This is a genomic window from Lysinibacillus sp. NPDC097214, from assembly GCF_050277945.1.
Lineage (GTDB): Bacteria > Bacillota > Bacilli > Bacillales_A > Planococcaceae > Lysinibacillus > Lysinibacillus xylanilyticus_B.
The window spans coordinates 261740-319410 of record NZ_JBNNSS010000003.1 but is presented as its reverse complement, the minus strand read 5'-3'; the positions used below and the strand labels follow the sequence as shown (position 1 = coordinate 319410).

General features: G+C 38.4%; 62 protein-coding genes and 1 pseudogene (2 of these 63 running past the window's edge). All 63 read right to left on the bottom strand.

Going from position 1 to position 57671, the window contains the following annotated elements; genetic code table 11:
• Positions 1–73 carry the beginning of an RIP metalloprotease RseP gene (gene rseP / locus ACQKMI_RS08790; protein WP_427488179.1) on the bottom strand. The gene continues 1190 nt to the left of window position 1, outside the view, so only the first 73 of its 1263 coding nucleotides appear in the window; it begins with the start codon at positions 71–73; the stop codon falls past the left edge of the window.
• 45 nt (positions 74–118) lie between these two features.
• Positions 119–1264 carry a 1-deoxy-D-xylulose-5-phosphate reductoisomerase gene (gene dxr / locus ACQKMI_RS08785; RefSeq protein WP_323645119.1) on the bottom strand — a complete coding sequence of 382 codons (1146 nt, stop codon included), beginning with the start codon at positions 1262–1264 and terminating at the stop codon, positions 119–121.
• 164 nt (positions 1265–1428) lie between these two features.
• Positions 1429–2229, bottom strand: a complete 801-nt coding sequence (locus tag ACQKMI_RS08780) for a phosphatidate cytidylyltransferase (protein WP_427488178.1) — start codon at positions 2227–2229, stop codon at positions 1429–1431.
• Positions 2226–3020, bottom strand: coding sequence for an isoprenyl transferase (locus ACQKMI_RS08775; protein ID WP_323645122.1), 795 nt, complete (start codon positions 3018–3020; stop codon positions 2226–2228). The genes ACQKMI_RS08780 and ACQKMI_RS08775 overlap by 4 nt, the downstream gene beginning before the upstream one ends.
• A gap of 568 nt (positions 3021–3588) precedes the next feature.
• Positions 3589–4146 (bottom strand): ribosome recycling factor, encoded by a 558-nt coding sequence (gene frr, locus ACQKMI_RS08770; protein WP_323645123.1) that lies wholly within the window; start codon positions 4144–4146, stop codon positions 3589–3591.
• Entirely contained in the window at positions 4146–4871 is a 726-nt protein-coding gene (pyrH, locus tag ACQKMI_RS08765; RefSeq protein WP_053594235.1) for a UMP kinase, read from the bottom strand. The genes frr and pyrH overlap by 1 nt, the downstream gene beginning before the upstream one ends.
• A 427-nt stretch (positions 4872–5298) precedes the next feature.
• Positions 5299–6186, bottom strand: a complete 888-nt coding sequence (gene tsf / locus ACQKMI_RS08760) for a translation elongation factor Ts (RefSeq protein ID WP_427488177.1) — start codon at positions 6184–6186, stop codon at positions 5299–5301.
• Between the two features lie 101 nt (positions 6187–6287).
• A complete protein-coding gene (rpsB, locus tag ACQKMI_RS08755) occupies positions 6288–7007 on the bottom strand; it encodes a 30S ribosomal protein S2 (RefSeq protein WP_049668466.1) in 720 nt (239 codons plus the stop codon).
• 157 nt (positions 7008–7164) lie between these two features.
• Positions 7165–7752: a hypothetical protein gene (locus ACQKMI_RS08750; RefSeq protein WP_427488176.1), complete on the bottom strand. Its 588-nt coding sequence runs from the start codon at positions 7750–7752 to the stop codon at positions 7165–7167.
• A gap of 9 nt (positions 7753–7761) precedes the next feature.
• Positions 7762–8070, bottom strand: a complete 309-nt coding sequence (locus ACQKMI_RS08745; RefSeq protein WP_323645133.1) for an RNA polymerase subunit sigma — start codon at positions 8068–8070, stop codon at positions 7762–7764.
• Positions 8071–8106: 36 nt separating this feature from the next.
• Positions 8107–8877 (bottom strand): FliA/WhiG family RNA polymerase sigma factor, encoded by a 771-nt coding sequence (locus ACQKMI_RS08740; RefSeq protein WP_323645134.1) that lies wholly within the window; start codon positions 8875–8877, stop codon positions 8107–8109.
• 391 nt (positions 8878–9268) lie between these two features.
• Positions 9269–9643: a hypothetical protein gene (locus ACQKMI_RS08735; RefSeq protein ID WP_427488175.1), complete on the bottom strand. Its 375-nt coding sequence runs from the start codon at positions 9641–9643 to the stop codon at positions 9269–9271.
• Positions 9643–10149, bottom strand: a complete 507-nt coding sequence (locus tag ACQKMI_RS08730; RefSeq protein ID WP_427488174.1) for a chemotaxis protein CheD — start codon at positions 10147–10149, stop codon at positions 9643–9645. The genes ACQKMI_RS08735 and ACQKMI_RS08730 overlap by 1 nt, the downstream gene beginning before the upstream one ends.
• Entirely contained in the window at positions 10150–10782 is a 633-nt protein-coding gene (locus tag ACQKMI_RS08725; protein WP_427488173.1) for a chemotaxis protein CheC, read from the bottom strand. It lies immediately after the preceding gene.
• 9 nt (positions 10783–10791) lie between these two features.
• The gene (locus ACQKMI_RS08720; protein WP_323645137.1) at positions 10792–11238 is read right to left on the bottom strand and encodes a chemotaxis protein CheW; all 447 of its coding nucleotides are present in this window, start codon (positions 11236–11238) and stop codon (positions 10792–10794) included.
• Between the two features lie 27 nt (positions 11239–11265).
• A complete protein-coding gene (locus ACQKMI_RS08715; RefSeq protein WP_427488172.1) occupies positions 11266–13317 on the bottom strand; it encodes a chemotaxis protein CheW in 2052 nt (683 codons plus the stop codon).
• A 14-nt stretch (positions 13318–13331) separates the two neighbouring features.
• Entirely contained in the window at positions 13332–14486 is a 1155-nt protein-coding gene (locus tag ACQKMI_RS08710) for a protein-glutamate methylesterase/protein-glutamine glutaminase (RefSeq protein WP_427488171.1), read from the bottom strand.
• On the bottom strand, positions 14487–15362 hold the full coding sequence (locus ACQKMI_RS08705) for a MinD/ParA family protein (protein WP_427488170.1): 876 nt from the start codon (positions 15360–15362) through the stop codon (positions 14487–14489).
• On the bottom strand, positions 15359–16555 hold the full coding sequence (gene flhF, locus ACQKMI_RS08700; protein WP_427488169.1) for a flagellar biosynthesis protein FlhF: 1197 nt from the start codon (positions 16553–16555) through the stop codon (positions 15359–15361). The genes ACQKMI_RS08705 and flhF overlap by 4 nt, the downstream gene beginning before the upstream one ends.
• A complete protein-coding gene (gene flhA, locus ACQKMI_RS08695) occupies positions 16552–18585 on the bottom strand; it encodes a flagellar biosynthesis protein FlhA (protein WP_323645143.1) in 2034 nt (677 codons plus the stop codon). Before flhA ends, flhF begins: the two co-directional genes overlap by 4 nt.
• Before the next feature lie 23 nt (positions 18586–18608).
• Positions 18609–19697 (bottom strand): flagellar biosynthesis protein FlhB, encoded by a 1089-nt coding sequence (flhB, locus tag ACQKMI_RS08690; protein WP_427488168.1) that lies wholly within the window; start codon positions 19695–19697, stop codon positions 18609–18611.
• Between the two features lies 1 nt (position 19698).
• The gene (gene fliR / locus ACQKMI_RS08685) at positions 19699–20475 is read right to left on the bottom strand and encodes a flagellar biosynthetic protein FliR (protein ID WP_323645145.1); all 777 of its coding nucleotides are present in this window, start codon (positions 20473–20475) and stop codon (positions 19699–19701) included.
• Positions 20476–20479: 4 nt separating this feature from the next.
• Positions 20480–20749, bottom strand: a complete 270-nt coding sequence (gene fliQ, locus ACQKMI_RS08680; RefSeq protein ID WP_197141919.1) for a flagellar biosynthesis protein FliQ — start codon at positions 20747–20749, stop codon at positions 20480–20482.
• Between the two features lie 13 nt (positions 20750–20762).
• Positions 20763–21428, bottom strand: coding sequence for a flagellar type III secretion system pore protein FliP (gene fliP, locus ACQKMI_RS08675; RefSeq protein WP_427414941.1), 666 nt, complete (start codon positions 21426–21428; stop codon positions 20763–20765).
• On the bottom strand, positions 21425–22090 hold the full coding sequence (locus tag ACQKMI_RS08670; protein WP_427488167.1) for a flagellar biosynthetic protein FliO: 666 nt from the start codon (positions 22088–22090) through the stop codon (positions 21425–21427). The genes fliP and ACQKMI_RS08670 overlap by 4 nt, the downstream gene beginning before the upstream one ends.
• 10 nt (positions 22091–22100) lie before the next feature.
• Positions 22101–22463 carry a response regulator gene (locus ACQKMI_RS08665; RefSeq protein ID WP_049668450.1) on the bottom strand — a complete coding sequence of 121 codons (363 nt, stop codon included), beginning with the start codon at positions 22461–22463 and terminating at the stop codon, positions 22101–22103.
• 21 nt (positions 22464–22484) lie between these two features.
• Complete coding sequence (gene fliY / locus ACQKMI_RS08660; protein ID WP_427488166.1) at positions 22485–23789, bottom strand: flagellar motor switch phosphatase FliY; 1305 nt, start codon at positions 23787–23789, stop codon at positions 22485–22487.
• Entirely contained in the window at positions 23782–24777 is a 996-nt protein-coding gene (gene fliM, locus ACQKMI_RS08655) for a flagellar motor switch protein FliM (RefSeq protein WP_323645154.1), read from the bottom strand. Before fliM ends, fliY begins: the two co-directional genes overlap by 8 nt.
• A gap of 31 nt (positions 24778–24808) precedes the next feature.
• Complete coding sequence (fliL, locus tag ACQKMI_RS08650) at positions 24809–25237, bottom strand: flagellar basal body-associated protein FliL (protein WP_427488165.1); 429 nt, start codon at positions 25235–25237, stop codon at positions 24809–24811.
• Positions 25227–25448, bottom strand: a complete 222-nt coding sequence (locus tag ACQKMI_RS08645; protein ID WP_049668748.1) for a flagellar FlbD family protein — start codon at positions 25446–25448, stop codon at positions 25227–25229. Before ACQKMI_RS08645 ends, fliL begins: the two co-directional genes overlap by 11 nt.
• A 148-nt stretch (positions 25449–25596) precedes the next feature.
• Positions 25597–26562, bottom strand: coding sequence for a flagellar hook-basal body complex protein (locus tag ACQKMI_RS08640; protein ID WP_427488164.1), 966 nt, complete (start codon positions 26560–26562; stop codon positions 25597–25599).
• A 79-nt stretch (positions 26563–26641) separates the two neighbouring features.
• Positions 26642–27013 (bottom strand): TIGR02530 family flagellar biosynthesis protein, encoded by a 372-nt coding sequence (locus ACQKMI_RS08635; RefSeq protein ID WP_323645585.1) that lies wholly within the window; start codon positions 27011–27013, stop codon positions 26642–26644.
• Positions 27014–27028: 15 nt separating this feature from the next.
• Positions 27029–27709, bottom strand: a complete 681-nt coding sequence (gene flgD / locus ACQKMI_RS08630; RefSeq protein WP_427488163.1) for a flagellar hook assembly protein FlgD — start codon at positions 27707–27709, stop codon at positions 27029–27031.
• Positions 27710–27711: 2 nt separating this feature from the next.
• The gene (locus ACQKMI_RS08625) at positions 27712–28977 is read right to left on the bottom strand and encodes a flagellar hook-length control protein FliK (protein WP_427488162.1); all 1266 of its coding nucleotides are present in this window, start codon (positions 28975–28977) and stop codon (positions 27712–27714) included.
• Positions 28978–29001: 24 nt separating this feature from the next.
• Positions 29002–29610, bottom strand: a complete 609-nt coding sequence (locus ACQKMI_RS08620) for a MotE family protein (protein ID WP_427488161.1) — start codon at positions 29608–29610, stop codon at positions 29002–29004.
• Positions 29611–29614: 4 nt separating this feature from the next.
• A complete protein-coding gene (fliJ, locus tag ACQKMI_RS08615; RefSeq protein WP_427414950.1) occupies positions 29615–30064 on the bottom strand; it encodes a flagellar export protein FliJ in 450 nt (149 codons plus the stop codon).
• A gap of 1 nt (position 30065) precedes the next feature.
• On the bottom strand, positions 30066–31391 hold the full coding sequence (fliI, locus tag ACQKMI_RS08610; protein ID WP_427488160.1) for a flagellar protein export ATPase FliI: 1326 nt from the start codon (positions 31389–31391) through the stop codon (positions 30066–30068).
• A 5-nt stretch (positions 31392–31396) separates the two neighbouring features.
• Positions 31397–32188: a flagellar assembly protein FliH gene (gene fliH / locus ACQKMI_RS08605; RefSeq protein ID WP_427488159.1), complete on the bottom strand. Its 792-nt coding sequence runs from the start codon at positions 32186–32188 to the stop codon at positions 31397–31399.
• Entirely contained in the window at positions 32181–33194 is a 1014-nt protein-coding gene (fliG, locus tag ACQKMI_RS08600; protein WP_323645165.1) for a flagellar motor switch protein FliG, read from the bottom strand. Before fliG ends, fliH begins: the two co-directional genes overlap by 8 nt.
• A gap of 15 nt (positions 33195–33209) precedes the next feature.
• Complete coding sequence (gene fliF, locus ACQKMI_RS08595; RefSeq protein ID WP_323645166.1) at positions 33210–34802, bottom strand: flagellar basal-body MS-ring/collar protein FliF; 1593 nt, start codon at positions 34800–34802, stop codon at positions 33210–33212.
• 332 nt (positions 34803–35134) lie between these two features.
• The gene (gene fliE, locus ACQKMI_RS08590) at positions 35135–35440 is read right to left on the bottom strand and encodes a flagellar hook-basal body complex protein FliE (RefSeq protein ID WP_049668437.1); all 306 of its coding nucleotides are present in this window, start codon (positions 35438–35440) and stop codon (positions 35135–35137) included.
• Between the two features lie 23 nt (positions 35441–35463).
• Complete coding sequence (gene flgC / locus ACQKMI_RS08585) at positions 35464–35925, bottom strand: flagellar basal body rod protein FlgC (protein ID WP_323645169.1); 462 nt, start codon at positions 35923–35925, stop codon at positions 35464–35466.
• 3 nt (positions 35926–35928) lie between these two features.
• Positions 35929–36321: a flagellar basal body rod protein FlgB gene (flgB, locus tag ACQKMI_RS08580; protein WP_323645170.1), complete on the bottom strand. Its 393-nt coding sequence runs from the start codon at positions 36319–36321 to the stop codon at positions 35929–35931.
• Between the two features lie 1210 nt (positions 36322–37531).
• The gene (gene codY / locus ACQKMI_RS08575; RefSeq protein ID WP_049668434.1) at positions 37532–38311 is read right to left on the bottom strand and encodes a GTP-sensing pleiotropic transcriptional regulator CodY; all 780 of its coding nucleotides are present in this window, start codon (positions 38309–38311) and stop codon (positions 37532–37534) included.
• Between the two features lie 87 nt (positions 38312–38398).
• Positions 38399–39799: an ATP-dependent protease ATPase subunit HslU gene (gene hslU / locus ACQKMI_RS08570; RefSeq protein WP_427488158.1), complete on the bottom strand. Its 1401-nt coding sequence runs from the start codon at positions 39797–39799 to the stop codon at positions 38399–38401.
• A complete protein-coding gene (gene hslV, locus ACQKMI_RS08565) occupies positions 39799–40344 on the bottom strand; it encodes an ATP-dependent protease subunit HslV (protein WP_323645175.1) in 546 nt (181 codons plus the stop codon). The genes hslU and hslV overlap by 1 nt, the downstream gene beginning before the upstream one ends.
• A 20-nt stretch (positions 40345–40364) precedes the next feature.
• Positions 40365–41264, bottom strand: coding sequence for a tyrosine recombinase XerC (gene xerC / locus ACQKMI_RS08560; RefSeq protein ID WP_427414954.1), 900 nt, complete (start codon positions 41262–41264; stop codon positions 40365–40367).
• Positions 41265–41583: 319 nt separating this feature from the next.
• A complete protein-coding gene (trmFO, locus tag ACQKMI_RS08555) occupies positions 41584–42897 on the bottom strand; it encodes an FADH(2)-oxidizing methylenetetrahydrofolate--tRNA-(uracil(54)-C(5))-methyltransferase TrmFO (RefSeq protein ID WP_427414955.1) in 1314 nt (437 codons plus the stop codon).
• Positions 42898–42915: 18 nt separating this feature from the next.
• The gene (gene topA, locus ACQKMI_RS08550; protein WP_427488157.1) at positions 42916–44994 is read right to left on the bottom strand and encodes a type I DNA topoisomerase; all 2079 of its coding nucleotides are present in this window, start codon (positions 44992–44994) and stop codon (positions 42916–42918) included.
• Between the two features lie 91 nt (positions 44995–45085).
• Complete coding sequence (gene dprA, locus ACQKMI_RS08545) at positions 45086–45982, bottom strand: DNA-processing protein DprA (protein ID WP_427488156.1); 897 nt, start codon at positions 45980–45982, stop codon at positions 45086–45088.
• 553 nt (positions 45983–46535) lie between these two features.
• Complete coding sequence (sucD, locus tag ACQKMI_RS08540) at positions 46536–47438, bottom strand: succinate--CoA ligase subunit alpha (protein ID WP_323645183.1); 903 nt, start codon at positions 47436–47438, stop codon at positions 46536–46538.
• A gap of 17 nt (positions 47439–47455) precedes the next feature.
• Positions 47456–48616 (bottom strand): ADP-forming succinate--CoA ligase subunit beta, encoded by a 1161-nt coding sequence (gene sucC / locus ACQKMI_RS08535; protein WP_323645185.1) that lies wholly within the window; start codon positions 48614–48616, stop codon positions 47456–47458.
• A gap of 162 nt (positions 48617–48778) precedes the next feature.
• Positions 48779–49081, bottom strand: a complete 303-nt coding sequence (locus tag ACQKMI_RS08530) for an EscU/YscU/HrcU family type III secretion system export apparatus switch protein (RefSeq protein ID WP_427488155.1) — start codon at positions 49079–49081, stop codon at positions 48779–48781.
• Positions 49078–50973 (bottom strand): hypothetical protein, encoded by a 1896-nt coding sequence (locus ACQKMI_RS08525; protein ID WP_427488154.1) that lies wholly within the window; start codon positions 50971–50973, stop codon positions 49078–49080. Before ACQKMI_RS08525 ends, ACQKMI_RS08530 begins: the two co-directional genes overlap by 4 nt.
• A gap of 45 nt (positions 50974–51018) precedes the next feature.
• On the bottom strand, positions 51019–51777 hold the full coding sequence (locus tag ACQKMI_RS08520) for a ribonuclease HII (protein ID WP_427488153.1): 759 nt from the start codon (positions 51775–51777) through the stop codon (positions 51019–51021).
• A gap of 210 nt (positions 51778–51987) precedes the next feature.
• Positions 51988–53184 (bottom strand): RNA-guided endonuclease InsQ/TnpB family protein, encoded by a 1197-nt coding sequence (locus tag ACQKMI_RS08515; RefSeq protein WP_386826815.1) that lies wholly within the window; start codon positions 53182–53184, stop codon positions 51988–51990.
• Positions 53126–53562: pseudogene (locus ACQKMI_RS08510) on the bottom strand (IS607 family transposase). Before ACQKMI_RS08510 ends, ACQKMI_RS08515 begins: the two are co-directional and overlap by 59 nt.
• A gap of 253 nt (positions 53563–53815) precedes the next feature.
• Positions 53816–54691, bottom strand: a complete 876-nt coding sequence (gene ylqF, locus ACQKMI_RS08505) for a ribosome biogenesis GTPase YlqF (protein WP_427416501.1) — start codon at positions 54689–54691, stop codon at positions 53816–53818.
• Between the two features lie 188 nt (positions 54692–54879).
• The gene (gene lepB, locus ACQKMI_RS08500; protein WP_427488152.1) at positions 54880–55449 is read right to left on the bottom strand and encodes a signal peptidase I; all 570 of its coding nucleotides are present in this window, start codon (positions 55447–55449) and stop codon (positions 54880–54882) included.
• A gap of 106 nt (positions 55450–55555) precedes the next feature.
• A complete protein-coding gene (rplS, locus tag ACQKMI_RS08495; protein WP_049668419.1) occupies positions 55556–55900 on the bottom strand; it encodes a 50S ribosomal protein L19 in 345 nt (114 codons plus the stop codon).
• Between the two features lie 116 nt (positions 55901–56016).
• Positions 56017–56754 carry a tRNA (guanosine(37)-N1)-methyltransferase TrmD gene (trmD, locus tag ACQKMI_RS08490; RefSeq protein ID WP_323645587.1) on the bottom strand — a complete coding sequence of 246 codons (738 nt, stop codon included), beginning with the start codon at positions 56752–56754 and terminating at the stop codon, positions 56017–56019.
• Positions 56754–57269 (bottom strand): ribosome maturation factor RimM, encoded by a 516-nt coding sequence (gene rimM / locus ACQKMI_RS08485; RefSeq protein WP_427488151.1) that lies wholly within the window; start codon positions 57267–57269, stop codon positions 56754–56756. Before rimM ends, trmD begins: the two co-directional genes overlap by 1 nt.
• 399 nt (positions 57270–57668) lie before the next feature.
• Positions 57669–57671: the end of a KH domain-containing protein gene (locus ACQKMI_RS08480; protein WP_004269410.1), read on the bottom strand. Its footprint extends 231 nt past the window's final position; the window shows 3 of its 234 coding nt (coding positions 232–234); its start codon lies off the right edge, out of view; its stop codon occupies positions 57669–57671.

The following is a 57671-nucleotide window of genomic DNA, read 5'->3' as shown; positions in this document are numbered from 1 at the left end:
ACAAGAAGTGACCAAATTCATGAAAGAATACAAGTAGGCCAAATATCAAAATAAATGCAATAGCTGTTTGCATAATACCCCACCTTTAAAAGCGAATAGTTAACGATATCTTCTCTTTTTATTTTACCATGTCTAACACTGTTTTTCTCGTTTCACTGTCTACATGCAAAATTGTTTGCAAATCTGGCACTACTATATTGTTATGTGCTTGCATTACACGCTCAATCGTTTCGTCAATTTCAAGGAATGTTATTTTCCCTTGTAAAAATGCCGCAACTGCCGCTTCATTTGCTGCATTCATCGCTGTTAAAATGGTACCGCCTGTGCGCCCAGCCTCATACGCTAGACGTAATGCTGGATAACGTTCAAAATCCATTTCTTTAAAATGTAGCTGACCAATTTGTGCTAAATTAAGTCGTTGTCCGTTATGAAGTGGCATACGATCTGGATAGCTTAAAGCATATTGGATGGGTACACGCATGTCCGGCGTACCTAGCTGCGCAATGACACTAGTATCATGATACTCAACTAGGGAGTGAATAATACTTTCTCTATGCAAAAGTACATCTATTTTATCATAGGGCATATCAAACAAGACATGTGCTTCAATAACTTCTAGTCCTTTATTCATCATTGTAGCTGAATCTATCGTAATTTTCGCACCCATTGACCAGTTCGGATGGTTTAGTGCATCTGCAACCGTAACATGCTTCAATTCCTCGCGTGTTTTGTCACGGAAGCTACCACCAGAAGCTGTAATAATTAATCGTTCAATATTTTTCGGATTCTCACCATTCATCGATTGGAAAATTGCAGAATGCTCACTATCTACCGGTAAAATTGTTGCATTGTATTTCTTAGCCTCTGCCATTACTAAATGTCCAGCAGTTACAAGCGTTTCTTTATTGGCAATGGCAATTGTTTTGCCCATGCGAATTGCTGCTAATGTCGATTCTAGTCCAACACTTCCAAGAACCGCGTTTACAAGCACTGTCGAATCAGGATGTGTAGCAACCTCTACAAGCCCTTTTGCACCAAACGAAAAGTGTACTTGTGGATATTCTTTAGCGAGCATAATTGCATCTTCTTCTAATTGAACAGATACAAGCTCCGGCTTTAAAGTTTCAATCATTTCACGAGTTTTTTCGATATTTTTTCCTGAAGAAAACGCCACTAAATGAAAAGCATCGCGTTGTTCTTTTAAAATATCATAGGTTTGCCAACCGATTGAACCAGTTGCACCAAGTAAACTAATTTTTTTCACGACAAATTGTCCCCTTTTTCTTTCTCTGCAAATGATATAGCACGTTTATTACCCACTCTGTTTAGAGGAAAATGCTATTATTATGGCCCATCATCATAACGTAGAGTTGATTTCGGTTCTGACTGAGCGCTTTTTTAGAGGCGCCCGATGAGCCACTATTGTTTTTAGTTACCAAAAAAATGCAAAAAATGTAGTAAAGGCACGACGAATAGTAGACTATCAAAGCGGTCTAAAATACCGCCATGCCCAGGTAAAATTTTGCCTGAATCTTTTACGTCAAAATGACGCTTTATAGCCGATTCGACTAAATCGCCCATTTGACCAATAATTGACGCAAAGATCGTGATGAAAATAAGTGAGACATAACCATTCGCAAATGGATAAATTGCCTGCATACCAACAGCAAAGATTACTGCAATAACTATGCCACCTACAAAACCTTCTATGGTTTTCTTCGGTGAAATTTCAGGCCACAGCTTATTTTTACCTAATTTTCTTCCAACAAAATATGCACCTGAGTCAGTTGTCCAAACTATAAGTAAACAATATACGACAAACTCTAGACCATAGCTTCGTGTTTCAATTAAGTAATGGAAGCCTAATCCGACATAAAACGCACCTAATAAAATAAAAGCAACTTCATCGAATGTAATTTTATTTTTTACAAGGACTACGTAAATGAGCAAAAGCATCATTAGACCATACACAACCATTAAATCGGAGGAATAGCCAATTGTTTCTACTACCTTACTTGACCAGTCCTTTGGTATAACAAGTAATATTAATGTTAGTAGCCCTAAAAAACCTGGCACTGAAAAAAGTGAAATACCTTTCATTTTTAGTATTTCATAAAAGCCGACAACAGCCATTGCAAGCACAAAAATTGTAAATGGCACTTTTCCATAAATAACAAATGGAATAAATAGCGCTGCTGCAATTATTGCTGTGATAATTCGTTGTTTCAAGTTGTTCCTTCTCCCTTCAACCCACCGTAACGGCGATTACGTTTCTGGTAGTTTTCCACCGCTTCCAGTAAGTTTTCCTCGCTAAAATCTGGCCACAATGTATTTGTAAACCAAAATTCTGTATAAGCGAGCTGCCATAACATAAAGTTGCTTAATCGTACTTCACCGCTTGTACGAATTAATAAATCTGGCTCAGGTAGATGAGCCGTCATTAAATGAGATGTCAAGCATTCTTCTGTTATGTCTTGCATCGTTAATTGACCATCCTGCACCTTTTGAAGCATTGTTTTCATGGCATTAACCATTTCCGAACGACTTCCATAATTCAGAGCAAAATTTAAAATTAATCCTGTATTATGTTTCGTTTCCTCCATCGCCTCAAACAACGCTTTTTGCGTATGTGCAGGTAACAAAGATGGATCTCCTATCATTTCAACACGTACATTACGTTCCATCATTTCAGGTAAAAAGGAACCTAAAAATTCCACAGGTAAACGCATTAGAAAATCGACCTCAGGTTTTGGTCGCTTCCAATTTTCTGTAGAGAACGCATACACCGTTAAAACTTTAATACCTAGATCTGATGCAAATCTAGTTACCTTTCGTACAGTTTTCATACCTTCGTGGTGCCCAGCAACACGTGGCATGGCACGTTTCTTTGCCCAACGTCCATTTCCGTCCATAATAATCGCTACATGGACAGGAATCGGCTCGTTTTTAGCAAAGGCAACACGTTCCTCCAATGATTGTGAATCAATATTTATTTGTTTACCTAAAAGCTTTTTAAACATGCTAACTCCCCCACTACAACTAATCGGACGTATACTAACCTATCATAACAAATAAAAGCGCTTTTTGTCTTTTTTTCCCTCTAAATTGACTATGTATGAACTATCTTATTCTAGAACTACACATTTTTGGATGATCTCAGTAACGTTGAATCAATTTTCGTTCCGACTAAGCACAGACGAAATGGAAAGCAATTTATCTCATGACATAATTAAACTATCATCCCAACAAGGGCTACTCAACTTAAGGATCAATTATACCTCGGCAAAATCGTTGCTGTCGCTTCGCTTTCGCTACAGATAAACAATGCGTCCGGAATCAGCTTTGACCCTTATTTCGTTCAATCTTCAATCATGTACTCCGCTTAAGTAAAAAACAGTTCTTCTTAATCTTAAAAGAAAGCAAAATTAGATGAAAGGTATTTCCCTAAAACAATTAAAATTGAATGTATAAGACTTTACAAAACCTCTTACATCATCATTTAAAAGTAAAGAGAAAAGACGTCCTGATATTTATAGGACGCCTTCATCTCATCAAAAAGTTCCATCATAGATATGCAAAGCGAATTGCTTACACATCTAAAATTTCCTTTTCTTTCTCTTTCGTTACTTGATCTACTTTAACAATGAATTCATCTGTTAATTTTTGAATATCTTCACCGTATCCACGTAGACCGTCTTCTGTGATTTCGCCAGCTTTTTCAAGTTTTTTCAGATCATCATTAGCATCGCGACGAACATTACGTACAGCGATTTTTGCATCCTCTGCTTCTTTTTTCACTTGCTTCACAAGATCTTTACGACGCTCTTCTGTTAAAGCCGGGATCATTAAACGAATGACAGATCCATCATTTGTTGGTGTAATACCAATATCTGATTTCATAATCGCTTTTTCGATTTCACCTAAGATTGTTTTATCGTAAGGTGTAATAACTAATAGACGCGCTTCTGGTACCGAAACACCTCCAAGCTGATTAATCGGTGTTGGTGCACCATAATAATCAACCGTAATGCGATCTAATAGAGAAGCATTTGCACGACCTGCACGGATTGAAGCTAGTTCACGTGAAAAAGCGGCAATTGTTTTGTTCATTTTGTCTTTAGCTTGTTCTAAAACTTGTTTAGCCATTATACATTCCTCCTAACAACTGTTCCAATTTTCTCGCCTTGTACGGCACGTTTAATATTACCTGGTTCCGTAATTGAGAAGACAATTAACGGAATATCGTTATCCATACATAAAGTAGAAGCTGTTGAATCCATTACTTGTAAGCCCTGTTGAATAACGTCTAAGTATGTGAGTGTATCATATTTAACGGCAGTTGCATCTACTTTCGGATCTGCAGAATAAACACCATCTACATTATTTTTCGCCATTAAAATCGCATCTGCGTCGATTTCTGCCGCTCGTAACGCAGCTGTAGTATCCGTAGAGAAGAATGGGTTACCTGTACCTGCTGCAAAAATTACTACACGTTTTTTCTCTAGATGACGAACTGCTTTACGGCGAATATACGGCTCTGCTACTTGTGTCATTACAATTGAAGATTGTACACGTGTTTCAATTCCTAATTTCTCCAGTGCATCTTGTAACGCTAAAGAGTTCATAACCGTTGCTAGCATACCCATATAGTCAGCTGCTGCTCGATCCATTCCCATTTCGCTACCGATTTTTCCACGCCATATATTACCGCCACCTACAACAACAGCAACTTCTACATCAAGATCTACTACTTCTTTAACTTCTTCTGCAACAGACTTGATTATTTTTGGTGATAAACCGAAGCCCGCTTCTCCAGCTAACGCTTCACCACTTAATTTTATAACTACTCGTTTATATTGCGGTACACTCATTGTAAACCTCCGTCAGACTTTATTTAAAACATCTCTATTCCCTTTTCCATTATAGTATAAATAACAATAATTTCTAGTTATGAATAAGGCAAAATAGAAAATTATGCGGCTCAACACGTTAAAGTTGGTTGATTTCCGTTCCGACTGGGCGCTTTCCTGGGGGCGTCCGATGAGCCGCTTCACTCGCGGTGCTCGCTCCAGGGTCTCATCTGTGACGCTGATCCCCAAGGAGTCGCCCAGTCTCCACTCCAATCAACTTATATACATAGCATACGGTTTAACAAATGTTATCCGCAACTTTTGGTGATGAGACAATTATATCTTTTTTTCGCTAATTTCGGAAAAATAGGGAACACGTTATGTTGTGTTCCCCATTTTTTTCTAGAAAATCTAGATATTATTTGATTAGGATCAAATGCAAGCTAAATTAGTTACCTTTAACTTGGCTCATTACTTCTTCAGCGAAGTTGTCTTCACGTTTTTCGATACCTTCACCAACAGCATAACGTACGAAGCCGTTTACTGAACCGCCAGTTGAAGCAACGAAAGCACGTACTTTTTGATCTGAGTTTTTAACGAATGTTTGGTCAAGTAAGCAAACATCTTCGAAGTATTTGCCAAGACGACCTTCAACCATTTTCGCTACAATGTTTTCTGGTTTACCTTCGTTAAGAGCTTGTTCAGTTAATACTTTACGCTCACGTTCAACTTCTTCAGCAGAAACTTCATCGCGAGAAACATAAGTAGGGTTAATAGCTGCGATATGCATAGCAACATCTTTAGCAGCAGAAGCATCTGTAGAACCTTCTAAAGTAACTAATACACCGATGCGGCCGCCCATGTGTAAGTAAGAACCGAATGCATCTGCATCAGTTTTTGTTTTCACTTCGAAACGACGAAGAGTAATTTTTTCACCGATTGTTGCAATTGCTGATGAAATTTGGTCAACAATTTTTACACCTTCAGCATTTGCAAGCTCTAGTGCAGCTTCAATTGATGCAGGTTTAGCAGCAAGTAATTGTTCAGCTAGAGAAGCAACTAATACTTGGAATTTATCGTTTTTAGAAACGAAGTCAGTTTCAGCATTTACTTCAAGAATAATTGCTTCGTTACCTTGTTCTAAGATGTAAGTTGTACCCTCTGCAGCGATGCGGTCAGCTTTTTTAGCAGCTGAAGAAAGACCTTTTTCACGTAGGAAATCGATTGCAGCATCTAAATCGCCATCAGTTTGTACTAACGCTTTTTTACAATCCATCATTCCAGCGCCAGTTTTTTCACGTAATTCTTTTACTAATTGTGCAGTAATGTTTGCCATTTAGTGTTTCCTCCTCAAATTGGTTGTACAAATTTTAGTGATAGGTTCTAAAAAAGGTGATAAGGGTCCTGAGCCACTTATCACCTTTTTGTAAACGTGAATTACTCAGCAGCAGCTTCTACAGCTGGAGCTTCTTCTTCACCTTGTTTTGACTCGATTAAAGCGTCAGCCATTTTAGCAGTTAAAAGTTTAACAGCGCGAATAGCATCATCATTAGCAGGGATTACGTAGTCGATTTCATCTGGATCACAGTTTGTATCAACAATACCTACTAGAGGGATGTTTAATTTAATAGCTTCTGCAACAGCAATGCGTTCTTTACGTGGGTCAACCACGAACATTACGTCTGGAAGAGCGTGCATATCACGGATACCGCCTAAGAATTTGATTAGACGTTCGTGTTCTTTTTTAAGTTGGATTACTTCTTTTTTAGGTAGAACTTCAAAAGTTCCGTCTTCTTCCATTTTTTCGATTGCTTTCATACGTGCAACACGTTTTTGAATAGTACCGAAGTTTGTAAGAGTACCACCTAACCAACGTTGGTTGATGTAGTAGTTGCCTGAACGTTCAGCTTCATCTTTGATCGCTTCTTGTGCTTGTTTTTTCGTACCAACGAAAAGAACTTTACCACCGTCTTGACCAACTTGACGCATGAAGTCATAAGCTTCCTCTAATTTTTTAACAGTTTTTTGTAAGTCGATGATGTAGATCCCGTTACGCTCAACGAAGATATATTTCTTCATTTTTGGGTTCCAACGACGAGTTTGGTGACCGAAATGTACACCAGCTTCAAGTAATTGTTTCATAGAAATTACTGACATGTGTATTTCCTCCTAGTATGTTTGGTTTTTATCCTCCGCATTTATCATTTGCAACAAGCTACCCTAAGCTTAGAGCACCACTTACTACATCAAAACGCGTGTGTATTAATAACACCATTTGCAACTATATCATAGCTTTAGCCCATTCGCAACTCTTTTAGTTATGAAATTTCAATAAAAGCTCGATTTCTGTTTTTCCCTTTTGAAGTTGTTTAGCAATTTCTTCTGATGTTTTACCTTGTTTCGCTAATTCAATAGCTTGCTGTTCCAATGTTAATGGTTTAGCTTCTTCTTTTTCGGTTGTCTCCGTTGGTTGTTGGGCCGAATGTACCACCTTAGCTTCAGCTTTAACTCCAGTTTGCTGCTGACGTGAATAAGCATTGGCTACGATATTTTTGGGCACATAAATACGCGGTTCATGATCTAGACTAATAGAACCTTCTATTGTGCTTTCTTCTTTTGCCAGAGAAGGTGGTTGCTCCTGCTCCACCATCTGTTCTTCCTTTTTCACAGCATTCGTTTGAGTTTCAGACTTTGAAACTCTTTGCAGCTCTTGAATGAGGCGATCATTTTCATCTTTCATCTCAGCTAAATAGACACTGATGGTGTCATCCATTTCACGCATTAAGCGTTCCTGTTTTTTTTCTAAGTCCTTAAATTTTGCTAGCTTCGTATTTAATATGATAAGGAAATAAAATGAAATTAGCTGTAAAATAAATAGAACCGCAATTAGTATGATTGTCATAGTAAACTCCTATCCACTAAAATCCACGAAATTCCCTTTAAACGGATGCTGCGCCTGCGTTTCCCGCTTCTCGTTATCCTTATTTTTCTTTTTTCGAGTACCTTTTATATACTCGCCCTCTGCTTCTTCATCTTCACTAATCCCATCCATACCCTCTGAAGTATTCACAACTTTTTGCTTGCGTTCTACTTCTTTTTTTAACGCTTCATTTGCATGTGCTTGCTGAGCCAAAGTTTGTTGTTGTGCCTGATCAGCCATTTTTCCTGCTTCAAATGTTTTGGGAATAGCTATTTGTAGTTCGACACCCTTTAAACTCATAAGACCCCTCCTTCAACGATATGTATATAAGGATTATTATGCATTAATCATTTCATTTGATAATAATTTCCGTAGCTTTAATAACGCCTTAGAGTGGATTTGTGAAATGCGTGATGTAGATAATTCAAGCATCTCTCCAATTTCTGTTAGTGTTAATTCCTCAGTATAAAACAAACTAAGCACTAGCTGCTCCTTGTCATTAAGCTTTTGGATATTTTCCGCTAAATCCCCAAGCAGTTCTGACTTAATGACAGCTTGCTCAGGTGTCTTAGTCGTATCATCACGAATAACAAATGACTTTCCATCAGTCTCCTCTTGATCTTGCTGCTCATTAATGGAAAGAACATTTGAAAAGAAATGTTCCTGTACAGTTTGGTAAACTTCCTCAACAGGTAAAGCCATATGTTCCGCAAGATCCTCAGGTGTTACATGACGCATATATTTTTGTTCTAACTGCTCAATCTGTGCATCTAACTTTTTCGCCTTTTCACGTGCTGAACGCGGCAACCAATCTTCCTTACGTAAACCATCAATAATGGCTCCTCTTACTCTAAAAGAAGCATATGTATCAAATTTCAAGTCTCTATTAATATCAAATTTATTCAACGCGTCAAACAGACCTAGCATACCTAAGCTCATTAAATCGTCTCGCGATACACTCTTGGGTAAGCTCGCACCAATGCGTTGCACATGATAAGATACTAGCGAAATATATTTTTTTATAAGCAAATCACCAGCATCTGGATCACGTTCATTTATCCAGCGGTTCCACAGCTTTTGTTCATCGTTCAGAATTGGTTGTGTCATGTAATCCACCTCTCTAAGAAAAACGCATTTACGCGCCTGTTTGCCACTGTATTACCTTGATGTTTTATCAATACAAAAAACATTTGTAGCTGTCGTTTCACTTTCGCTACGAAAACACTTGCTTAAATGTTAATTCGTTGAGAGCAACAAAGCGTTACTAGCCATGAGCTCCTAACATAAAAACCCATCTAATTCTTTCCTATATTATAACAAGAATCGACTATAATTTCATTTGTTTCTCCTACTCTATCACAGATTCTTTACATTTATGTGTCGGCATTTTTTAGTTTGGATATAGTCAAGACTCGTTAAGACACTCTAAAATTAAGAATTTGCAAAAGAATCAAGTTAACTATAAAAAAGAGCCGCTACCTACGCGCGACTCCCTTTTTTAAGCATTATTTAATTGTTGATCAGCCTCACGATTCATCATCGTTCGTACAGCCTGAGCAATTTCTTCCGAGCTTTCATCTTGAAACTCAACGGTTGAGTTAGCCGTCGGTGTTTCTTGATTTTCTTCCCCTGGATTGTCAGATTCGTTTTCTTCATGCTCACCTTCAACGACTTCTTCATCACCCTCTGGTGTGAATAAAACGTAGGCAATTAAAAATCTTACAATATACATGACGAAGAACATAATTATTCCCGCCACAAATGACCCTATGATAATACGTAGTGGTGTATAGGGTTTTTGAAATGTACTAAAAAAATATATAGAAAAGGCGAATAACGCTCCCCATAGGTTATAAAAAATAGAACCAAACATTATATTTCGCTCACTCCTTGGTTAACCGTTCGAATATGTAATGTCGACGTCGCAGGATTAAATTCAATTGTTCTACCACTATTGCCGCCTGTGTCTTCGGCAACTAAACGAATTCCATGACGCTTTAGCTCATGCTTTACAGCTTCTACATTACGTGGGCCGATGCGCATAGAGTCTTTATCTGAAGTGAATTGAAACATTTGCGCACCACCCGCAATTTTTGCCTTTAGCTTGAATTTTTGGACGCCTTCTAACTTCAATAAGTCAATCATTGCCGCAATGCCAGTGTCAGCAAATTTAGCCACATTTATTGACTCTTGTCTACCTAAACTCGAATCTGGCAACATCACATGTATTAAACCAGCCATTTTTTTTGATTCATCATATAAAATAACACCTACACAAGACCCAAGACCTGATGTTCTTATCGTATTTGGTAACTTTACTACATCCATTTGTGCAATTCCGACTTTTATAACTTGCCCATCACTACCGTTTAGTATCATCTACGAAACTCCTAATGCTTTAAAAATAGCATCAAATGAGTCTGGATCTGGTAATAAGAAGAAATGACCTCTTACTGTTTCTTGATCCTCTACACCGTCTTCAAAAATGGATGTATTTATGACGATAACATTATCGCTAACGTGTGATAATTCAATCAAGCCAATACTAATGATGGCGCCAAACATGTCAACACTTAGTCCTGGCACTGTTGGATAAATTTTTAAACTCGTAAAGTCAGATAATGCCGATAAATAAGAGCCGGATAAAATATTACCCATTTCCTGCATAGCTGATAACCCTAACTCTGAAACAGGTTGTTTTTTAAAGTCGAATGTTTCATCAAATATGAGACGACGGATAAAACGATTTGCTTGTTCAATTGGGAGGATAAAGAACATACTACCTTCAGCATCACCTTCAATGCGTAGATAGATGCCCACTACGACATTTTCAGATCCTCCTGCAAGCTCCATCATGTCATTAAATGACACCATTTCAACCTTTGGTACTCGCATATCAATTTTTTTACTAAGTAAATTGGAAAGTGCTGTCGCAGCATGCGCAGCACCTATATTACCAATTTCCTTTAATACGTCTAAATGTAGTGATGTAATCTTTTGATTATATGTCATTATCGATCCCTACTTTAGTGGATTTAATACTTTCTCTAAATGCAATAAAATTAATAATCGTTTATCTATTTTTGCTACTCCTGAAATAAACTCTTCTTCCAGTGAGCCTACTACTTCGGGCTGTGGTTCAATTGAGTCAGCTGGGATATCTAACACATCATTTGCAGAGTCAACTACGAAACCTACTTCCATATCTTCTAATGAAATAATGATTATGCGTGTTGTTTCTTCATGCTCAGAGATCGGTAAGTCAAATCGTTCACGTAAATCAACAATTGGCGTTACGACACCGCGTAGGTTAATAACACCTTTTACGTATTTTTCCGTTTTCGGTACACGTGTAATATGCATTAGTTTTTCAATTCCTTGTACATGTGACACCGGAATCGCATATTCTTTATCTGCTAGTTGAAAAACAATTACTTTAATACTTTCTTGTTCCACTGCGTTTGTCATTGTTTACACCTCTCTTATTCATTCACCTTATTTAATAAGTGCGTTACAATCCACAATTAAGGCTACTTTCCCGTTACCCAAAATTGTTGCACCTGAAATTGCAAAGATATTCGTTAAGTAATTTCCTAATGATTTCAGCACAATTTCTTGTTGGCCAATGAATGAATCCACAACTAAACCAGCAAGTTTCTCACCTTTTCGAACGATGACCACTGAATGGAATTCGTCACCCTGAGGTTCTTTGCGAGGTACCTCAAAGATTTCTTCTAAGAATACTAGTGGTACTACTTTGCCACGGAAGTCGATTACTTTTTGATTATGCGCATTCATAATTTCTGATGAACGGATAATTGAAGTTTCAATAATTGATGAAAGTGGAATTGCATAAATTTCTTTTTCGATTTCTACTAGCATGACAGAAATAATCGATAATGTCAGTGGTAATTGAATCGAGAATACTGAGCCTACATCTTGTGTAGATTCAATTGAAATATTTCCACCCAATGATTCGATTGTTGTTTTCACAACATCTAATCCAACACCTCGGCCTGATACGTCAGAAATAACATCTGCCGTTGAGAACCCTGAGGCCAAAATAAGCTCATTAATTTGCTTATCTGACATCGAATATGATTGTTCTTGTGTAACGATACCTTTAGAAATGGCTTTCGCTAGTACTTTTTCACGGTTAATGCCTGCTCCATCATCTTCAATTTCAATGAAGACATAGTTACCACTATGGTAAGCACGCAATACAACTGTTCCTTCTTCTGGTTTACCTTTTGCAAGGCGAGCTGTAGGATTTTCTATACCGTGGTCAACAGAGTTACGAATTAAATGAACAAGTGGATCCCCAATTTCATCGATTACTGTACGATCTAGTTCTGTTTCAGCACCAATAATTTCAAGGTTAATTTTCTTGTTTAGATCACGAGATAACTGACGAATCATTTTCGGGAAGCGATTGAATACTGTTTCAACCGGAACCATACGCATCGTTAAAATAATCGTTTGTAAGTCACCCATGACGCGGCTCATGCGCTCTACTGTTTCATTTAACTCTCCATGGTTAACCTCTGTTGCAATAGATTGTAGTCGCCCTCGATCGATAACAAGCTCTTCAAATAGATTCATTAATATATCAAGTCGCTCGATATTCACACGAATTGTTTTATTACCAACCGGCGCATGGCTTTTATCAGCCTTAGCTGGAGCCGCAGCTGTTGCAGGCTTAGGTGCTGCAGGATTTTTTTCAGGGACAGCCACTTCTACAGTTGCCGTTGCTGCTACTTCTTGAATTGCTTGTGCTGTTTCACTATGTTGATTTGGCTCAATAGCGGCGACAATCACTTCTTCGACTTCTGAAACTTTCATAATCTTTTTCTGCATATCTTCAGCAGATTCTTTTGTGACAAAAGCTACGTAAAATTGTTGATCGAACTGTTCGTCTTCAAGCTTTTCTACAGATGGACTAGATTTAATAACTTCCCCATCTTTTTCTAAAATCTCAAACACCATAAATACTCGTGCTGCTTTTAAAAGACAGTCCTCACGTAATTTCACTGAAATTTCGAATGCATTGAAACCTTGCTCAGCAGATTGTGAAATAACTGTTTGCTCAAAGCCGTCATACTCTAATGCACTTGCCACGGCAGTAGTTGGTGTCTCAGTAGTTCCTACCACTTCAGAAATCGCTTCCTCACCTAATTCAATACGCTTTAATTGAGCAACAGTTGAAGATACATCACGTTTTCCATCTCCGCCATTCGCAATGTCCATCACCATTTCTTCTAGATGATCTACAGACTCAAAAACAACATCTAGAATTTCAGGAGTTACATGGATTTTCTCGTTTCGGATCGCATCCAACACATTTTCCATTTTATGAGTTAAATCTGCTAAATCTTCAAAGCCCATTGTCGCAGACATACCTTTTAATGTATGCGCAGAGCGGAAAATTTCTCCGACAATCGCCAAATCATCTGGATTTTTTTCTAGTTCTAATAAATGTTCACTACACGCTTGTAAATGGTCTTTACTTTCTTCAATAAACATCTCTAAATATTGATTGACTTCCATAAGAGGACACCCCTTTAAGGCAAATATTTCATTATTGTTTGTGCAATATCATCTACATCTGCTACTTCATCGACAAGCTGTGTTTCCACTGCCGCTTTCGGCATACCATACACTATGCAAGTTTCAGCTGACTCAGCAATTGCCATCACATTCCCAGTACTTTTTAGTGCTTTTAGTCCGTTAGAGCCGTCATGGCCCATACCCGTCATAATAACTGCCACTTTATCAAAATCTTTAAATCGGCTCACATCTTCAAACATCACATCTACAGAAGGACGATGTCCAGATCTAGGTGGCTCATTATTATCTAGGACTATACCAAAGGAGGTACCTACTTTTCTAAGTTTTAAATGATACCCACCAGGTGCAATATACGCCACTCCATTTTGGAGAATATCTCCTTGCTCAGCTTCTCTTACGGTAATCTCACTCAATTGATCGAGACGATTCGCAAGAGATTTCGTAAATCCAGCCGGCATATGCTGGACAATTAAAATGGGTGCTTGAATTGATTTTGGGATTTTTGTAATTACTTCTTGTAAAGCTCTAGGCCCGCCTGTGGAGGTACCTATCAGTACAATTTTCCTACCTACTTTACTCCATTCAACATGTGGCTTTGATAGCTCTGCCCTTGTCGGAAAAACATTGACGGAAGGAGTCACTCTGCCTTCACTAAGTGAATTTCTTCTAGTGATACTCGTTTGTAATGTCTGTACTTGTTGTCTTTTACTACCAGAAGGTTTCTTTAATTTTGAAATAGGTACCAATGATGCTTGTTCAACCTTGTGGACAAGTTCAGTTTGGATTTTATGTAAATCTAGAGAAATTGTTCCGCTCGGCTTTGCGACAAAATCTACTGCCCCAAATTCAATTGCTGTTAAGGCATTTTCTGCTCCTCGTTGAGTTGTACTTGAGAGCATAATAACAGGTACTGGACATTCAGTCATTATTTCTTTTAAAGCATCTAGCCCATTCATTTCAGGCATCTCAATATCCATCGTCACAACTGTTGGCTGCAATGTTTGTATCTTTTTTATCGCATCTTTCCCATTTCGTGCTGTTCCAACTACTTCAACCTTCGAGTTGCCAACAAAAAAGTCACTAATTAGCTTTCTCATAAAAGCGGAATCATCAACAACTAGTAGCTTGCTTTTATGTAAAAAGTCCAATTAATCACGTCCTTTCGAAAAAATATTTCTTAATTTAGTTAAGAATTTACCCGTTGACTGATCATGTGCATGAACTTCTTCCACACGATGTTCCATAAAACGCGCCACTATAAGTTGAAGTGTCTTTGTAATAAGTGCGTCTGGATAGGCAATTGAAAAAGGCACCTGCTCACGCACAGCCTTACGCACAGCAGAATCTTCAGGTAATGAGCCTAATATCGTAACCTCTTTGTCCAAAAAACGTTCCATGGTATGCTTTAGTCGCTCATTAGTTTCCATTCCTTCTTCTTTACTATAGGCGCGGTTACAGAGTACATAAAATTGCTTGTCCGCATCTCGCATATGAATATATTTCATCATTGAATAAGCGTCTGTTATAGATGTTGGCTCTGCCGTTGATAAAACAATGATTTCATCTATAGAGGTTAATAAATCTAATGACCAATTAGTAGCTCCTGCTCCCATATCGAACAAAATGTAATCAAAGCTCTGTTGAAGTTGCTCAAATGCATGAACGAGTCGTTCAAACATTTCCTCTGACCATTCTAAGACGCCCGACATACCAGACCCACCTGAAATATACCTTAAATTGTAAGGGCCTTCAAATATTACCTCGTCCAGTAACTTATTCCCTCCCAAGTAATCTTTTAAACTATTAGAAACATTTTTTCCGATTAAAATATTGATATTACCCATACCAATATCCATATCAACGATGACAACTTTTTTCCCTTTATTGGCCAATGTAATGGCAAAATTCGTCGTGAAGTTACTTTTACCAACCCCACCTTTGCCGCTCACAACCGCAATTGCCCTACCTAATTCACCCTGCTGTTTCAACATTTTCAAGCGTAATGTTTCAGCTTGGTCTCTCATTTTTCCTCACCTTGAAAAAATAAATTTAGTACTGCTTCTAGATCAGCTTCTTCAATATCTTCTGGTACTTCTTGACCATTCGTATAGTAAGCAAGTCCTTTATTATATTTAATCATTAAATTAATCATTGTGCCAATAGAATTTGTTTCATCAATCTTTGTAAAAATGAATTTTTCAATTGGTAATTGCTTAAATTGCTCGATAATGTTTGCCATGTCCTTTTCTTTTGTTGTCATCGCAAGTACTAAGAAGGACTCTGCTTGATCATCGAATTTAATAAGACGCTGTAAATCGTCTACATATTTTACCTCTTTATAATTGCGGCCTGCTGTATCTATAAACACTATATCTAAATGGGCCAATCGGTGGATTGCTTGTTCAAAATCTGTTGCATTATAGGCAATTTCGACAGGAGCCTGTAACAGTCCAGCATATGTTTTTAATTGCTCGATTGCGGCGATACGGTAAGTATCTGTCGTAATAAATCCTACTTTTTTCTTTTTTTCTAAAACTGCTCTCGCAGCCATTTTAGCAATTGTCGTAGTCTTTCCGACACCTGTTGGTCCTAAAACATTAATATATTTTTTTTCATAGGATATACCTCCGACTGGGAGATCCTCTAGCGCTTTGCGCAATAAGCTTTTCGTAATCATCTTACATTGAGAAAAATTGATGTCTGACGCTTCTTTGACATGCGTAAAAAGCTCATCACCAATCGTTGTGATGAGCTCCTCACTTAGCTCCTGCTGTCTTAAGTATTCAATGAAGGATAAGAGTTCATCTGGATATTGATCTTGGATAGTCTTCTTATGCATGGAATGCATTAAAGATTTTAAATCTGCAATTTCCTTCCTCAAATCTTCAGAAATGCTAGCTTCTTCATGTAAGGGCGCATCATTCTGCGGCTGTACTTGGTGTATTTTAGCTTGGACAGCGTTCGTAATCTCTTGTAATCTAGCATTTTCATATTTAGGTGTTGTTATAGGCAAAGCAACAGGTGCTGGAGCCACATTACTTGGCTCCATTGAATCAATACCTGCAACAACCTCAAAACTCTTCTTTTTAATGATTCCAAAAAACTTTTTTGTAACGACTACTTTTGAGTTCAAAATGACAGCGTCCTCACCTAATTCAGCACGCACAAGCTTCATCGCTTCTGGTATGGAGGATGCATAATATTTTTTCATTTTCATTCAACATTCACCACCCCAACACTTTGAATTTCAACCGAAGCATCAAGTTCGTTGTATGATAGAACTGGAATTTGCGGGAAATAGCGCTCCGTAAGTTGACGTAAATACATACGAACTGCTGGAGAGCATAAGATAATAGCAGATTGTTCCATAAAGGAAACGCGTTCTACTTCTGCCGCAATGGTCTCTAAGATCGTTTGAGAATCTTGTGGATCCATCGCTAAATAATTTCCGTGATCAGTTTGTTGAATACTATCAGCAATCAATTTCTCTACTTTACCCGAGACAGTAATAACTTTTAATGATGTGCTGTCCCCTACGTATTGAGAAGTAATCTGGCGTGCCAATGCTTGACGTACATACTCAGTTAATATATCGGTATCACTCGTTAACTTTGCATAGTCTGCTAGAGTCTCAAAAATAATTGGTAAGTTTCGCACTGAAACATTTTCTCGTAGAAGTTTACCTAGTACTTTTTGAATTTCCCCAGTCGATAATGGAGCAGGTGTCAACTCTTCAACTAAAATTGGATGCGTTTCACGTAAATGATCGATTAACTGCTTCGTCTCTTGACGGCCGAGTAATTCATAAGCATTTGCTCGAATCATTTCCGTTAAATGAGTTGACACAACGCTTGGTGGATCAACAACTGTGTAGCCAAACATTTCGGCATCTTCTTTAACTTGCTCAGTAATCCATTTTGCAGGTAGGCCAAATGACGGTTCAACTGTGTCAATTCCTTCGATCGAATCATCATCTCCTGGACTCATTGCTAAATAATGATCAAGCAGGAGTTCACCACGCGCCATTTCATTACCCTTTATTTTAATTCGATATTCATTTGGTTGTAATTGAATATTATCGCGAATACGGACAACCGGAATGACAATCCCTAATTCTAATGCTAACTGTCGACGTATCATAATGACTCGGTCTAATAAATCGCCGCCTTGAGCAGCATCTACTAACGGTATTAAACCATAGCCAAATTCAAACTCGATTGGGTCCACATTTAATAAATTCACAACATTTTCAGGGCTCTTCATGCCGTCTGTTGCCACTTCTTCCTCAATTTCAAGTAATTCTTCTTCATCTTCTGGCTTCTTATGATCCATCATATAAGCACCAGCAATTAGTGAACCACCAATTGGAAGTGTTATCCAGAGAGGGATAGGTGTGAAAAATCCAAGTAAAAGTATTGTTCCACCCGCTACATAAAGCAGTTTTGCTTGAGCAAATAACTGTCCCGTAATATCTTCACCAAGACTACCTTTAGAGGATGCACGTGTTACAACAATCCCTGTCGCTGTAGAGATCAGTAGCGCGGGAATTTGTGAGACAATACCATCCCCAACCGTTAACTTAGAAAAATGATTTGCTGCATCTGCAAATGGAAGCCCCATCTGCACAACACCGATGATGATACCAAATAATAAGTTGATAATAACCATGACCATTGAGGCAATGGCATCCCCTTTTACGAATTTTGTGGCACCATCCATCGCTCCGTAGAAGTCAGCTTCACCCGCTACTTTCTCGCGTCGTTCACGTGCTTCCCGCTCAGAAATAACTCCTGCATTTAAGTCAGCATCAATACTCATTTGTTTACCCGGCATCGCATCAAGTGTGAAACGTGCTGCAACTTCTGCTACACGCTCCGCGCCTTTTGTAATAACGATAAACTGAATTAACACAAGAATTAAGAATACAACTAAACCAACTAGTACATTCCCGCCGACTACAAAGTCCCCAAACGTTTCAACAACAGAACCAGCATCACCCTTTGCTAAAATGGCACGTGTTGTTGAAACACTCAGTCCGAGTCGGAACAAAGTTAACAATAAAATAACTGAAGGAAAGATAGAAAAGTCTAAGGCTTCCTTCATACTCATTGCTGTTAACAGTACTATTAATCCTAATGTAATATTAATGACGATTAAGAAACTTAACATCCATGGAGGAAGAGGGATGATGAGCATTGCAACGATTAAAATAACCGCACCTAATACCCCTATATCGCGAACTTTCATTTGTGTCCCTCCTACTAAAAGCTTTAAATTTTCCGCTTAATTCGATAAACATAAGCAAGCACTTCTGCTATCGCTTTGAAAAACTCTTCTGGTACTTGATCGCCAATTTCTACTTGATCGTACATTGCTCGTGCTAATGGTCTATTTTCAACCATAACCACATCATGTTCTTTCGCAATCAGTTTAATTTTTTGAGCGATAAAGTCCGTACCCTTTGCAACAATGCGTGGGGCATCCATACTTTCCTCATCATATTTGATGGCAATCGCATAGTGAGTTGGATTTGTTATGACAACATCGGCGTTTGGAATCTCTGACATCATTCGACGCATCGCCATTTCGCGTTGGCGTTGTTTAATTTTCGATTTTATCAGCGGATCGCCCTCACTATTTTTATATTCATCTTTAATATCTTGTTTAGACATTTTAAGATTTTTTTCGTAATCATGTTTTTGATACATCCAGTCTAAAAGGGATACACATAGTAAGACGAGCGAAGCAGCAATCCCCATGATACCAACAAGCTTACCCACTGTAATAAGAGTTATCCATGGGCTTTTAAAGGATAACGCCAAAACTTCCGGCAAATTCGTCCAAACGATAATTGTCGTCACGCCACCTATAAAGCCAATCTTTAATACTGACTTTAGAAGCTCTATAATGGCTTTAACAGAAAATATTTTTTTCAACCCTTTGATTGGGTCCATTTTTTTTAAATCAAACTTCATCGGCTCTAATGTAAATAGAAAACCGAACTGCAGGAAGTTACCTGCTAATGCTCCAACAAATGCAATTCCCATTATTGGGACAATAATAAAAGCCATTTGCACTAATGTTTCTGTAAATAAGCGCATCACACTATCAATGGTTAGTGTTTCTACGCGTATGTTATGAATAAAAGTTTGCCTGAAAAAAGCTAAAAGATCATCTCGCAGTGAACCCGCAAAGAAGAATAAAAAGATAAATACCATGAGCATGACAATTGCACTGGAAATATCCTGACTTTTGACAACCTGACCTTTTTTTCGAGCATCTTGTCGTTTTTTTGGCGTCGCCTTTTCCGTTTTTTCTCCCGCAAAAAACTGTAAATCTAAGTCCAGCAGTAGCAACATTTTACCCACCACCTAAAATAGCCATTACATCACGCATAGCATAAATCATAATGGTAATAAGCTTTTGAATAACTTGAATCATTACAGCCATCATTGTGAATAACACTAAAAAACTAACACCTATTTTAATAGGAAAACCGACAACAAAAATATTTAATTGTGGTACAGTTTTCGCTGTGATTCCTAACGCCAAGTCGACTAAAAATAAAGTTGCTACAACAGGAGCAGCCATTTGAAAGGCAATCGCAAAAACTGCCGTAAATGTTGTGATGATAAACTCTATATAACTGACATTTGCGAAATTAGGAAATCCTTGATCCATCGGTAAGAATTGATAACTATAATAAATTCCATCGAGAATCATATGATGTCCATTTATAGCTAGTAGGAAAAGTAATGCTAGCGTATTAAAAAATTGTCCGATCAATGGACTTTGTGCACCTGTTTGCGGGTCAATAATATTCGCAATAGCAAAACCCATTTGAAAATCTATAAAGCTTCCGGCAATTTGAATTGCCGACATGATGATATAGCCTACTAAACCGAGTAACAGTCCAATGAGTGCTTCTTTCATCACTAAAAGTATGTAATCACCATTAAATACAAATGGTTCGACGTCAATTGTGTAATACATCATCCAAGCTAAAACTAACGCGAGAGTTATTTTAACTTGTGGCGGAATCGTTCTGTACGAGAAAAAAGGCACCGTGACAAAAAATGCCGATACGCGCACAAGTACTAATAAGAAAACCGTAAAATGCGGGATTAATTCATTCATCTACTCACCCTATATAACGCGTTAAATTCTCAAAAATGTCTCTCGCATAGCTAGTCACTTGTGATAACATCCAAGGACCGAAAAATACGATGGCCGCTAATACAGCGACGATTTTTGGAACGAATGCTAACGTTTGCTCTTGAATCGATGTTGTTGCCTGAAAAATACTTACCGCTAAACCAGTGATTAAAGCAACTAATAGTAGCGGACCGCTTGTTAGAAGGATAATCATAATGGCACGCTCTGCAATTGAAATAACCAATTCACCTGTCATACTGTATCATCCCCTAAAAACTTTGTAGTAAGGATTTCATCACAAGGTACCAACCATCAACGAGTACAAATAATAAAATCTTAAACGGCAATGAAATCATAACCGGTGGTAACATCATCATCCCCATCGACATTAGCGTACTTGCGACAATCATGTCGATTACTAGGAATGGAATAAAAATCATAAAGCCAATTTGAAATGCTGTTTTAATTTCACTTAATGCGAAAGCAGGTACTAGCATCGTCAGAGGAATTTCTTCTACAGATGCTGGCTTATCTGCCTTATTATACGTTAAAAATAAATCAAGATCTTTTTGCCTTGTATGCTTACTCATAAACTCTTTAAACGGCTCACTGGCCCGATCATACGCCTCTTCAATGCCAATTTTCTCTGAAAATAATGGCTGTAATGCCTCTTTATTGACCTCTTGAAATGTTGGGGCCATGATAAAGAAAGTTAAAAACAAGGAAAGACCTACAATGACCTGGTTCGGTGGCATTTGCTGTGTCGCCAATGCAGTACGAACAAACGATAACACAATAACAATTCGCGTAAACGATGTCATCAAAATTAAAATACTAGGTGCTAGTGAAAGAACTGTTAACATTAAGAGAAGCTTTACAGAACTGGAGACATTGGTCGGATCGCTGTTGGAAAAAACACTGATTACATCATTCATTTATCATCATTCTCCTTTTGCTTCCATTTCTCCAGTTCTTCATTGCGCTCTTGTTTAATTTCAGAAATCTTTTTTTCGAACAGCTCACCAAAAGAGTTTTGTGTTTGCTGTACGGATGAACTCTCATTATTTTTTCTCTTAAACTTAGATAATACTTCTGTAATATACGGTGATGTTGATGCAAGTTCTTGTCGTTCATTATATAGCGCTAAAAGTGTTGCAACTTCATCAGGATCAGTAATTTCACGTAATAGCTGGACATCCTCACCGACCCCAACTAAATAGAGTGTTTTACCTACTTGTAATAGTTGTACCGACTTTTGGGCACCTAACGATAAACCGCCTAAATTTTGTACTAATTGATTACGTTGAAAGTTTAAATTTCTTTTATTTAAAAACTTCATTAATCCATAAAATAAAGCTACAACAAAAATAAGCGCCAAAACCATTTTTATGTATTCCCACGCAGATATGTCTCCAGCCGCTTGTGAATCAGAATCTTTCTTAGCAGCTGGAGTACTATCTTCTTTACAATCCCCTTTAATGCAGTCACTTACAAAATTCGTGTTAGATTCTGCATATACAGAAGTCGTTGTAGGGTACAAAAACAGGAAGGCTACAAGAAATGCGAAAATCATCGTTAGACGAAATGATTTTAACATTTGCATTCAATCATCCTAGAGCTTTTTGAATCGCTTCAATTACACGATCAGCTTGGAAAGGTTTCACAATAAAGTCTTTCGCACCAGCTTGAATTGCATCGATTACCATTGCTTGTTGTCCCATTGCTGAACACATAATGACAGTTGCGTTTGGATCTGAACCTTTAATTGCTTTAAGAGCTGCAATACCGTCCATTTCTGGCATTGTAATATCCATTGTTACTAAATCTGGCTTTAATTCGTTGTACTTTTCAACAGCTTGTAAACCATCAGCTGCTTCCCCAACAACTTCAAACCCATTTTTCGACAAAATATCCTTGATCATCATGCGCATGAATGCTGCATCGTCTACAATCAAAATTCTTTTAGACATGGTTAACTCCTCCAATTGAAACTATCTTAAATTATTTAAACGCTCTGCTTGACTTAAAACATCTGTAATACGGACACCGAAGTTTTCATCAATAACAACGACTTCACCTTTAGCGATTAAACGGCTATTTACTAAAATATCAACTGGTTCACCAGCTAATTTATCTAGTTCAATAATCGAACCACTAGATAGTTCTAATATCTCTTTTACAGAACGCTTTGTACGTCCTAACTCTACAGTAACTTGCAATGGAATATCAAGTAGCATATTTAAATTTCTAGCTTCAGATTGCGAGATAACATTTGGATCAAAACTAGCAAACTGTGCTTGTTGAACATTGACCGGTTGAACAGGTCTTGTTGCTTGTGGAATCTGTTGTTGCTCTTGATACATTGGTTGTTGCTCTTGATACATTGGTTGTTGCTCTTGATACATTGGCTGTTGCTCTTGATACATTGGTTGTTGTTGCACAGGCGCTGGCTGCTGTTGATATACTGGCTGCGCAGGCGGTGGTGTTACAGGTGCTTGTGGTTGCATAGACGCTTGTGGTTGGACAGGCGTCGGTGCCACTGGCGCTTCAGGTGCTAATGTTGCAGCCACAGGTTCCTCGATTGCTTCTGTTTCTCCTAATAGAGACTTTACAATGTTTTGACTAAATTTCAGCGGTAGTAATTGCATTATATTTGAATCAATTAAATTACCAATTCTCAATCTGAACGATACTTTTACGAGTAAATCATCTTCAGGAATATTTTCTCGTCCTTCATTTTGAGAAATATTCATTAAATCAATAGTAGGTGGTGAAATATCCACTTTTTTATTAAATACTGTCGACATTGAAGTAGCCGCAGAACCCATCATTTGATTCATAGCTTCTTGCACGGCACTCAGCTGAATTTCACCTAAGTCTGGTTTCGGATTTAAGCCATCTCCACCTAACATTAAATCAGCAATAATCGCTGCATCGGATTGCTTAATAACGAGTAAATTCATACCTGTTAATCCGATTGTATATTCAACCTGTACGGCTACATAAGGATGTGGAAATTCCTCTTCTAATTTATTACGGTTAATCATTGAAATACTTGGGGTAGTAATATCTACTTTTTGCCCTAATAACGCTGAAAGCGCTGTGGCAGAGCTACCAAACGATATATTTCCTACCTCACCTAACGCATCTTGGGCAAACGAATCGAGGTAATCCTCTACTCTTAATTCATTATTGTCCTCATTTGTAGAAGCTTCAGTGCCGCTGTTTTTATCTTCCAACGTTTCGCCCCTTAATAACGCTTCAATTTCTTCTTGGGAGAGCATTTCATCACTCATCTTCGTCTCCTCCTTTCAAAGGGTCGATAATCTGGATTGCTAATTTTTTACCTTGTTTACCTGGTTGAACTGTGAATTTCGGTAATGTTCCTACTTTTAATAGTAGTGGATCTTCAATTTTTTGTTCTAATTGAATGACATCCCCAACCTGCATTGTGAGGAAATCCTCAATGTTAATGTCGGTAATACCTAGTTCAACAGAAACCGGTAGTTGTGCTTGTTTCACACTTGTTTCAAGCATTTTTGTTTGCTCTGGAGACATCTCTTTTGTATTTGCCTGCATCCAGTAGCGAACAGAAAGATTCGGAACAATAGGCTCCAATACAACATGCGGAATACAAATATTGATCATACCGCTTGTCTCACCGATTATCGTATTTAAGGAAATAACGACAACCGTTTCATTTGGCGAAATCATTTGTAAAAATTGAGGGTTGACCTCAAGCTCTACTAAAATCGGATCAATTTCCGCAACATTTTCCCAAGCCTCGCGTAAATTGTCGAATGAACGTTCAAAAAGGTTTGTCATAATTTTAGTTTCAATTTCCGTTAAGTTATCCACATTACTATGACTCGCCCCACTACCGCCCATTAAACGATCTAACATAGAGTAGGCAATGTTTGGGTTTATTTCCATCAGTATATTACCATCTAATGGCGGCACTTCAAACACATTAATGAGTGTCATATTCGGAATCGAACGTACAAACTCTTCAAATGGTATTTGGTCCACTGATGCAACAGTAATCTGCACATAGCTTCTCAGCTGTGCAGAAAAGAAGGTTGTCAGTAATCGTGCAAAATTTTCATGTATTCGGGTCAAACTTCGGATTTGATCTTTTGAGAAACGTAGTGCACGTTTAAAGTCATACACTTTAACCTTACGCACCTCGTCATCTTTTTTCATATCATCAGCTGACATTTCCCCCGTTGATATTGCGGAAAGCAGCGCATCTATCTCTGATTGAGATAATACCTCTCCTGCCATTTGCCCACCTCCATTTCAAGCAGTTTCTTTATTATTGTGTGATGAAGGAGGTAAAATAAACTTCCTGAACTTCTCCATCTTGCATCAATTCATTTAATCGTGTTTTTAATGATTTTTGGAAAATTTGTTTACCTTGCTTACCTTCTAAATCCTTTTGCTCCATTTCAGAAAGCTCTTGAATAACAATGTTTTTCACTTGGAAATCACGCTTCGTTAACTCAGTAGCAGCATCTTTATTCGTTGTTTGAATTTTTAACGACATGCGTACAACTTTGTTATCAGCTAGATTTGTCGTAATTTCAGGAACTTCTACGGAAGCTTCTACGATTTCATCAATGGTTGGCTCAAGAGTTCCTGCTGGCTTATTAAATTGGGTATATAACACAAACCCAATACCCCCGATAAGTATGATTGCTACTAGCACGATGATAATCATCGTTAACATTTTGTTATTCTTCATCTTCTTCACCTCGTAGATGCGGGTTTGATAGTATTTGTATATTTTTATAAAAGGCTGTTACCTTTTGTCGCACCTCATCTTCACTCTGTAAAACAATGATTTTGGTTCCAGTCGTTAATGTAATGGTCGTATCAGGAAAAGATTCGACCGTTTCTATGTATAAAGCATTCAATGTAAATGCTTTGCCATTTAAACGTGTTAGTTCAATCATTGAAATAGGGCCGGGTCTAGCACGAGAGCCGGCCCGACCCTCCCTCATATGAAATTATGTTTTTTAGTTTTGAGCACTTTGTAATCTTAATCGGTATTTTCTTTACCTACATATTGAGTATAAATCTCATACTAAAATCTAAATCTACTTAGCGTTTTAAATTTACAAGCTCTTGAAGAATTTCATCAGAAGTTGTGATAATACGTGTATTTGCTTGGAAACCACGTTGCGCCACAATCATTTCTGTAAACTCCTCTGAAAGGTCAACATTGGACATTTCTAGGGAGCCAGCTTGAACGGCACCAACCCCTCCTACTGTTCCAACTTGAGCGTATGGTTGTCCAGAGTTTACTGTAGGTTGGTAGTAGTTGCCACCCACTTTTTCAAGACCACCAGCATTTGGGAACTTCGCGAGTATGAGTTGACCTGCATATTGTAAGTCACCTTTATAGTCTGTATAGGTAACTGTACCATCTTGAGAAATAGACATTGATTGCGCTGTTGTAGGGATACGAATCGGTGAAATATCAGCTGCGAAATCCATATCCTCTGCGATATTACCTTCTATATCAGCAAGTCCATTCCCTGCTTTTTGTTCTTCAGCTGCAGAACCATCGATTGAATCACCATCAGCAGAAACCGATAACTCATCACTTGCCGTACCGACTAAATATTTACCATCAGCATTTACTAAATATCCATTTCTATCCATATAGAAATTTCCGGCACGTGTATAGAGAATATTTCTATAACCTTCTTCATCTAATGTCCCATCTTCATTAGGTGCACCATTTGCATCACCTACCATGAAGAATCCATCACCAGCTATAGCTAAGTCTAACTCGCGAAAAGTTGTTTGCATTGAACCTGGACCGTGAATTGTATCGATTGCAGCAAGTTGTGAACCTAAACCGATTTGTTTTGCGTTAACACCACCACGAGTTTGGCTAGGTGAAGAAGCACCTGCTGTCGTTTGAGAAATTAAATCTTTAAATACTACGCGTCCTTTTTTAAAGCCATAAGTATTTACATTAGCAATATTATTCCCAATTACATCTAGCTTCGTTTGGAAGTTTTTTAAACCTGAAATACCAGAATACATAGAACGTAACATAATGTCGTTCTCCCTTCGTCTATAAATTGTGTGCCTCTATCAATCAGCACACCTAGGCCTCCTATCACAGGTCCAGCCCTTACAGCACGATTGTGCCATCAATATTTGTAAATATTTGCTGCTTTGCTTCCGTGCGGTCCATCGCGGTAATGACAGTTGCGTTTTTAGCACTGACAATTAAAGCTGCTTGATCCATCAAGACTAATGGTTGTTTGACACCTTTTGAGTGCGCTTCAAATACCTTGTCCGATACAGCCTGCCATTCTTGATCAGAAATCGCTATATTACGCTGGATAATACGTTCATGCGCATGCTTGCTCACTTTTAATTCTTGTTGATTGGTAGCTTCCTGTAAATGAGCTTTAAACGATTGCTGTGATTTTATTGGCGTAGGTTGTGTTTGGCGAATGGATGGATGCAATGGTACACGATGTATTGAAAACTGATCCATCATTCTTCTCCACCTTTATTCGCTTATTTCGGTAAATTCTTTTTGTGTTAATTTTTTGTCATTGTCTAATACGTAATAAATAACGCCATCTTTACTCGAAACAGAAACGATACGTCCTTGTAGTTCTTGCTCGCCGTCTTTATAGGTAACTTTTTTACCAATTAGCTTGCTTGCTTGTACAAGAGGAGATTCTGAGTTACCATTCGAATTCGTTCCTGAACCGCCTAAAATAGCTGAAATATTGCCAGGTGTAATTTCCTTACCATCAGCTAATACGAATACTACATCACCGTCTACAAATTTCAACGATTCAATAATGCCTGTTCCTTCATTGATAATAGGCTTCTTGTTTTCATCCAACTCATCTGTTATCTCATGCCATTTAACTTCCTTACCAACAAATGTTGAATAATTCATAAGCTGTGTTTGTTGCTGTGAGGCAAGTAACGATCCCATCGCTTTTGTCATATTTTGCATTTGTTCTAATGAAGAAAATTGAGCCATTTGAGCAATAAAATCTCGGTCGTCCATAGGGTTTGTTGGATCTTGATGTTGCAATTGCGTAATTAGTAATTGTAGAAAAGCATCCTTACCTAGTTCACTATTACCCGTTTCCCTAACTGGCTTCTTATAATTCTTATAGTGAAAGTCATCCGTTATTTTCCCAGTCATTTTATCAGTCTTTGTATCTGCCATATTTACACCTCCTCACTTACTAGATAGTCATTAAAGGACTTGCCTTCATCGTCATCGTCGCTTTTTTGCTCCTCCTCATCTTGCTGTTGTTGCTTGAAGAAATTATTGAAGAAGCTTTGGTCGCGTTGTTGGCGATCTGCGTCTTGTAATGATTGGGCAATATCAAGACGATCCACTTGAATATTTTGCTGTACGAAGGCTTGCTTTAATTGATGTGCCTGACTATCAAGTAATTCACGACCTTGAGCTGTTGAAGCGAGTAAACGTGCTGTAAGGACACCGTCATTTTGCACAAGCTCGATACGAATTGTTCCTAGATTTTCTGGATACAATTTCAATGTTAAGCGTGTAATACCTTGTGCATTCGAGATTTGGGCTCTATTGATAATTGCTTGCATCTCTTTTAATAATGCCTCTGACTGCGCTGGTTTTGCAGCAGGTAGTGTCACTTGGAACGTATCTGCTTTTGTTTGGACTGTATTGGAAGTCACCATTTCATTAGCACTTGTGTCTGTCTGTTTTGTAACTTGAACTACATTCTGAAAGCCTTGTAACGGGAGTGTTACTGTTGTTTTAGTTGTTACTTGCTGTTCCGATTGAAGTGTTTGCATCGTCGTCAAAAGACTCTTGATGTTAGTTAGCAAGTTTTCTTGTGAAGCTGTTAAGTCTGTTTTTTGTCCAACTAACTGTGCTAACTTTAACACTTGAAGCAATGGTGCTACTTCTTTCGCTGTCACTTGTCCTTCACCTTGCATAGCTGCTACGATTTGTGTTTGAAGCATCGGTGCCTGAGCGTCTACTAGTGCTAAAAGCTCCCATATATCTCTTGCTTCTTGATCCTCTCCTAGCAACTGTTGTACTAATTGTTGAAGTTGCTCAGCATCAATTCCCAATGCATCCATTAAGTGATCAAGATTTAACATTTCATCTATTGCAACAGCTTTGCCTTCTTCACCAATTTGAAGCATTAACAAGCCATCGTCATGTGGGATTCCCAGTACATCTAGTACATCTTCTATAGATTCAGCATTTAAAACTTCTTCTAAATCAGAGGTATCTTTATTAGCCGCTGACTGTGTTTGCTGCTGCATTTTATTTGAAGAAGAAATAGCCTTTCCAAAAACTGATCCAAACGTTGATAACTTTTCTTTGTTCGACGGTCCATTTGCTTTCACATTGGAATCGCCTGATGTCGAAGGTTTTGTAGCCGCGTTTTTAGTTTGCATAGCCTTAGCCTTAGACATCATTTGCATCATTGCTACATCCATCCTTTCACCTCCTTTCAGATGTTCTTATTGTTTAGCCATCATTTCTGTATACTTCGCTGCGTCTTGTGGATCCATTTTTTCTAGAATCGCTGCTAATTTATCTGGCTTTAAATTTGTTAAAATACGAAGTGCTTCCGTATCACTCATTTTAATTAGAACTGGCGCTGCTGCTTTAGGGGACATCTTATCGAATGTTTTTAAAATATCAGTAAAGTCACGCTTTACGTCACTTTGCTCCCTATTTAATTTTTCAACTTCAAATTTTAGCTGTTCATTTTCTGTCGTTAACTTTTCTTTTTCAGTTGTTGCTGTATCCATCTTTTTTTGTAGCTGTACGATTTCTGCTTCTTTTTCTTGTATTTGAGCCTGTAAATTTACAACCTTCGAATCATTATTTACTACGGCATCTTTTGCTTGTTGTTCTTCTGAAGGCACGAATGGCAAGCTTTCAAACGCCTTCTTCCCTAAATCAAAGACATTCGTATTCATAAGGGTTGCAACAACAAGTAAAATTGCCGCTACAAACATGATCGGTATTACAAACCATGTAAAAAACTTTCGAAAGCCTCCTGATTTACGTTTAGGCGGTTGTTCTACTATTTCCGTTTTCAGTCGGTTGTCTTTTTTTTCCATGAAATCACCTGATTTCTCTCTTGTTATACGTAAGCGATGAAATCTCATCTAAAAAAATGCCTTCGATACGATCCTGCTCTTGCTGGAATACTTTTAAATCTTTTTCTCGCATTTTTTCAAATTTACGTACTTCCAAGTTTTTTTCTAATAATTTTTCTTCGTGCCAATTCATTTTTGCACGAGCTTGAACAACTTTCTGCTGTACATCAACAATTGTTTTTTCGAGGCTATCAATAAATCGTGCATAATGATGAACCTCCTCTATTGATGAACCTACAGCTAAACGCTCTTGCTGAAACTCTATTAAATCTTCTTTCTTTTTTAACAACTCATATAACTTTGTTGCTACTTCTTCAAAAGAACGTACAGATTCTTTATAGGCAATTTCAGTTTCGTTTTTTTCCTGCTCTCGAATGGCTAACACTTTTTCAAAACGATAAATATAACTTACCACCCTAATGTCCACCACCGTTCGATAATGAAATTAACTCATTCATACTTTCCTTAAGGGTCACTTTATCTAAATAGCCCTGCTTTAAATAAGCGGTAATGAGAGGTTCATAGTAAATAGCTTCATCAATTTCTTTTGACGTCCCTCTCTTATAAGCACCGATATTAATTAGATCCTCCGACTTGTCATATGTATAATAGAGCTCCCTTAATCGTTCCGCAGCCTTTTTGTGCTCTGGCTCTGCCACATGATTCATCAAACGGCTGACGCTTTTTAATACATTAATAGCTGGATATTGACCTTTATTGGCAAGGTTTCGATCAAGGACTATATGACCATCTAAAATCCCTCGCACAGTATCTGCAATCGGCTCATTCATGTCATCACCATCTACTAATACTGTATAAAAGGCAGTAATAGAGCCTTTCTCATTAGTACCTGTGCGCTCTAACAATTTAGGTAAAATGGCAAAAACAGATGGTGTGTATCCTTTTTGAGCTGGTGGTTCACCTGTCGCTAGACCGATCTCACGCTGCGCCATAGCAACACGAGTCACAGAGTCCATCATCAACATGACATTTAAGCCACGATTTCTAAAATATTCGGCAATCGCTGTTGCGGTAAAGGCCCCTTTAATTCGCATCAGTGCGGGCTGATCAGAAGTGGCGGCAACAACTATTGAACGACTTAAACCCTCTGGTCCTAAATCTCGCTCTATAAACTCACGTACCTCACGCCCACGCTCTCCAATTAGTGCGATTACGTTTAAATCCGCTTGTGTATTTCGCGCAATCATACCGAGTAATGTACTTTTACCGACCCCAGAACCTGCGAAAATACCAACACGTTGTCCATTACCCACTGTAAGCATGCCATCAATTGCTTTCACACCTACTTCAAGTCTTTCATTAATAGGTGGGCGTGTTAGTGGATTTGGTGGGTCCTGCTCTGTCGGAACTGACATTAATCCTTTCGGTAATACAGTTCCATCTATTGGATTCCCCATAGAATCGAGTACCTTACCGATTAGCTCAGGGCCAACTTTAACCTCAAGTGGTGCCCCTGTACCTTCGACTAGACAGCCTATTGATATTTCTCGAAGAGAGGTAAAAGGCATTAAGACGACAATTTCATCTTTGAAGCCTACAACCTCTGCCAAGATAATTTGATGACCGTTTTTAGAAGTTTCTACATAAATTTTACAAACGTCACCAATGGAACTATCTGGACCTTGCGACTCAATCATCAAGCCGACAACTCTAGTTACTCTACCAAACTTTTTAAAGGTTGGTATTTGAGGAATTTGTTCGATTAATTGAGCCGTTTTCATCTAGATCATTCCTTACTTTCTAATATTTCATGTAGCTTCAATCTTAGTTCGTTTAATTGCTCATCAATACTTACAACAATACGGCCATGATTTGTTTCAATATAGCAATCTGTGTCATTTTCCAAATCCTCATTTACAAAAATCATGAATGGTACGTCAGTAGGGAACATTTCAGCTAGTTCATCACGATTAGCAGTAATTAATGCATAGTAAGTAGGTGAAACGTAGATTTTTATTTCTTTCATTTCTCTTGCTTCTTTAAGTCCTCTACGAACGATTGACACAAATAATTCGTCGTCTCGCTCTAAAGATGCATCAATAATTCGCTCTGCTGCGGTTAAGCCTAGCTCTAAAATAACCGATTCCTGATCTTCAATATATTTTCGAGCATTTTCCCCAGCATGAATGATTATTTCATTGGCCGTTTGGAGAGATTGTGCCATCGCTTCATTCGCTTTGTTTGTTCCATCTTCATAGCCTTGACCAAATCCTTCATCATAAGCTTCTTGCACTCGATTAGGTCGTTCTTCTTCCCAACCTTGCTTTAAATGTTCAAATTGCTGGGTGAACATTTGCTTTTCTTGTTCAAAAACTTCACGTTCAGCCTGCAAAGTAGCTCTAGCTTCCGCAAGTAAGCGCTCGCGCTCTTCTAACACTTCTTCTATAGTAATCTGTTTTTGAGGTTGAAGAATTTCTCCATTTTCTATCTCATGCAACTCAAACATTTCACGGATTTGAATCTTTTTGACATGATCACCATTGGACTGTGTGTGTACAGAACGGATGATTCTAGACAATGACGTCATCTCCTCCACCACGTGCAATAATAATCTCACCTGCATCCTCTAAGCGACGAATAACCGCAACAATTCGAGATTGCGCTTCCTCTACGTCACGCAGACGAACAGGACCCATAATTTCCATTTCTTCCTTAAATGTATCAGCCATACGTTGTGACATATTGCGGAAAATAATATCTTTTACTTCTTCACTTGAAACTTTCATTGAAAGCAATAAGTCTTCATTTTCACAATCACGAATAACACGTTGTATCGAGCGATTGTCGAGCGTAACAATATCCTCGAATACAAACATACGTTTTTTGATTTCTTCTGCAAGCTCTGGATCTTGAATTTCGAGTGCATCGAGAATCGTTTTTTCCGTTTGTCGGTCTACACCATTTAACACTTCAACAACTGCATCAATGCCACCCGTTTCAGTGTAATCCTGTGTTACAGTCGATGATAATTTACGCTCCAAAACAGATTCAATTTCACTAATAACTTCTGGTGAAGTTGAATCCATTACAGCAATACGTTTAGCAATATCAGCCTGCACTTCCTGTGGCAATGAAGATAAAATCACACCCGCTTGCCCTGCCTCTAAATAAGAGAGAATAAGGGCAATTGTTTGTGGATGCTCATTTTGAATAAAGTTAAAAATTTGTGCTGGATCAGCTTTACGCGCAAAGTCAAAGGGACGTACTTGTAAAGAAGATGTAAGACGATTAATAATTGTTTGCGCCTGTTCTACTCCAAGAGCTTTCTCCAATACTGTCTTCGCGTAACCAATACCACCCTGTGTAATATAATCTTGCGCAAGTGCAATATTGTGGAATTCTTCAATAATTTCCTCTTTCACATTTGCTTCTACTTTTTTAACGCTTGAAATCTCTAATGTTAAACGTTCAATTTCTTCTTCTGTTAAATGTTTATACACAGAAGCTGAAACCTCAGGCCCTAATGAAATTAACAAGAGAGCGGCCTTTTGTTTGCCTGTTAATTCCTTATCTTTCTTGGACACAGCCGAACCTCCTAGTTAGTCTTCCGCAATCCAACTACGCAGTAACTTCGCAAAATCGTCTGGCTTTTCTTTTGCCATTTTTTCAAGCTGCTTACGACGCATTGTAGCTTCCGTTTCAATTTCTTCATTTATATCTTCAATCATTAGTTCTTCTTGTTCATCTAGGATACTTAGTTCTTCTTCTTCCTGTGCACGTTTACGTGAACGGACGATGAAGAATGCAAGCAATACTATAACAGCAAGTAATATGCCGCCGATTACCCAAACCCACCATGGAATAACAGATTTTTCGCTAGCTGTCTCTGTTGCTTTACCATTTAAAGGATGCACTGAAACAGCTACTTTTTCATCAATTTGATCTTGAGTAAGTTCAGCTGCTACATCTTTAGAAATCGTCGTACGAACAATAGTACTTAAAATTTGCTGGATATCCTCACGAATCCCATCCGGTAATGTTGCTGCGTCAGTTGCTGTCGGCGGTTCAACAATTACTTGGATCCCCATATCTTGAATTTTATATGGTGCCTCTTGGATATCTTTACGTATACGGTTTACGTCATTATTAATTGTCTCTTCAGTACGTTCGTAATCCCCGTTACCATTTACACCTTCGTTATATGTTGTGAAATTATCTGTCGTCGTTTCAGCTTCAGGTGTACCAGTGGCTGCAGCCCCTGTTCCAGAATATTGCTCTGTAATACGTTGAGCGCTAATCGCGATTCCTTCCATGTTCTCTTCATCAACCGGCGTAACTAGGTTTTCTTCACGATTTTCTTTTTTGAAATCGATGTCTGTTGTCACAGAAACGATTACTTTGTCTTGTCCCATTAGCGTACCTAGCATATTTTGAACTTGACGTTGTAGGTCACGCTCAACCAATTTCTTCGCTTGTAACTGACCCTCAGCTGTCGTTGTTGAAGCTCCATCAGTAGTCGCAGCATTCAGATCAAAGTACTCAGAAAATTGGTTAGAAATAACAATGTTGTCCGTATTTAGATTTGGAACACTTTTTGCAACTAGATTGTACATAGTGGCAATTTGTTGTTCTGTAAATTTATAGCCAGGGTCAGTATTCAAAACAATAGATGCTGTCGCTTCTTCTTTAACATCCTTTATAAATACGCCCTCTTCTGGAAGGTTAATCATTACCTTTGCATCTTTTACACCTTCTAGATTTTTAATGAGCTTAGCAATTTCTGTTTCAGTCGCAGCTTTTTTTAAGAGGTTAAACTCATTATCTGTCATACCAAATCCAGAGCTATTTGCAAAAGAGTAATCAATCGACCCTGTTTGCGGATATCCTTCCGAAGCCAACTGTACTAATAATGAATCAACTTGTTCTTCAGGTACTAAAATCGATGTCCCCCCCGGTGCAAGTTCATATTTTACACCTTGGGTATCTAACGCTTCCTTCACTTGTCCGATTTCTCTTGTCGATAAATCCTTATAAAGTGGTACATATGTAATTTTTGTAGCAAAAAGTGTAATAACGGCAGCAAGTGCTAAAACCCCTACCACTGAACCAATCATTACAATTTTTTGTTTTTTACTACGACTTGTCCAAAATTGGCTGGTGTCGTTTTTTATTTTCGTCAATCGTTCATTCATTATGAATCCTCCGGTTATAGTGAACAACCTATCCATCTAATAATTCGCGAAAACAGTGATATCCCATACCATTCATCATTATCATCACCATAACGGGTTGATTTCCGTTTCGACTAGGAGCGTCCGATAAACCATTTGGGGCAATCAGGATGTTGGCCACGAAGGCATCACCACAGGACGTGATGCTTTTAGCCTTCATTTTTCTATTGTCTCACTTCAGGTCTATCACCTTCTGTTACGTGATCCCTAAGGAGTCACCCAACCTCCACATCAATCATTCATTTAAAATATGGGATATATTCTTTACTTCAATAGTGCTTATTCAAATAAAGTTAGACACTCATTCGCATTATTTCTTGGTAAGCTTCAATCACCTTATTGCGAACTTCAATTGTTGCATTTAATGTAATGCTCGCCTTTTGTGATGCAATCATCACTTCGTGCAACTCTACATCTCCACCATTAATTAACTTTTGAGTAAGGTTATCAGAAGTAATTTGTTGATCATTAACTTTCGATATTGCTTCTTTTAACGAGTTCGCAAAGCTCTGTTGTGCTTCATAAGGTGTCGTATTGAGTTTATTTGTTTCATTTACAACCTGCGTAGGTGTCATTTGTGAAACGGACGAAATTGTCATTATGTATCTTCCTTTCCTCTTATTTATCTTCCAATCTCTAAAGCCTTTGTCAGCATGGATTTATTTGCATTCAATACAGTTATGTTTGCCTCGTAGGAACGAGTAGCTGACATTAAATCTACCATTTCTTTTAATGGATCTACATTCGGCATATTTACATAGCCATCTGCATTTGCATCTGGATGAGTTGGATCATACACAAGTTTGAAAGGTGTTTCTCTATCTTCTTTTATTTGTGTAACTTTTACGCCGTTGCCAACACCACTTTTTGCATTTTTGCCAAGTGCGGCATTAAAGAACTTTGAAAACTGTCCCTCTTGGGCTGTAAACGTCACAGACTTCCGGCGGTATGGTTCCCACTGCCCATTCACTTGTCTAGCGCGCGTTGAATCCATGTTTGCCATATTTGAAGAAACTACATCCATTCGCAAACGCTGTGCTGTTAAAGCTGAGGCAGTAGTATTCATCCCATGAAAAATAGACATCTATTACTTACCTCCTTTAATAACCGTATTTAGAGTATTTAACTTACCGTTCATACGTTCAATTAATGCGTTGTAATAAATTTGATTTTCCGCAAGTTTTGTCTGTTCAGCATCCATATCTACGGCATTCCCGTTATTTCGATAACGTAAACCATTAACATTATTCACACCAGGCGTTGATTGTCGAATCGCGAAATCATAATGTCTATTATCAGTACGATATGCCGAAATTGACATTTGTTTTTCTTTCTCCAACATATCCTTAAAACTTACATTTTTCGCCTTATAGTTCGGCGTATCGACATTCGCAATGTTATTAGCGATCGTTTTATGATTCAAAGTTGCATAGGAAAGTCCATTTTCCAGGCTACTAATAGTTCCTCCAAACAAATCCAAAAAGCTCACCTCATTCATGTACTTCTTATTTTATCCAATATTACAATTGTAATTAAGATGATACGGAGTGTCTATTGTCTTTTGTCACTTTTTGGTGGTATAAATGACCCATTTTTGTTCACAAATAACCAGGACAATACTTCTGCATCCCTTGAGCCCACTGACTTCACAGCCCACATCTCATTACTAGTAAATTTACACTACTACGACAGTGTTTACGGTTTTAGGATCTATTTTATTCCTTTTTTTAACAAATCAACAGTAGACACGATGTCTAAATTAGAGTTCCTTTTTACTATTTTAACCCAAGGTTGGGATATTACATAAAATTCTGAATAGTAATTCCATACTGTCTTACAAGTAACAATTGGAGCATATGTTTTTTTTACTTATGCATAAAGTACACATATGTTAAAAGTAAAATTTAGGAATAAAGCAATGATATTTAGCGTCTAAGAGGTTAGAAAACATACCTATAGAAAACAAGAAAAAGGATTAAAATATAGATAATTCCCCCTATTCAGTACTAAAACATAGTTCGACATAATCGAAGCGATGAAAACCTACCGCAAATTTCGTCGAATTACAAAAGGCATCTGAACAAGATTATCCCAGATGCCTTCGTGTTTCCAATGAACTTTTTGTGTCATAATCCGACAAGACTTTAAGCCAACAAATGTTTTTTGGTGCGAAAGCGTAGTGCTAACTTAGCGACTGCAATAAATGTTTTTTGTGCGAAAGCGTAGTGGTAACGTAGCAACAGCACGACGTTGGACTACCCAGGCGTTTTTGCAGGTTGTAAAGTTCTTAGCCCAGAGCTCCTCTTACAGGGAGTCAACCGTTGAAAAGTAGCTTCAATCCGCATTCATCCACCACTTAAAGAGGCGGGAGACTTCTCTACCTGTCGCTTCGCTATCGGTACAAAACGCTTGTAAACTTACGAAAGCTTTCCAGGGCGTTTTACGCACGAAAGGTATAGCGACAGCCACGAGGGTTATATGTGCGAATACGCAATACTAATATAGGGCCTTAAGCGGAGGAAGTGATCGATGCTCGGCATAGGAAAGAAAGCTGCCTGGAACCGAAATATTAGGGCCACAACATTCACAAAAATTTCCTTCGCCATTTTGTTTCTCTACATGATAAAAGGCATCTGGAATAAAACTATTCCAGATGCCTTAACCGTCCCCAAAAGGACTCTTTATTATTATTATTTCATTTTAATTTCAGCTAATGCGTTTAAGAATTTATCGTTTAGTACTTTAATATAAGTACCTTTCATACCTAGAGAGCGAGATTCGATTACACCTGCAGATTCTAGTTTACGTAATGCGTTTACGATTACTGAACGTGTAATGCCAACTCGGTCTGCAATTTTCGAAGCAACAAGTAAACCTTCATGGCCGTCGAGTTCTTCAAAGATATGTTCAATAGCTTCTAACTCACTGTATGAAAGAGAATTGATTGCCATTTGTACAACAGCTTTGCTACGAGCTTCCTCTTCAATCTCCTCAGATTTCTCACGTAAAATTTCCATGCCAACTACTGTTGCACCATACTCAGCTAAAATTAAATCATCATCCTCGAATTGTGAAGATAAACGAGCAAGAATTAATGTACCTAGACGCTCACCACCACCAACAATCGGTACGATCGTTGTTAATGCATTTTGGAATAGCTCTTTGTTTTCAACTGGGAAAGCAGTATGTTCGTCATTAATATCTAGGTTTGAAGATGTTTCAGAAATTGTAAACAAGCTATGTGTATATTCTTCTGGGAATTGACGCTCTTCGAACATCTTTTTCATACGTTCGTTTTCAATTTGTTGGTGAATTGAAATACCTAAAAGCTTCCCTTTACGGCTTACAATATAAACATTACTGTCGATAATATCTCCTAATGTATCTGCCATTTCTTTAAAGTTCACCGGTTTACCAGCAGATGCTTGGAGCATCGAGTTAATTTTACGCGTTTTTTCTAATAAATTCATTATATGTTCCTCCTATAAATAATCCGAAGAGTATTTTCCTAATATTCTAAATGTTTTTTCAACTGAATGAAACTATTCAGCCTTATCTTACAATATAAACTGCGACAAATCTTTGTTTTTTACTATACCCGCAAGTTTTTGATCTACATATGCAGCAGTAATCGGAATATTTGCAGGTGCAATTTCAGCAGCTTCAAACGATAATTCTTCTAATAAGCGTTCTAAAATTGTGTGCAAACGTCGAGCTCCAATATTATCAGTCTCCTGATTGACCTCAGTTGCAATTTCTGCAATTCGTTCAATCGCGTCTTCCGTAAAGTTTATTTCCACGCCCTCAGTTTCTAATAATGCCTTGTATTGCAAAATAAGTGATTGGTCTGGCTCTTTCAAAATACGTACAAAATCTTGTTTCGTTAATTTTTCAAGCTCCACTCGAATCGGGAATCGACCTTGCAATTCAGGAATTAAATCTGACGGCTTCGACATATGAAATGCTCCAGCAGCAATGAAAAGCATAAAGTCAGTTTTTACAGCACCGTACTTTGTCGTTACAGTAGAACCTTCAACAATCGGCAGAATATCACGTTGCACACCCTCACGCGATACATTCGCAGAGGAGTTACCATCCTTACTAGCGATTTTATCAATTTCATCAATAAAAATAATACCTGATTGTTCAGCTCTCAAAATGGCTTCTTGTGCAACTTCGTCTGCATCTATGAGCTTATTTGCTTCCTCGATTGTTAAAATACGGCGTGCATCTTTCACTTGTAGACGTCGTTTCTTCTGCTTTTTAGGCATTAAATTAGACAGCATATCCTGCATGCCACTGTTTGCAGTCATATCCATACCCGATCCTTGTAACGCATCAAAAATAGAAGGATTTTGTTCAGTTACTTCAACTGTAACCCATTCATTTTCTAATTTACCATTACGTAAATCGATAGCGATTTGCGCACGTTTGGAGCGCACTTCAGTTTCTTCAGAAGAAGAATCATCATTGGCTTGCTGTTCTTTCCCACCAAATAACATTTCAAACGGATTTTGCATGGACTGTTTTTTTCGTAATGAAGGAACCAACAACTTAACTATAGCTTCATTTGCTAATTCTTCTGCTTGGTCCTTCACAGACTCCATCATTTCTTCTTTTACAAGACGATGAGAAGCTTCTACTACATCACGTACCATTGACTCTACGTCGCGTCCAACGTACCCTACTTCTGTAAACTTTGTTGCTTCTACTTTCACAAATGGTGCACTTGTTAGCTTTGCAATTCTTCGTGCAATTTCTGTTTTTCCGACACCTGTAGGTCCAATCATCAAAATATTTTTCGGAATTACCTCGGCCTTCATCTCATCACTTAACAGTGAGCGACGATATCGATTACGTAGTGCAATAGCTACCGCTCGCTTCGCCTCATTTTGTCCAACGATATAACGATCCAAATGCTCAGTAATTTGTCTTGGCGTTAAATTATTTTTTGTCATTAGTTAAGCGCCTCCACGATAATATTATGATTCGTAAACACACAGATTCCAGCAGCGGTTTCTAATGCCGCTTCTGCAATTTCGCGAGCAGACATTGTATCACCTGCATATTTTTTCAGGGCACGACCTGCTGATAATGCAAAGTTACCCCCAGAACCAATTGCCAAAACTCCATCATCCGGTTCAATTACTTCTCCCGTACCCGAAACAAGAAGGAGTGTACTTTTATCCATTACAAGTAGCATAGCCTCTAATTGACGTAGCATTTTATCTCCGCGCCATTGCTTAGCGACTTCTACTGCTGCACGTTGTAAGTTACCATTGTATTCATTTAACTTTCCTTCAAACATTTCGAAAAGTGTAAAAGCATCGGCAACCGATCCTGCAAACCCGGCAAGCACCTGCCCATTAAACAGACGTCTGACCTTCCTTGCTGTACCCTTCATAACAACCGCATTACCTAGGGTCACTTGACCATCACCTGCCATTGCGCAACCACCGTTATGATGAACTGCAAATATCGTTGTCGCATGAATTTGTCCCATTTGCCTTCCTCCTTAGCTTATTATGCCCTTGGATGAGCATTCATATATGTTTGACGTAGATGCTCTTTTGTTACATGAGTGTAAACTTGTGTAGAAGTTAAATGAGCATGGCCTAATAACTCCTGCACCGTACGTAAATCTGCGCCATTATTCAATAAATGTGTAGCAAAAGTATGGCGAAGCATATGTGGATATATTTTCGTGTGGAGCGAGGCTTTGTCAATCATTTCTGTTAAAATATGACGTACACCTCGTGGAGTAAGTTCCCCACCGCGCATGTTGACAAACAATTGCTGATGACTTGTGTTTTTCATCAATCGTGGACGAGCTTGTTCTATGTAATCCTGCATAGCTAAACTCGCAAATTGCCCGAATGGAATAATACGTTCTTTTCGCCCTTTTCCCATTACCCTAATAATCGAATAATGGAAATCAACATCTTCTACTTGAATTGAGGTGAGCTCACTTACACGAATACCTGTCGCATATAACAGCTCCAATATAGCCATATTTCTTAATGATTTCAAATCATCGCCGACATTCGCATCAAATAGCTGCTTCAATTCTTCTTCGTAGAAAAAACTAGGTAAACGTGATTCTTTTTTTGGATGATAAAGTGATCGAAATGCCCCATCATCTAATCCGTACTGTTTATTTAGAAAGCGAAAGAAGGAGCGTATAGAGGAAATTTTCCTTGATACAGATGATCTTGCTCTCTTTTCATCGTACAACTTTGTTACATAAAGACGTGCATGTATATACTCAACACTAGCTAAATCATTTACGCCCTCCGCTTGCAAAAACGCTAAAAAATCTAGTAGGTCCGATTCATATTCTCGTACTGTATGAACAGAGAAGTTCTTTTCAATTTGGATATAAAGCATAAACTGTTCAAGTGCATCTTGGGACGAAACTAACATTAAAAGATTCACCACCAATGAATTATTGATAATCTTCTCAAATTACGGGTCATCACCATAAACGAGGGGTTGATTTCCGTTCCGACTGTGCTAAAAGAATGTCAATTTTCGTTTATCCTCTTTAGTTAGTCACTTTGGGTATCGTTAATGTAGAAAACATACATATTGACACTATACCTATCTTCATCATATAGCAAGTAGAAATGTTTATATTTTGAGAAAATCTCCATACAAAATAATAAAACACGTGTAAATCAGCATTTTACTACAAAAAGAAAAAGCCTCTAAGAGTATACCAACTTTTAGAGGCTTTTTGCAATCAAATTGTTTGTGAATTCACAAAATTACGAATTGTGTCTATTGCACGTGTAGCATGCATCTCTGCACGCTCTGGCTTTGAACGACGTCCTGGAGGTAATTCTGGGAAAATTCCGAAGTTAACGTTCATCGGCTGGAAGTTTTTCGATTGTGCTTCTGTTATATAACGCGCCATACTGCCTAAAGCCGTTTCAAACGGGAAGACAATTTGCTCTTGTCCTAACGCTAATCGAGCTGCATTAATACCGGCAATTAATCCACTACCAGCAGATTCAACATATCCTTCAACACCCGTCATTTGACCCGCAAAGAAAATATTTTTTTGCTCACGAAGTTGATAAGTTTTCTCTAGAACCTTTGGCGAATTAATGAAAGTATTTCTATGCATTACGCCATAACGAACGATTTCAACATTCTCTAATCCCGGAATTAATTGTAGTACTTCCTTCTGTGGTCCCCATTTTAAATGCGTTTGGAAGCCAACGATATTGTAAAGAGTTCCTGCTGCATCATCTTGACGCAATTGGACAACGGCATAAGGTCGTTTCCCTGTTTTTGGATCTTCAAGGCCTACTGGCTTCATCGGTCCAAACAACATTGTTTTCTCACCGCGAGCAGCCATTACTTCGATAGGCATACAGCCTTCAAAGTAAATTTCTTTTTCAAATTCTTTTAATGGCACAACCTCTGCCTCGATTAACGCTTGACGGAAACGATCAAATTCTTCCTTTGTCATAGGACAGTTTAAATAAGCCGCTTCCCCTTTATCGTAACGAGATTTTAAATAAACCTTTTCCATATCGATGCTATCTTTTTCAATAATTGGTGCTGCAGCATCATAGAAATATAGATAATCTAAACCTGTTAAGCCCTGAATTTTTTCAGCTAAAGCTTTCGATGTTAGTGGTCCTGTGGCAATAACAGTAATACCTTCTGGAATTTCAGTGACTTCTTCATGAACAACCTCCACAAGAGGATGATTTTTCACTGCTTCCGTCACATAGCCTGCAAATTCATGTCGATCTACTGCTAAAGCACCGCCTGCTGGTACTGAACATGCATCGGCTGCCTTCATAATAACAGAATCTAACATACGCATTTCTTCTTTAATAACACCTACGGCATTCGTTAATCCATTTGCACGTAGTGAGTTCGAACAAACAAGCTCTGCAAATTTATCAGTATGGTGAGCTGGTGTTTGCTTTACTGGACGCATTTCATAAAGTTTAACTTTCACACCACGTTGTGCAATTTGCCAAGCAGCCTCACTGCCTGCAAGACCTGCGCCTATTACATTTACTACTTGTTCAGTCATGTTCTTACCATCTTTCTATCATTGAGTAGGTGTTTCTTCGTAGTCACATTTCGTACACTGAATTTGAACACCTTTTTTAATTTTTTTCTCTACTAATAATGCACTACATTTCGGACATGGTCTACTAATTGGCTTGTCCCATGAAACAAATTCACACTCAGGGTACTGATTGCAGCCATAGAATAAACGCTTTGTTTTACTCTTTCGTTCTACAATTTCGCCTGTTTCACATGAAGGACATTTTACACCAATAGGTTTCATAATAGCTTTTGTATTGCGGCAATCCGGGAAGTTTGAACAAGCCATAAATTTTCCGTATCGTCCAAGCTTATAGACCATTGGAGATCCACATAGCTCACAATCCTCGCCAGCAGGTTCATCTTTTATAACAACCTTTTCCATAGCCTCATCTGCATATTTTACATGGACCTCGAAATCCTTATAAAACTCACGGACAATTTCTTTCCACTGACGACTACCTTCTTCAATATCATCCAAATCTTGCTCCATTTGTGCTGTGAATTCGATATTTATTTCATCAGGGAAAAACTCTAGTACGAGTTGGTGCACGATTTCTCCCAGCTCAGTCGGCATAAATCGTTTTGCATCTAATACGACATAGCCACGGCGCTGTATTGTATCGAGGGTCGGTGCATATGTGGACGGGCGCCCTATACCTAACTCTTCCATTGTCTTTACAAGACGCGCCTCTGAATAGCGTGGTGGTGGCTGTGTGAAATGTTGCTTTGGCTCAATTTCAAGAGATTTTACTTGATTGCCAACTTCCATTTCAGGTAGAAGCTTGTTTGTCTCTTCTGTTTGATCGTCTGTACCCTCAATATAGAGTTTCATAAAGCCTGCAAATTTAACTTGCGAGCCGTTTGCACGGAATAAAACATCTCCATTTTGTAGATCAACAGCAACTGTATCAAGTACGGCCGGCGCCATCTGGCTTGCGATAAAACGCTCCCAAATTAAACGATATAAGCGCAATTGGTCGCGACTAAGCACTGCCTTTAATTCATCCGGAGTTCGAATCGTACTAGTTGGACGAATAGCCTCATGGGCATCTTGTGAATTTGATGCTTTTTTTGTCTGCTTCGACTCAGTAGAGATGAAATCTTTGCCGTATTTGGATTCAATATATGCAACTGCCTCTGTTTTTGCAGTATCTGAAATACGTGTAGAATCGGTACGCATATAAGTAATTAAACCGACTGTCCCCTCTTTTTTACCAACATCAATACCTTCATATAATTGTTGCGCAAGCATCATCGTTTTCTTTGCACGGAAATTCAACTTACGTGCGGCTTCTTGCTGTAACGAAGATGTTGTAAAAGCAGGTGCTGCATTTCGTTTACGTTCTTTCTTAGATACATTGACAACTTCAAAACTTGTACCTTTAACATTTTTTAAAATAGATTTTACTTGTTCTTCATTTGTTAATTTAATTTTTTCTTTGCCATTACCGTAATAAAGCGCATCGAACGATTTCTTCCCTTTTTCAAAGGAACCTTCAATTGTCCAATATTCTTCCGGTTGGAAGTTTTTAATTTCATTTTCGCGATCAATAATCATGCGTAGTGCTACAGATTGTACTCGTCCTGCAGATAATCCCTTTTTAACCTTTTTCCACAGAATTGGACTAATGTTATAACCAACAAGTCTGTCCAATATACGACGTGTTTGCTGTGCATCTACTAAATCCATATTAATAGGACGTGGATTTTTAAAGGATTCTACAATCGCATCTTTTGTAATTTCATTAAAAACGACACGACAATCTGATTCAATATCAATATTTAACGCAGTCGCAAGGTGCCAAGCAATCGCTTCTCCCTCGCGGTCTGGATCGGCCGCTAGGAAGACTTTCTTCACTTTTTTAGCTGCAGACTTTAAGTCCTGTAAAACAGGCCCTTTACCACGAATAGTAATATATTTAGGTTCAAAATCATTTTCAGGACCAACACCCATTTGGCTACGCGGTAGATCACGAACATGTCCGATTGACGCTTTCACTTTATATTTTTTTCCTAAATATCGTTCAATTGTTTTTGCTTTTGCTGGTGATTCTACAATCACTAAATAATCCGCCATCTATGTCTCCCCCTTAGAGAGGTCTATTGCTTATTTTTTAAGTTACCTGTTGCAAAATGTATAACAGATTTTAAGATAATGCAACTTTTTTTCAATTTTTGTTAGAAAAGAGCGTAAGTGTTTCAACTATTTCGTGACCATTACACACTGGAATAGCCCCTTCTAATAGTAGTTTATTTGTGCCTTTTGATTGCTCCGCATTAATTGGACCCGGTACAACAAATACATCTTTCCCTTGCTCTAATGCATAGTCAGTTGTAATAAGTGTGCCACTTTTTAATGCAGCTTCGGTTACAACTAAAGCTTTGGACAACCCACTAATGATTCGGTTGCGCATTGGAAAATGCCATTTCTCAGGCTTCATATATGGAGGATACTCTGTGACAAGTAATTGTTGCTCCGCCATATGCTCAGCGAGAGACTGGTTTTCCTTAGGGTATAAATAATTAAACCCATGACCAAGTACTGCAATTGTGGAACCGCCAACTTTTATAGTTGTCTCATGAGCTATCGTATCTGCCCCTCTTGCAAGCCCGCTTACAACTGTATATCCGTGTTCAACAAGAGGTGGAACGATTAGGTCCATCGCAGTTTTTGTATATGCTGTAGCCTTTCTAGAACCTATAATGGCTACTTGTTTTTCTTTCGTCAATAGAGAATATCGACCTTTCACATACAATACAGTAGGTGGACTGGATATTTCAAATAATTGCGCCGGGTAAAAGGGATGATGAAAAGGTATCGGGGAAATATTGGTCCTTTCATAAGCTTCTTCAAATGGCAATGTCATTATTTGCCGAAAAACCCTGGACATTTCCAAAGCTCTACTCGATGATATTTGCAGTGCTTTTGCAATCTCGTATGGGGGCGCTTCTTCAAAATAACTTAGTATATCCACCGGGGACAATAATTGCTGAAGTTTTTGAAGTGGTAATGGGTATATATAATGTAAAGTTAGCAATCTCTGTGTATCAACTGAAAAAATCATTTAAAAGCCTCCTTTTATATAGAAGAAATTAAATGACCGCATTTTTATTTTCGGATCATCACCAAAACGTGTGGTTGATTTCCGTTCCGACTGGGCGCTTTGTTGCTGACGCTTCGCTTTCGCACAGTTAAAACATTTGCCGCTGACGCTTCGCTTTCGCGCAGAGCAGAGCTTTCCTGGGGGCGTCCGATGAGCCGCTTCGCTGCGCTGCAGGGTCTCGGGCCAACACGATGTTGGTCACGAAGGCGTTATCACAGGATGTGATGCTCTTAGCCTTCGTTCCTCTATCGCTGATCCCCGAGGAGTCGCCCAGTCTCCACTCCAATCAACTTATTTGCATAGTATATGTTTTAACAAATGTCATCCACGACTTTTGGTGATGAACCTTATTTTCACCACAACATCAATGTGACACAGCTTTTGAAGGTTCTTTTAAACCGAGTAAGTAGGAAGTTAGAAATTGATTCGTTTGCATAACATTAGAACCATGTTAAGCAGTGTCTAAGTAAGGAAAAAGAAAAAGATGTAGCCACAATGTGCTACATCTTCCATTTTAATGGGTTTTACACTTTTCGTATAGCCCTTTTTCTTTAATTACTTTAATAAGCGTGTCACCAATGACAGATGGTGTTTCAGCTACTTCAATCCCAGCAGCATTCATCGCCTTAATTTTCTCTGCCGCTGTTCCTTTACCACCTGAGATAATAGCACCAGCGTGTCCCATACGCTTCCCTGGAGGAGCTGTTTGTCCACCGATAAAGCCAACGACAGGTTTCGTCATATTCGCTTTAATCCATTCAGCTGCTTCTTCTTCAGCTGTCCCCCCAATTTCCCCAATCATCACAACTGCATATGTTTCTGGATCGTTGTTAAACGCTTCCAAAACATCGATAAAGTTTGTACCATTGACAGGGTCTCCACCGATACCTACAGCAGTAGTTTGACCTATACCAGCTTGTGTTAATTGGTGTACGGCTTCATATGTTAACGTTCCAGAACGAGATACAACTCCTACATGCCCTTTCGTATGGATGTAACCAGGCATAATACCAATCTTACATTCATCCGCCGTAATAACACCTGGACAGTTTGGACCGACTAGACGTGTCTTTTTACCTTCCATATAACGTTTAACCTTAACCATATCAAGTACTGGAATATGCTCAGTAATACAGATTGTTAATTCTAATTCAGCATCAACAGCCTCTAAAATAGCGTCTGCAGCGAATGGAGCAGGTACATAAATAACTGAAGCTGTTGCACCTGTTGCAGCCACAGCTTCTGCTACAGTGTTAAATACAGGCACTCCTTCGATTTCAAGACCACCTTTACCTGGTGTTACACCAGCTACAATTTTAGTACCATACTCAAGCATTTGCTTCGTATGGAAAAGCGCTGTTTCACCCGTAATCCCTTGTACAATTACCTTCGTATCTTTATCTATAAATACAGCCATTGTTCTCCCTGCCTTCCTTAGCCTACTAGTCCCACAATTTTTTGTGCACCGTCAGCCATTGAATCCGCTGCAACGATGTTTAAACCAGATGCATTTAAAATCTCTTTTCCAAGTTCTACATTTGTACCTTCTAAACGTACAACTAACGGCACAGCTAAACCAAGTTCTTTGGCAGCTGCTACAACACCCTCAGCGATAATGTCACATTTCATAATTCCGCCAAAAATGTTTACAAAAATGCCTTTGACATGTGGATCAGAAAGGATAATTTTAAAAGCTTCTGTTACTTTTTCAGCCGTTGCACCGCCACCTACATCTAGGAAGTTAGCCGGGCTTCCGCCATAATAACTAATTGTGTCCATTGTAGCCATTGCAAGACCAGCTCCATTAACCATACAGCCAATGTTGCCATCTAGTGAAATATAGCTAAGGTCATATTTTGATGCTTCGATTTCCTTTGGATCTTCTTCATCAAAATCACGTAATTCGACAATATCTTTATGACGATACAACCCATTTGCATCGAAATTAAATTTAGCATCTAATGCTACAACTTCTCCTTGTCCAGTTATAACAAGTGGATTAATTTCTACAATAGAAGCATCTTTGTCGATAAACGCTTGATACAAGCCTAACATTAATTTAACAGCTTTCCCTACTAGGTTAGCTGGAATATTCATATTGAACGCCATGCGACGTGCTTGGAAACCTGTTAACCCCACAACAGGATCCACCACTTCTTTGAAGATTTTTTCTGGATGTGATTCAGCTACTTCCTCAATATCCATGCCGCCCTCTTCAGATCCCATCACTGTTACACGGGACGTTGCGCGGTCTAATACTAAACTTAAATAGTATTCTTTTTGAATATCAGAACCCTCTTCAATATATAAGCGTTTTACTTCTTTTCCTTCAGGACCTGTTTGATGAGTCACTAAAATTTTACCTATTAATTCTTTTGCATATGTACGCACCTCGTCAAGGTTTTTAGCGATTTTTACGCCCCCTGCTTTCCCGCGTCCACCTGCATGAATTTGCGCCTTGACTACAGTCACATTAGAGCCAAGTTCCTTTGCTACTTTCACAGCTTCATCAGGGGAAAAAGCAACTTTTCCGTTTGGTACAGCTACACCATATTTTCTAAGAATCTCTTTCCCTTGATATTCATGGATATTCATAATACATCCTCCCATCAAACATTTGCATAAAATTGTTTTACTAACATAATCTATTCTAACGAAAGATTCTGATAAAGTCTATACCTTGTCTTTTATTCATTTTTTATCTATTAATATGACGCTTTATTCTGTTTCGTGTACTAAAACAGAGTTTTATGAATATCAGAATTCTTCGTTTTTTCTATATTTTCGCGCATATTGTTGATCTAATCGATAAATAAAAGCAAAAACCTCAGCAACAGCTTCGTACAATTCTTCCGGAATTGACTCATTTAGATCTAATTGTCCAAGTAATTGAACAAGGTTAGGATCCTCATAAATCGGGACATCGTGTTCATTCGCGCGCGCTAAAATATTTTCTGCTATTTTCCCCTTCCCTTTTGCTACGACCGTTGGACTATCAAAACGTCCTAACTTATAGGTGAGAGCAATAGCCTCTTTTCGAGTAAATTTTTCTTCACTCATATGCGAAAATCCACCCCACTATGTTCCTCCTGCTGTTCTACTACAGGGGTTGTTTTTGCAGATTGGGCTTTTTCAAATTGTTTAATAAAAACACCTGAAAGTTGATACTCTTTTTCAGCTAGACCCACTTTTAGCGCTGCTTTTAGTGGTTCAGCAAGCGGAATAATATCATCATTTTCATTAAATACCGTCACAGAAACGACACGATTTTGAACTTGCATATCAATAACCGTTTCTTTCATAGATTCCATTTGTAAATAAAATAATATACGCGCATAATTGGCATCAATTTTACCGTCTTCTTTCATACGCCCATTCCATTGTAATGTTGCATCCATTTTCTTGCCGAAAAACTCTAATGGTACTTGCATAATAAGCTGATGCTGATGGCCATTTTCCCCTGATGCTAGCTGCATGCCGTTCATACGTGCCATTAACATTTCTGCAGCTTCCTTCAGCTGAGGAGTAACATGCGCTTCCTGCAATAATGTATGTAATTGAGGTTTTAATTGATGTGCAATCTGCTGTAAATCGGCTGACTTATTACTAATAGTCGCTTCATAGCTAACTCCTAGATTTTTTAATACCGTTTTAAGCGCATGTTCCATTGCTTTACTGTCCATAGAATTTTGTACATGAGCATCTGCTTGCGTAACAATTTGCTGAATCATTGATTGCGGGGATTCAACACTATTTCTCATGAGACTTCGCATGAATGCTTCGTTTTGTAGCGGAGTATTGGCTTCATGCTTTAAAAGCGATAATAAATGGTCCTTCACTGAAAGAGCATTGGCGTCTTGTGTAAATAAACGCTCCGAAGAATTTTCTGCAAATGCTTTTATAAGGTGTTCTTGCATTTGTTTTGCAAAAATCTCTAGCGTTTGTTTAGTTGCTGGTAGCTGTTTAAATCGATCGATAAGTTCATTTAATGACTGCTTTTGGTCATTAGTTAACAAACTTTGATTCGCTGTCCATGATCTAAGCTGATCAACAAGCTGATTAATATTGTCAGATTTTGTCGCTAAAATTGTTTGAATAACTTCTCCAGCCTGTTGAAGCTGATTTGACTGTATAGACTTTACATCACTAAGGCTGGACCAATTTTGCAAGGTTGCCTGTTGAGGTAGTATCCCTGCCTCTTTTAAACTATTCATGGCTTGAATCTTTTCACTCATAGAAGCCGCATTATTAGTTAATATTTGTATGGACTTAGCAAGTACTAAACTACCTGTTTCTACTTCAAAAGGCTTTGCAATTGCTAGTACTTGTTGCATTAGATTTTGCTTAAGGTTTTCTGGTAAAGCTATATCCTTCGTTAAAAGCTGTGTAAAGTTTTCCATTATGGAAACCATGCCGGCCGTTTTTTGTCCACTTAGAAGAGCTTGAAAAACATCAGTTGTCATTGGCATTTTAAACTCTACCATTTTTTGAATGGCTTGCAGGGCATCCATTTTATTTACGCCCTCCGGTAATCCCTTTAACCACATTTCTGCCTGCATCAGCTGCTCTTTTGAAATCGGTAGTTGCGCTTTCATAAAATGAGCTAGAAGCTGCTGTGCTTCAGCTGTTTTAGGCAAATTCATTGATTCAAGTAACTGATTAATTTGTTGACTTTGGGAAGCCGTCTGCTCCATAGGACCTGTAACAACTTTTAGTTCTGTTTGCGGGCTTATACCAGTTACTTGAAAGAAATGCGCATCACCTGCTTTTAGCGGCACTTCCAGTTTAGCAATAAACTTTTGCTGACCAACCTGTATTTCTGCCATTTGATCTGGATATAATTGTTTGATTGTTCCTTGAAATACTTGTCCTTGTTTTAAAGTAAGCGGCTGATTAGCTGAGGTTATAGCAGCTTGTTGCATTTGAATCGGATTAAAAGATGTGGCTGTCATATACATACTCCTTTCATCAATTTTCTATTTTATTTGGCTTATCACTTAGAGCATTGACTTTATCGGTTCAAAGGACTTGCGATGATGATTAGTTGGACCGAATTCTTCAAGTGCTTTTAAATGTTGTTTTGTGCCATACCCTGCATGCTGAGCAAAACCATACATAGGAAATTCTTCGTCCAATTGATCCATATAATCATCTCGCGCCGTTTTCGCTAATATCGACGCTGCTGCAATCGCTAGGCTTTTCGCATCTCCTTTAATGATTGAATCCTGCGGAATAGAGATTGGCAGCGTCATAGCATCTACTAGCACATAATTAGGTTTCATAGATAACGATTCTACACTTGTCTTCATCGATTGCTTCGTCGCTTCGTAAATATTTAACGCATCAATTTGTTGCGCTGGTTGAAAATGGATAAAATAACTTAATGCATACTCTTTTATTAAAGCAGCATAGGCATTACGTTTATCTTTTGATAATTGCTTTGAATCATTTAAGCCGATTAGCGCCTCACAGTTTGCAGGTAAAATTACAGCAGCGGTTACTACTGGTCCTGCTAACGGTCCACGTCCCGCTTCGTCTACCCCTGCAATGAGTGCCCCTATTCCTCCATAGCTGTGGTCAAAATCGACTTTCGCTTGATGATCCTGGAGTAACTGTTGTTTTTTCTCTTGGCGCTTATTCCAGCTTTGCCAAGCCTTTTGCACCCCTGCCCGTTCATCAGTTGCTACGCTTGTCATCCAGTCCTGCCATTCTTCAGTTTCCTTCAATGCTGTCGTAATTTCTTTAATCGTTTTCATCTATTTACTGCTACTTAAAATACGGACAAATATACCCATATCAAGAAATTTGCGGAGCTTATGCCAATCAGTTTAAACCAATTGTTTATTCCACATTACTGCTTCCTCGAACTCCGCCTTGCCAGTTGCTCGCTACTACGGTTTGTATAGCTCTCCACAGTCGTTAATTCCCGACTAGCCATCGGTACATATATACAGTTGCGTTTTGCTTTATAGCGGTGCTAATACTGTGTATTCTTTCGCATCTCTCAAATTTAAACTCGCATTGAAATCTCGGTCTGCGGTATAACCACAATGTTCGCACTGGTATGTCCTGTCAGATAGTTTCAAGTCTACTTTCTTTTCACCACAATTATGGCAAAGTTTCGAACTTGGATACCAACGGTCAACCATGCGTAATTCGAAGTAGCCTTGTTTCGCTTTCCATTCAAGTTTTGTACGCAATCCGTATAATTTCTGTTGAGCGACTGCTTTTGAAAGATGTTTATTCTTCATTATGCCCTTGATATTCAAATCTTCGATTGTAACGTATGACGGCTTGGTTTTCGCTATGTCTGCCACAATCTTGTTTTGAAAATCATTACGCAAATTCGTAAGGCTGTAATGAATACGTTGTACCTTTAAGACTTGTTTTTGGATATTTCGTCTAGTAGCTTCTCCTTTTTTAATTTCTTTATTTTTGATACGCAATTTTTCCGCTTCGTATTTTCTCGATAGCTTGCGTTGTTCTTTCTTGAGTTTCCGCTCAAGTTTTCGCACTTTCGCACTTTTACTGATGTTTTTATGAGTTACCCTATCACTACGGATTGCCGTCTCTTTAATACCCAAGTCAGCACCAAGCCCTTCGTTATCGAGATTGAGTTCTGATTTGGTATCAGGTACTTCCACCAATACGGAAACGAAGTATCGGTCAGCCTTTTGACTAATCGTACCGCTTTTCACGATTGCACTAGGCGAATGCGTTGGGATATATCCCTTTTCTTTTAATTTCACCCAACCAAGTGTTGGTACTTTCATACGATGACGTTCCACCTGGATAATGGTTTTAGCGTCATTTTTCACAAAATACATAGACACATCTTGATTGCGCTTCTTCTTGAATTGGGGAAAATCGCTTTCACCTTTGAAGAATTTTGTGAACGCTGTATGAACATTCTGTAAACCACGTTTAATGGCTTTCGCATATACATCTTTTATCCACGAAAATTCGGGGTGCATAGGCACGAATGTATTGTTAAGCCATTTCGAATAGTCCATATACCCTACGAAAGAACCACCATTTTCATAAACTTCAATGTTATGTGCGAGGTATTTATTTTCGACAAAGCGAACGACACCAACAGTGCGATTAATCTTTGTCTTTTGTTCGTTTGTCGGATTGATTTCCGTCTTGTATGCAATTAACATCTTTGTCACCTTCAATCTGTTTTTTATACTTCCTCAAGCCGTAAATACGACAACTGAATACATGGATAATCGAAATCAACTCTTCGACTAATTCCTATTGCGGAGATAAGTCTGGATTGTTCAAACCAGCCATATCCAAAACGCACAAACCTATCTTTGAACGTGATATAGATTGCTTCAACCTCCCCACGCATAACTTCATCAAGAAGTACGTTCCATTTTTTTCGTTTGTAATTCAGCCCACTACTCTTCGGTATAGTACCTTTGATTGGTCGGTGTTCGATGTGCTACAAGCGTTCCATCGTTATCCCATCTTTGGAGTGTTTTAAGCGAAACACCTAAGCGTTTCGCCATTTCATTTGGTTTAATCATCTTTATCACCTCATGAACGCCATAACACTTTTGTCTATATTTGTTCATGTTTGTCCATGAAAATGACTACTGTTTAAACACTCCCAACTCGTTAATTTTACGTTCTAGTACGTTTTTCGTTTCTTTTAAGCTAAAATGCTAATCCCAAAATAATTATAACTTCTTTTTCACGCTCTATATCATTTATCGGCAAGAAGAAGTATTCCTAAAAGAAAAACTGTCACGCTCACGATTTATGACGTGAGTATGACAGTTTTCTTTATTGCTGCTCTGCTTCTTTTTCAAGTTGTTCGTGAACAAAGTCAAATGTTAGTTTGCCTAATTGTAAACCACGAATATCTCTAACGATTAGTTGAGATACTTGATCATAATCAATTTCTCCGCCAGGACCGAACACACGACGAAGTTTACCGATATGGTCGAAAGTCTCAACTAAATCTTCATGTACAAACTGGAAGCCATATCGTTCTTCCATTCGTGCTGGATAATGAATGGATAAAAAGCGTAGACCATATACAGCTAAATCCTCCATATTCGTTATAGTATCCTTTATAGCACCTGTTAGGGCTAATTTGTAGCCTACTTCTTGATCTTCAAATTTCGGCCATAAAATACCTGGCGTATCGAGTAATTCAAGCTCCTTGCCAACCTTTATCCATTGTTGAGCCTTAGTTACACCCGGAGTATTACCTGTTTTAGCTATATTTTTCTTTGCTAATCGATTAATTAGCGTCGATTTCCCTACGTTAGGAATTCCAACAATCATTGCACGAATAGCTCTTGGCTTCATCCCACGTGCCTTCATACGCTCATATTTTTCTTTTAATATTTCTTGAGCAGCCTTTGTCACCTGCTGTAATCCTTTGCCTTCAAGGGAATTGATTGCTACTGCCTTATGGCCCCGTTGAGCAAAGTATTCAACCCATTTACGTGTTTCCTGCTCATCCGCCATATCTGATTTATTTAAAATAAGAAGACGTGGTTTTTGATTAATCACTTCGTCTATCATCGGATTTCGGGAAGATAGAGGCAAACGTGCATCTATTAATTCAAATATAATATCAACGAGCTTTAATTTTTCTGTTACTTCTCTGCGGGCCTTTGCCATATGCCCTGGAAACCATTGTATAGTCATATCTATACCTCCTAAACTAAAAGAAAAAGGGAGTTTTAACTTCTTTCAGCAGGTGTCCAAACGCCTGCTGAAAGAAGTTAAAGCCTCCGGCGGATGTCACGGAATCGGAAAGGAGTTCTTTGTGCAAGCACAAAGCCGATTCCAGACGCAATTATGCCAAGGCATAATTGATCTCTCCCTTTCAAGAATTACTTTACAATTTTAATATCACTAAACGGCCAGAAAATCAGACTTGTATTACCAATAATCTCTTTCTGATCGACGAGTCCAATATGACGACTGTCCTTACTGTATCGACGATTATCTCCCATAACGAAAACATAACCTTCTGGAATTACATTATCTTTTAGGTTTACATCAATGTCGTTTAACGTAAAATCCTCTGTTAAAGTACCTTCTGTAATTTTTGATTTGTAAGCATCTAAATAAGGCTCGTCTATCGGTTCACCATTAATGTATAATTTATCATTTTTATATTCTAAAGTATCTCCCGGTAACCCAATAACACGTTTAATATAGTTCTTCTTTTCTGGAGCATGGAATACAACAATATCAAAGCGTTTTGGTTCACCTATTTTATAACCAATTTTATTCACAATCATTCGATCGCCATCTTCAAGGGTTGGCATCATGGACTCTCCATCTACTGCAATAGGTGTAAATAAAAAATAACGAATAATCGCTGCAATCGCAAATGCAATTAGAAGTGCCTTTGTCCATTCCCATAGTTCATTCTTTTCCTTAACCTGTTTTTCCATCGAGAATTGCCCCCTTGTCTATCCTCATTTTAGTTGATAGCTATTTAAGATGACAAGCAAAAAGAAAAGGAGCTTGTTGCACAAGCCCCTCACTTTTAAGTCATAATTATCGAATTTCTTTAATACGAGCAGCTTTACCACGTAGGTTACGTAGGTAGTAAAGTTTAGCACGACGTACTTTACCACGACGTACAACTTCTAAGTTAGCGATTTTTGGTGTGTGTACAGGGAATGTACGTTCAACACCTACACCATAAGAAATTTTACGAACTGTGAAAGTTTCGCTAATACCGCCACCACGACGTTTAATTACTACACCTTCGTATACTTGGACACGTTCACGAGTACCCTCTACTACTTTCACGTGTACCTTAACAGTATCACCAGGACGGAAAGTTGGTAGATCAGTGCGAAGCTGAGCTTTAGTAATTTCTGTAATAATGTTTGACATTGTTTTCTCTCCTTAGACAGATGCTCTTGCACGCAATCTATGCCACAGCGGAACACCGTAATTCAGTACTCCACATAGAAGTACAGATTAGATGTTATCATAAATATAGATAGCAATCAAGCATCTTTATTGTTGTTTTTAAGTTTTTCTACATACAATTTTTGCTTATCTGTTAACGGATAATTCTCGAGTAAATCCGGACGACGCTCGAATGTTCTTTTCAAAGATTCTTCCTCACGCCATTGCTCAATCTTCGCATGATTGCCCGATAGTAAAATATCAGGTACTTTCATGCCACGAAATTCAGCAGGTCGTGTATAATGTGGATGCTCTAGAAGACCTGTTGAGAACGAATCTTGTATGTGGGAATCCTCTTGTCCTAAAACCCCCGGCAGAAGTCGTACAACGCTATCTATAACCGTCATAGCCCCTAGCTCTCCACCTGTTAATACGAAATCTCCAATTGAAATCTCGTCGGTAACAAGATGCTGACGAATGCGTTCATCATAGCCTTCATAATGACCACATAAAAATACTAGCTCTTGTTCTTGCGCTAGCTCTTCTGCCTTTTTTTGAGTAAAACGTTCACCTTGTGGACACATCAAAATGATACGAGGATTTCTTCCTTCCGTAATGGACTCGACAGCGCTAAACATCGGCTCTGGTTTTAATACCATTCCCGCGCCACCACCATACGGATAATCGTCTACTTGATTATGCTTGTTACCCGAAAATCCACGGATATCAGTTACTTCTAACTGTACAGCACCTTTTTCCTGTGCTTTCTTTAATATGGATGCACCAAAGACGCCTGTAAACATATCAGGAAATAGACTTAACACATTGATATTCATCATAACAAGCCTTCCATTACATGTATCACAATTTTCTTTTCATCAACATCAATTTCCTTGACGATGTCCTCGATATATGGGATATAATGCTCTTTTTTACTACCCTTGACTACCCATACATCATTTGCACCCGTTTGAAGAATATCGGCCACTACTCCGATCGTTTCGCCTTCTTCAGATACAATTGTACAGCCAATTATTTCATGGAAGAAAAATTCATTTTCCTTTAATAAATCATCTGTCAATTGATCCTTCGTAACTTTAAGCATTCCTTCTTTAAAAGGTTCAACAATGTTGATGTTATTCATTCCTTCAAAAGTTAATAAAATGAAGTTTTTATGACGACGCATTGATTCAATCGTTACCCATGTTGGCTTTTTATCGTCTTTTTTAAACGCCGCAAGCTTATTTCCTACTGCGAAGCGCTCATCTTCAAAGTCTGTTGTTGATAACACACGCACCTCACCGCGAATACCGTGCGTATTGACAATACGACCTACATTAAACCATTCCATTCAAATCTCACCTCGTATCAATTTCTCCTTGACATAATTGTGCTGTCACTTCGCTTTCGCACAGTACACAATTGCTAAACATGCCTATCCCCGTCAAGCTACTAGCTAGCCAGAACAAAAGTAACCTTCTCTCACTTTCACCTAAAGTAGCAGATTAACTTTTTGCGGACGATGTTATAGCTAAGAAGTTGACCAGTCTCCCTTAATGTCATTATGTTCAATTACCTCTCAAAGTAATGATGATAATGAAAAAAGGAAGGAACCGGCAAGCTCCTTCCTTTGTAGTCCAGATTTTCCGCTTTACCTCAAGGCCACTTCGAATTCCTAAGTGCATGTAAACATACCCATCAGGACTCTCCAGTGCTTGTTGCATGTAAAAGAGCGTGAAAATCTTTTCTATCA

Coding starts and splice junctions, on each gene's coding strand:
- ACQKMI_RS08645 (WP_049668748.1), bottom strand. CDS start 25,448: ATGATTGAACTAACACGTTTAAATGGCAAAGCATTTACATTGAATGCT.
- fliY (WP_427488166.1), bottom strand. CDS start 23,789: ATGAGTGATGAAATGCTCTCCCAAGAAGAAATTGAAGCGTTATTAAGG.
- ACQKMI_RS08670 (WP_427488167.1), bottom strand. CDS start 22,090: ATGTTAAAATCATTTCGTCTAACGATGATTTTCGCATTTCTTGTAGCC.
- ylqF (WP_427416501.1), bottom strand. CDS start 54,691: ATGACTATACAATGGTTTCCAGGGCATATGGCAAAGGCCCGCAGAGAA.
- ACQKMI_RS08530 (WP_427488155.1), bottom strand. CDS start 49,081: ATGAGTGAAGAAAAATTTACTCGAAAAGAGGCTATTGCTCTCACCTAT.
- hslU (WP_427488158.1), bottom strand. CDS start 39,799: ATGACAAAAAATAATTTAACGCCAAGACAAATTACTGAGCATTTGGAT.
- sucD (WP_323645183.1), bottom strand. CDS start 47,438: ATGGCTGTATTTATAGATAAAGATACGAAGGTAATTGTACAAGGGATT.
- ACQKMI_RS08735 (WP_427488175.1), bottom strand. CDS start 9,643: ATGTTTGGTTCTATTTTTTATAACCTATGGGGAGCGTTATTCGCCTTT.
- sucC (WP_323645185.1), bottom strand. CDS start 48,616: ATGAATATCCATGAATATCAAGGGAAAGAGATTCTTAGAAAATATGGT.
- ACQKMI_RS08750 (WP_427488176.1), bottom strand. CDS start 7,752: ATGACAATCATACTAATTGCGGTTCTATTTATTTTACAGCTAATTTCA.
- ACQKMI_RS08720 (WP_323645137.1), bottom strand. CDS start 11,238: ATGACAAACGCAGTGGAACAAGAAAGTATTAAAGTAATTGTTTTTCAA.
- ACQKMI_RS08635 (WP_323645585.1), bottom strand. CDS start 27,013: ATGGATCAGTTTTCAATACATCGTGTACCATTGCATCCATCCATTCGC.
- lepB (WP_427488152.1), bottom strand. CDS start 55,449: ATGGAAAAACAGGTTAAGGAAAAGAATGAACTATGGGAATGGACAAAG.
- ACQKMI_RS08725 (WP_427488173.1), bottom strand. CDS start 10,782: ATGACATATAATCAAAAGATTACATCACTACATTTAGACGTATTAAAG.
- trmFO (WP_427414955.1), bottom strand. CDS start 42,897: ATGACTGAACAAGTAGTAAATGTAATAGGCGCAGGTCTTGCAGGCAGT.
- fliF (WP_323645166.1), bottom strand. CDS start 34,802: ATGAATGAACGATTGACGAAAATAAAAAACGACACCAGCCAATTTTGG.
- flgC (WP_323645169.1), bottom strand. CDS start 35,925: ATGTCTATTTTTCATGGGATGAATACTACTGCCTCAGCTTTAACAGCA.
- ACQKMI_RS08620 (WP_427488161.1), bottom strand. CDS start 29,610: ATGGAAAAAAAAGACAACCGACTGAAAACGGAAATAGTAGAACAACCG.
- tsf (WP_427488177.1), bottom strand. CDS start 6,186: ATGGCAAACATTACTGCACAATTAGTAAAAGAATTACGTGAAAAAACT.
- ACQKMI_RS08640 (WP_427488164.1), bottom strand. CDS start 26,562: ATGTTACGTTCTATGTATTCTGGTATTTCAGGTTTAAAAAACTTCCAA.
- frr (WP_323645123.1), bottom strand. CDS start 4,146: ATGGCTAAACAAGTTTTAGAACAAGCTAAAGACAAAATGAACAAAACA.
- xerC (WP_427414954.1), bottom strand. CDS start 41,264: ATGTTAGTTTCGTCCCAAGATGCACTTGAACAGTTTATGCTTTATATC.
- rimM (WP_427488151.1), bottom strand. CDS start 57,269: ATGGAATGGTTTAATGTAGGTCGTATTGTCAATACGCACGGTATTCGC.
- topA (WP_427488157.1), bottom strand. CDS start 44,994: ATGGCGGATTATTTAGTGATTGTAGAATCACCAGCAAAAGCAAAAACA.
- ACQKMI_RS08775 (WP_323645122.1), bottom strand. CDS start 3,020: ATGTTTAAAAAGCTTTTAGGTAAACAAATAAATATTGATTCACAATCA.
- ACQKMI_RS08745 (WP_323645133.1), bottom strand. CDS start 8,070: ATGAGTTTAAAGGGTGTCGAACTACAAATAGCTATTCCCAAAACATTT.
- rplS (WP_049668419.1), bottom strand. CDS start 55,900: ATGTCAAACATTATTACAGAAATTACTAAAGCTCAGCTTCGCACTGAT.
- pyrH (WP_053594235.1), bottom strand. CDS start 4,871: ATGAGTGTACCGCAATATAAACGAGTAGTTATAAAATTAAGTGGTGAA.
- ACQKMI_RS08520 (WP_427488153.1), bottom strand. CDS start 51,777: ATGAAAACGATTAAAGAAATTACGACAGCATTGAAGGAAACTGAAGAA.
- rpsB (WP_049668466.1), bottom strand. CDS start 7,007: ATGTCAGTAATTTCTATGAAACAATTACTTGAAGCTGGTGTACATTTC.
- flhA (WP_323645143.1), bottom strand. CDS start 18,585: ATGAAAGTTCGCGATATAGGGGTATTAGGTGCGGTTATTTTAATCGTT.
- flhF (WP_427488169.1), bottom strand. CDS start 16,555: ATGAAAATGAAAAAATATTATGCATCCTCCATACCAGAAGCGATGAAG.
- ACQKMI_RS08665 (WP_049668450.1), bottom strand. CDS start 22,463: ATGTCTAAAAGAATTTTGATTGTAGACGATGCAGCATTCATGCGCATG.
- fliE (WP_049668437.1), bottom strand. CDS start 35,440: ATGACAATTTCGTCCGTTTCACAAATGACACCTACGCAGGTTGTAAAT.
- hslV (WP_323645175.1), bottom strand. CDS start 40,344: ATGGGACAAATTCATGCGACAACGATATTTGCAGTTCATCATAACGGT.
- ACQKMI_RS08730 (WP_427488174.1), bottom strand. CDS start 10,149: ATGATACTAAACGGTAGTGATGGGCAAGTTATAAAAGTCGGAATTGCA.
- fliP (WP_427414941.1), bottom strand. CDS start 21,428: ATGAATGATGTAATCAGTGTTTTTTCCAACAGCGATCCGACCAATGTC.
- fliR (WP_323645145.1), bottom strand. CDS start 20,475: ATGAATGAATTAATCCCGCATTTTACGGTTTTCTTATTAGTACTTGTG.
- flgD (WP_427488163.1), bottom strand. CDS start 27,709: ATGGCAGATACAAAGACTGATAAAATGACTGGGAAAATAACGGATGAC.
- ACQKMI_RS08705 (WP_427488170.1), bottom strand. CDS start 15,362: ATGAGAGACCAAGCTGAAACATTACGCTTGAAAATGTTGAAACAGCAG.
- ACQKMI_RS08715 (WP_427488172.1), bottom strand. CDS start 13,317: ATGGAAGTCAATCAATATTTAGAGATGTTTATTGAAGAAAGTAAAGAC.
- fliM (WP_323645154.1), bottom strand. CDS start 24,777: ATGGCAGGAGAGGTATTATCTCAATCAGAGATAGATGCGCTGCTTTCC.
- ACQKMI_RS08515 (WP_386826815.1), bottom strand. CDS start 53,184: ATGTTAATTGCATACAAGACGGAAATCAATCCGACAAACGAACAAAAG.
- ACQKMI_RS08740 (WP_323645134.1), bottom strand. CDS start 8,877: ATGACACAACCAATTCTGAACGATGAACAAAAGCTGTGGAACCGCTGG.
- ACQKMI_RS08625 (WP_427488162.1), bottom strand. CDS start 28,977: ATGGATGTAGCAATGATGCAAATGATGTCTAAGGCTAAGGCTATGCAA.
- fliQ (WP_197141919.1), bottom strand. CDS start 20,749: ATGACAGGTGAATTGGTTATTTCAATTGCAGAGCGTGCCATTATGATT.
- flhB (WP_427488168.1), bottom strand. CDS start 19,697: ATGTTGCTACTGCTGGACTTAGATTTACAGTTTTTTGCGGGAGAAAAA.
- ACQKMI_RS08525 (WP_427488154.1), bottom strand. CDS start 50,973: ATGACAGCCACATCTTTTAATCCGATTCAAATGCAACAAGCTGCTATA.
- dprA (WP_427488156.1), bottom strand. CDS start 45,982: ATGATTTTTTCAGTTGATACACAGAGATTGCTAACTTTACATTATATA.
- codY (WP_049668434.1), bottom strand. CDS start 38,311: ATGAATTTATTAGAAAAAACGCGTAAAATTAACTCGATGCTCCAAGCA.
- fliI (WP_427488160.1), bottom strand. CDS start 31,391: ATGAAAACGGCTCAATTAATCGAACAAATTCCTCAAATACCAACCTTT.
- trmD (WP_323645587.1), bottom strand. CDS start 56,754: ATGAATATCAATGTGTTAAGTCTATTTCCTGATATGTTTACAGGCGTC.
- fliL (WP_427488165.1), bottom strand. CDS start 25,237: ATGAAGAATAACAAAATGTTAACGATGATTATCATCGTGCTAGTAGCA.